Origin of the sequence: Hymenobacter lutimineralis, assembly GCF_008271285.1 — a bacterium.
Taxonomy (GTDB): domain Bacteria; phylum Bacteroidota; class Bacteroidia; order Cytophagales; family Hymenobacteraceae; genus Hymenobacter; species Hymenobacter lutimineralis.
Map to the genome: position 1 here is coordinate 1 of NZ_VTHL01000028.1, position 53,561 is coordinate 53,561.

Here is a 53,561-nt window from a genome sequence, read left to right on the forward strand (position 1 = left end):
GGTGCCCCCACCCGTACCCGGACGACCCAAAGTGTGCGGTTCGACCAATTTCCATTCCCGTTCGCTTAATTCATGGCGGCGTAGCATGCCGCTAAGCTACGACCACTGTCCACACTCCCTAGTGAAGGAGTAGGCAGCAGCAATTCAGAAAACTGCTTATAGCTAACCATCTTTCCGTCGCGCATACCCTCCAGGTTCTTGTTCAAATCGCCGATAAAGGCTGGCGTTTTGAGGTAATGCCTGAAAAAATCATCCGTGCCATCCTTCTTTCTGCGAAGAATGATATAGGCGGGGCTACAAATGCCTTTGTAGGTAGAGTACTCAATGCCACCCTGAAAAGACCTGAGACTAATGATGAAGTCACCGATTTCCACGACTTTGTAGCTTTCCACGCTTTTTTCCGTGACCACTACATTGTAGTCAATCAGCTCCCTAGGAATTGCCCCGTGCTCTTGCGTAATGGCAAGAATGGGCAAATCTGAATTATGGTCCTTATTCGTGATTTGGTCGAACAGCTTATTACCATTCAGGTACGCCCACTCTCCTGCCTCCCGGAACTCCGGAAAGCGTAGTTTCGGCACCGCCGTATTTGTTGTCTCGTTACTCATAGGTTGTCGTTATCGGCCGGCAGTTCGCGGGTTAGGATTTCGTGCAGGCGGGCTTGCAACAGCTTTTTATCGGGCAGCTGCAAGGTGTATTGGGCAATGAGGGCGGGCGAGAGGTTGCGCGAAAGGGCATACTCCACCACTTCCTCATCCTGGTCGCGGCACAGCAGCACCCCGATGCTGGGGTTTTCGTGGGGCTTTCTCACGTCGCGGTCGAGGGCTTCGAGGTAAAAGCCCAGCTGGCCCAGGTGTTCGGGCATAAACCGGCCAATCTTCAGCTCAAAGGCCACCAGCGCCGCCAGGCCCCGGTGGAAAAACAGCAGGTCGATGTAGAAGTCCTGGTTGCCCACTTGCAGCCGGTATTCCTCACCCACAAAGATGAAGTCGTGGCCCAGCTCCAGGATAAAAGCTTTCATGTGTTGGAGCAGGGCGCGTTGCAGGTCGGCCTCGCTGTGCGCTTCGGGCAAGCCCAGAAATTCCAGCACGTAGCTGTCTTTAAACGCCTGGCCGGCAGCGGGGTGTATTTCTCTCAACACCGTTGAGAGTTTTGCCTCGCCTAGCCGGCTGCGCTCAAACAAGCTGGCCGAAATCTGGCGGTCAAGCTCCCGGAAGGCATATTTTTTCTCCCGTGCCAGATGTAGGTAGAATGCCCGTTCATCCGCAGTCTTACACCGCGAAAAAATGGCCAGGTTGTGCGACCAGGGCAGTTCCCGCACCAGTCGAACGAGGGCAGTGTCGGCCGCGTAGGTTTCGTAGAACTGCTTCATGCGCCACAGGTTTTTGTCGCTGAAGCCCTTCAGCTCCGGCGCGTGCCGGGCAAGGTGGCGGGCCAGCTCGGCCACCACACCTTTGCCCCACGCCTCGCGCTGCACCTTCTGGCTGATGACCTGGCCCACCGACCAATACAAGTCAATCAGGGCCGTATTCGCCTGCGCGAACACGGCCTGCCGCGTCTGCCGGATGCGGCCCAACAGCTCATCAAACGCCGGCTGGTGGTCGGTCGTAAGGCCGTTACTCATACACTGCCAACCCGGATATTTCGCGGCCCTGCGCCATTTTCTTCAGCAGCGGCATGAGTTCGGCCATCAACTCGCCTTCTTTGGCGGCGCGGGTTTTCCAGCCCAGGCCCAGCGGGGCCAGCAGGTCACCCAGCGCCTCGCCGTCAAAAATCATCCGCCGCAGAATGCCGTCCACGAAGGCCGTGAGGGCCTCCGGCGCCAGCCCATGCCGGACGGCAATGGTGGCCTGCTCGGCGGCAGTTTTCTGCTCCTTGAATACCTGGAAGCCTTTGCGGATTTCGGCCTCGCTGAAGCCGCGGTTGGTGGGAAGGCCAGCAAAGTAGTCGGTCAGGTCGTCGGCCTCATCCATAAGGTTGGCACTGGAACCCAGCAGGGCAATAATTTGCTCGCGGGTGAGCTTCTGCTTCTGCGGGGCCTGCCCAGTGCTGGCTGCCATCAGGCCCATGATGTAGTCGTAGTCAATCACGGCCGAGGCGAAGAGCACGAACTCGAAATCCAGCTGGTCCACCGCCGGATTGTCGCTGCCGCCTTTGCCCTGCTGGTCGCGCAGGCGCTTGGCGGTTTCCAGATACTGGCTGCGGAAGGCGCGCAGGTCGTCGGTGGGCAGTAGGGTTTCGAGCTGCTGCTGCTCGGACGCGCCCAGGTCGGTGTACTGGTCGAGTTGGGTGCGCAGCCGCTGCACTTCCTTGAACTTCTCCACGAACTGGCCCCGGGCGGCGTCGCCTTTCAGGTTAGCCACGTCCTCGGGGGCGGTACTTAGGCCCTGGGCCTGCATAAAGGTTTCTAGCTGCTGTACGGCGGCTTCGTAGCGCTGCAGCACCACAGGCGCGGGGTCCACGAGCCATATTTCCTTGGCCCGGCTTTTATCCACGCCCGAAAATAGGGCAATGGCCGCGTCCACGGCCGGCTGCTGCTGCCGGAAGTCGAGCACGTTGCCGTAGGGCTTGGTATCGTTCAGCACGCGGTTGGTGCGCGAAAATGCCTGAATCAGGCCGTGGTGCCGCAAGTTCTTGTCTACGTACAGCGTGTTGAGGTATTTCGAGTCGAAGCCCGTGAGCAGCATATCCACCACAATGGTGAGGTCGATGCGCTGCCGGCGCGGGTAGTCGGCCACCGGCCACTTCTGGTCTTTGATACGCTGCTGCACATCTTGGTAATACCTATCGAACTCGCCGATGGTGTGGCTGGTGCTGTACTGGGCGTTGTAGTCGGCAATGATGGTTTTGAGGGCCGCCTTCTTGCCTTCGGGGTCTTCTTGGTTGTCCTGCTTTTCCTGCTGCAGGTCTTCCTGCAGCTGCCGCACGTCGGGGTTACCCTCGGCGGGCGGCGAAAACACGCAGGCCACGTTCAGGAGCAGGAAATCGGGGTCGGCTGCCAGCCGGCGCTGCTGCGCTTCCTGGAAGAGACGGTAGTAGGCAATGGCGTCGTTGATGCTTTGGGTGGCCAGCACCGCGTTGAAGCGGCGGTGGTGGGTGGCGGCATCGTGCTTGTGCAAAATGGCTTCTACCACGGCGGCCTGCGCGGGGGCTGCTCCGGCCCGGGTCGGCGTCTTGCCATCGGGCTTGAAATAGTCGACGTGAAAGCGCAGCACGTTTTTGTCCTCAATGGCGTGCGTGATAGTGTACGCGTGCAGACGCTTCTGGAAAATGTCTTCCGTGGTTCGGTAGGAGCCTTCCTGCCCATCTACTTGGGTGTAGGTGGCGTTTTCCTCGAAAATGGGCGTACCCGTGAAGCCGAACAGTTGGGCCTTGGGGAAAAACTCCTTGATGGCTTGGTGGTTTTCTCCAAACTGCGAGCGGTGGCATTCATCGAAGATGAAGACCACCCGCTTGTCGCGCAGGGGCTGCAACTGCCCCTTGTAGTCCTGGCGGTGGCTGGGGTCGAGGGCAATACCGAGCTTCTGGATGGTGGTCACAATGACCTTGTCGGCGTAGTCGGGGGAGAGCAGCCGGCGCACCAAGGCCCCGGTGTTGGTATTCTCCTCCACGCAGCCCTCCTGAAAGCGGTTGAACTCTTCCCGCGTCTGGCGGTCGAGGTCTTTGCGGTCCACCACAAAGAGGCATTTCTCAATGTCGGGGTTGTCCTTGAGCAGCGTCGAAGCCTTGAACGAAGTAAGCGTTTTGCCGCTGCCGGTGGTGTGCCAGATGTAGCCGTTGCCCCGGTTCTCATGAATGCAGTCGACAATGGCCTTCACCGCGTAAATCTGGTAGGGGCGCATCACCAGCAGCTTCTGCTCGCTTTCCACCAGCACCATGTAGCGGCTGATGGTTTCGGCCAGCGTACACTTAGCCAGAAAAGTAGAGGCGAAGTCATGCAGGCCGCTGATGTTCCGGTTGTCGATGTCCGCGTACTGGTACACGGGCAGGAACTGCTCGTCGGCCGAAAAGCTGAAGTGCTGAGCGCGGTTGTTGGCGAAGTAGAAGGTAGTAGACCGGTTGGAGACAATGAATAGCTGGATAAAGCACAGCAATGTGTTGGTGTAGCCATTGCCGGGGTCGGCTTTGTAGTCCACGATTTGCTGCATGGCACGGCGTGGCGTTACTTCCAGCGTCTTCAGTTCCAGCTGCACCATTGGCAGGCCGTTGATGAGCAAAATAACATCGTAGCGGTGGTGGCTGCTGGCGGTGCTGATGCGTAGCTGGTTCACCACCTCAAAATCGTTCTTGCACCACTCTTTGATGTTGACGAGGGTGTAGTTCAGCGGCGTTCCATCTTCCCGGATAAAGGTATTTTTTCCACGCAGCGTTTTGGATGCCAAGAACACGTCGGGATTCACGATTTCATCCCGCAGGCGACTGAACTCCGCGTCAGAGAGTTGCACACAGTTCAGGGCCTCGAACTTCTGGCGAAAATTGGCTTCCAACGTGTCTTTGGTGCGGATATCGGGCCGGTGCGTGTATTTCAGCCGGGTTAGCTCACCGATAAAGCCGTATTCTATTTGCGCTTCGTTGACCATGGACAATAGTTGCTGTTTGCCGGAGCCAAGCGCCGGCTTTTTATCCGTAAAACTACCTAGCTGAATAGGGACTCGGAAGCGTCCCACAGAACGAGTTTCCGGCTTCCGCAGCCTAATGACGCAATATCGGCAGAATAGCCGATGAAGAGGAGACCTTTTGGCTACCTAGAGCAGTGGGGTTGATTTTCTTTCAGAAAGCTGAATCTTTGCTCTGCCAAAAAAGTATCCGCCACATCGGCTTTGCCGGTGCTGTTTGGCTGGTACCGTATCCTTCCTCGGTCATAAGCCTCAGCTTGTTGTTTGACCGGAAGTCCACCCCGCTGAGGGTGGTTTTTTTTGCTTGCTACTCCATGCCGCTCCGTCCTGCCCGCCAGTTCAGAAGTCGGCCATCACCTTAGTACTACCCTAGTCTGTATGACGTTTAATGATGATTCCGCCGAACGATTTGAAGCCGACTTCCCCTCGTTCGATGCCTCGTTTGCCGTAACGTACGAAGACGCGCTACGCCTAGTGCGGGGGTATCTACGCTCCTGCGAGCCGGCGGAGCTTCTGGACTGCTGCGCGGACTTGAACCTGGCCGTCGATGCGGAGCAGCTACGCCGGGTGTACTATGGTCCCCTGGTTAAGCAGGAGCCCAAATTAATTCAGAACCTATTGGGCGTATTCGGCTACCAGGCCCTGCTGCTGGGCTTCGATGTCGGGCCGATACGAGGCAAGACGCGGTATATGCTCTTCCTGAAGACCAAGGGCCGTCTGGAACGCTTTCAACAGGAGTTGGCAGACTTTGATGCAGCAGTATAGAAGCGGTCATTCTTCCAATCGGGCGGATTTACACGCTAAGCATGACGGCCTGGGGAGCACAGAACCCCCTTTTTGGATTACTGTCCACAGCCGCTAGCTCCTGTACAGGCCACTAGAGTTGGAACAGAATTTCCCGGTAAGGAGCAGTGCAGCTTCTCCGTATTTTTGAGCTTCCCTCTTCCTATCGTTCCTGCGCATGGACCAGCTCCGCCTGATAGAATACCAGCCGCGCCACTGGCGCGTGGTGTACCCGGCAGTCGTGCTGGAGCACGAAGCGTTATTCCAGCAGGGTAAAGCGCTGCACACCTCTGTGCCGCAAGAGGCGGAGCGAATCTACCGGCGTATTATGGCTGCCTGCGGGGAGCTGCACCTAGACGCGGTTTCGCATTTGGGAATGCTGCTCAATAACCGAACGCCCGGCTTGGGCCTTACCTATCTCATGCAGGCCTTTATGCAGGCCCGGCTACTGTTTCCCAAAGCCTTTGAGGAAGGTCGGGACGTATTGCTTTATGAGTCCACTGGTAATGGCTTCGTGCTAACGGCCTATTATGCCATGGGTGTCGAGTTGCAGAAAGCGAAGCGATGGGCCGAGGCGCTGGCCCTATTTGAATTCCTAGTGCTTATCAATCCAAAGGACAACCACGGGGCAGGAAGGTGGATTGCGGGCCTGAAAGAGCGGTTAGCTACCACGGGAGGCAATCCGGACCCAGCGGCAATTTCGCTGGTTGGACCTTAGCCTGTGGCAATCGACTCCGGAAAATTATGGAATCAGGTGGTGCTCCTGATGGCCTTATCGGTCAGCTTTTGGACTACATACCTAACCACGGCTAAATCTGCGCTGTGTGGCGTCTTCGACCAGTGAAGCAGGTACAGTTCAGTCTTTATTGGCTGCATCTCTCCTACGCGCTGTATCCTGGGTAGAACGGGCTGTTCGTTGTGTAGGCAGCGCTACGCTTTGTCGGAGTTAGCCAGGTTGGGGCAAGCCAGAGGAATGGGACATAGGTGCGAGATGGAAAGTATATGCCTTATAAAAATAATAGTATTAAATAGTAAAAAAGTGCAATCCCGCGATTTGCGGTTTGTGCCTTTTTAGACTGTTTTGTTTGGCTTGATTTTTCGTTTTTATACCCTAAATGCTTTTTTGATATTCGCGGACTAGATAGTCGTTTTTTACTGAGTAGTAAACTTTCTACAAGATAGTTTTACTATAAGGAGTAAACCGCCAAAAGGTAAGTTTTGGACAGGTAAAAAGTAAGCTTTGGACAGTTTCTGAACATGTAAAAGGTAAGCTTTGGACAGATATACTGACCTGAAGGGTAAGTTTTGGACAGGTAAAAGGTAAGCTTTGGACAGGTGCTTATCCACACGAAGCATTAATCAAAAGGTAAGTTTTAGACAGGTGCCTGGAAACAGCGTCGCCTGCTGTTAGAGTCGCTTATGAGCTAAAAAGGTAAGTTCTGGACAGGTGTAGAAGTCTTATTTTATCTGAACTCGCATCCTGTCGGTAAGATTGCAGAGTGCAAGACCAAAGTAAAAAAGTAAGTTCTGGATAGGGCTTTATGCCTCTGGCTTGGCAAAGGGTAAGTTTTTGACAGGTGCAACGACGACTAGAAAGGTAAGTTTGCTTCCTCAAACAAGTTGCTACTTTCTTTTTTGCCGTTATCTTGCATTACCGGATAACACTACCAACGATACTCTTATGGCTGACAAGCGTGTAACACGTTCCTCCTCCGTTCCTATGCTGGAGTTGGACCTCAAATACGAGCCGGAGTACCGCGGCGAGGTCAAACAGCACTGGAACGTCACGTTTGCTCACCAGAAGAAAATCTCGGTGTATAGCAAGCGCATCTTGGCCAGGGTCATCGACCAGATTCGGGACAACGACTACCAGCTGCGTGAATTCTACCAGATTCACGTTTCCTCGATTCTGGAGGGTACGGATATCGAGATAGACACGGCGTACTCAAAAATCAAGGGGGCCCTCTACGAGTTGGCCGATGTAAAGTGGGAGTTTGAGAGCATCGACCGTTCGGAATGGTACTTCCGCCACCTTCTGGATACGACCAAGGAGCGGCGGGTAGGCTATAAGGATGGAATCATCACCATCCTGCTCAATCCACAGCTGGCCCCCTACTTGGTGAAGGCAGCTCACTACAGCAAGTTTCCGCTTCATGGCTACATGAATCTGAAAAGCTGGTACAGCATGCGGTTCTTCGAGATTCTGTCAGCCTTTCAGGACAAAGGATTCTGGGAGGTACCAGTTGAGGAGTACCGGCAGTACATGGATTGCTGGTACGAGTACGACAAGCGTGGGCAAGTCAAAAAGGACAAGGATGGTAACCCCTTGCTGAAGTACCCCAAGACCAAGCTTCTGATTGATTACACCATGAAGGAGCCGTTGAAAGAACTGGCGGGCACCGACTATGAATTCACCTTCACCCCCATCTACGAAGTCACGCGGGCGGTAAAGGGCCGGAAGAAGATTATTCGCCTGCGCTTCGACCTGAAGAAAGGGCCGGCGCTCAAGGACATTCCCGAGTCCTGGCTGCAACATACTGAAACCGGCAGCATCGTCCAGCGCCTACGTGAGTGGAAGGTAACGGACCGGAATATTGTGCAGTATGCTCCTATTCTTAAACAGGCCGGAGTGTTGGAACTACTTCGCGCCTGGGAGTTGAAGAACCGCTCAAATCGGCACATAGACGATAAGCTCCGCTACTGCAACGCGGCGTTCGTTCGCGCCGGTAAGCAAGCACTGGAGGATGCCAAGCAGGCCAAGATTGACGCAAAGCACGAAGCGGCTGAGGCGAAGCTTATTGTGCAGCAGGCGTTGAATTTATAGTACTGATTTGCCTAATAGGGACAGCGCTAGAGTTGGAACGGAAAACAACGCTAAGCCCGGCTGGATGGCTTAGTCCTCAAATTGGCTGTTGTACAGGTCCCCCAGCGCCTCCGCTTCAGCGTCCTGCTCATTGTCGTCTAAGTAGTCGCGCTGCTCATCCTCGGGATATTCCGGGTATTCCTCGCTGTCCTGGTTGTCGGCCAAATCCTCGCCCGGCTGCGGCGGGTAGTCCGGTATCCAGTCGTCAGCGCGGTTGATAGCCGGATTATTCCCGTTGCTCTCGTGCGCTTGGTCGCTGGCGCTGCTCCACTGATTAATATGCTCCTGCTCGGCTAGGGCCTGTTCATACGCTTGGTGGCGCTGGGTGGCCCCGCGTAGCTCATGCTCCTGCACCTGCTCGGCCGCGTCCCCAATCGCATAGTGGGCGGCCAGCAGCTCCCATAGCGTGGCCAGCGCTGCGCTGTGTGTGTCGAGCATGTAAATCTGTCGGGGCTCGCGCTGCTGGCAGTTAAAGCGCTGCACGGCCGCACGGCCGGCTAGAACAGCGTGGCGCATTGCCGGCTCCCCATCGGCCGGGAAAGCAGGGCCGGTAACGTAATACTGACCGCCCAAGCACATCACATTACCCAGCAGCGTACCCGGCTCGGAACTGCCGCAGATAGCTGGGTTGGTCAGGAAGCGGCGGCCTTCGCCGTGGCGCATAGGCAGAAATTGCGTGGCTACGGCTCGGTAAGTGGGCACAAGAATGGTGGAAGCAGACATGGTACAAGACTAAAGTGAGACGATGGAAACGGCGGGGGTACGCTGTTATCCCTAAGCGGCAATGGCCAGCTGACTGCCGAAAACGCAGTTGGCGCGGGCGTTGAGGGGCTTGCGGCGGCTGGCTTTGGCATGGTGGGTAGTCTCCGTTACCAGCCCCAGGAAGCCGGCCGCGTGGCAGTAGCCCTTCACTTCGGCCTGCTCGATGTGGCCGGCACGGCTCACGGCTACCGTGGCTCCGATAGCCGGCACCGGCGCTTGGCTTGACCAATGCAGACCGCCGGGCAGCATCGTCAGGCGCGGTGCGGCGGCAAACTCTTCTACCGGGGCAATGCGCTGCTGATATGCATCCTCGCGGGCCTGCGCCTTGGCGGCGGCTACGGCGCGCATGTGCGCAAGACGGTCTGCGGGAATGCGGCGGGCGGGGCGGTACGTGCGTTTGGCTTTCATCGGGGCGGTTGGGGAAAAATGAGTGATGGACATATCGGACTAGAACCAAGGGGCAGCCTCCCACGCCGCTAGCTCGTCGGCCGTGAGTGTCGCGGGCTGCTGCAACCCCTCATCAGCGGGGTCATAGCGGTCAGCTAATACCTCGCCGGGTGCAAGCTCAAAAGCGTCGTAATGCATGATTCAGGAGTGATTTTGAGTTCGTTTCCTATACTTACAAAACCCCAATACCATCAATTTAGTTGCATTTAATACAATTAATATTTGTACAAAATGCAAATAATTGCCCGCATGAAAGTGCCAACACTAATTGAGCGAGCCAGTGGCATTACGCTGCTGCCAGACCATTTTTTCCCCATTGCCCCCTGCTGTTTGAGATGTATGGGTGTTGTTAAACAAATAGGGTAAAACCTCCGAGTCCATGGCTAAAAGGGGTTCTTATTCCCAAAGGGCGGATTTACACGCTAAGCACTTTTTAGCTTCTGGGCGTAATTGTAGACGGTGCCATAGGCCAGGTCTAACTGCTTGATGACTTGATTCATAGATAAGCCATTGTGCAGAAGCTTCGCAATGGCCTCCTGCTAAGACTGGGCCAGTGGCGGACGGGCCACATGCTTGCCCTGGGCTTTGGCCCGGGCCATGCCGGCGCGCACGCGCTGGCTGATGAGCGCGCGCTCAAACAGGGCCAGCGAGGCCATGACGTGGAACACCAACTCGCCCATGGGCGTGGTCGTGTCGATTTTTTCCTGGTAGGAGACGAAGTCCACCCCTAGGCTCTGGAATTCCTTCGGCGCGTTGACCAGCGCCTGGGTCGAGCGGGCAAAGCGGTCGTAGCGCCGGACCAGCACCGCGTCGAGCTACCGGTTCTTGGCCGCCGCCATCATCCGTTTGTACTGAGTTCATTCCTCGCTGGTACCCGAGGCCTAGTCCACGTATTCATCGACAACGGCAAAGCCGCGGCGCTGGGCGTACTCGCGCAGCGGCCGCAGCTGCGTTTCCGGGGCCTGCCCTTTGTCGAGGGTGGAGACGCGGGCATAGAGCGCCACGCGGGTGGGCTGGTCGGTCGGGTTGGCGGGCATCGGAGGTTATCAAAAAGGAGTTCCTTGTTGATAGGCATCACGCACCCGCTCTACAGCGTAGCATCAGTCTTTCTCAGGCAGTACTATAACCTTCTTTGATAACCGGGCTTAGCGTGTAAATCCGCCCTTGTGGCAAAAGAACCCCTTGAAGCGGCCCTGGTCTTTTTGTCCAGCCACTAGTTGCGTCCGTCCATGTTAATGCTTTCGGAGAGGCAGCACCTTTGTTATATCAATTCACCTAACCCCCACTTCCATGAAGAATGTAGGATTGCTGGTCCGGCTCGAAGCGAAGCCCGGTAAAGAGCAGGCAGTACTCGATTTTTTGACGGGCGCTCTGCCCCTGGCTCAGCAAGAGCCGGCTACCATAACCTGGTATGCTATTCAGCTGGCGCCGGCCACCTTCGGTATCTTTGATACCTTTCCGGATGAAGCAGGCCGGCAGGCGCATCTTAACGGCCCTATTGCCGCTGCGTTGATGGCCCATGCGGCCGACTTGCTGGCCGTGCCGCCTGTCATTGAACAAGTAGCTATCTTGGCTGCCAAATAATTACCAGCCCCTAAAGCGACCTATGCCCAGGCATAGGTCGCTTTAGGGGCTGGCGGGCAGTTCGTCCAGTTGGCTAGCTGCTATTCTTCTCACGCGATGGCGATTGACTGTCTCCTGCTAACTCATCCGCACACGGGTGAACTAGCGTTTCGAAGCTACTCCTTTAGCGACGACACCCCGTTTAATTACTTACAACGCAATAATTATTACTCCCTCATTCTGCTTACGCAGGGCAGCGGCGAGCTACGCGCCAACTTTGCCACCTACCTGTTTGCTGGCAGTACGCTGTGTTGTTTTGGCCCTTACCAACCTTACACTATCCAAGCCAGCACCGCTGTAGCGGGCCTGGTCCTGGATTTTCATGCCGACTTTTTCTGCATCTACCGGCATCAGCAGGAGGTAGCGAGCAATGGCATCTTGTTCAACACCATTTTTGAGCCGCCCTTCTTCCCGGTTACAACAGAGGCGGTGCGTGAATTTGCCGCCCTGGCAGCTGTGATGCAAGAGGAAGTACGGCGTCAAGAGGTAGCACAACAAGAGTCCATCGTATTATATCTGAAGCTCTTTTTGCTGAAAGCTATCCGTATTCGTACGGCACAGCCCGCGTTAGGCACCGAGCAGAACCCGTCTGGCCGGGAGCCCTGGCTCCTGCAGCAACTTCAAGATGCCATTAATACGCACTACCGCCACCTGCACACGGCCGGGGAGTATGCCGACCTGTTACGAGTTCCCGCCCGAAGCCTAACGCGCCTAGTCAAGTCCCATTATCAGAAGACGCTCAGCCAACTCATCACGGAGCGAATCATTATGGAGGCCAAGCGCGAACTGTACCTAACCAGTCAATCCGTCAAGGCCATCGCCTTCGCGCTGGGCTTCGGGGATGAATACTATTTCAGCCGCTTCTTCAAGAAAAATACGGCCGTATCGCCGCAGTTTTTTCGTGAATCAGTTGGGTTCGCAAAAGCAGAAGAAAGCTAGCGCTGTTGAGCTGCTAGCGTTTGGCTGGAGAAATCGTTTTTCTCAACCAGGCCGCGGGCTTTCTTCTATAGGCTGCTGGCTCCCAAAGAGACCCCATACGGCGCATGGTAGATAAAAAAATTATAATTATATAGGTAATTTAGGTGGTGTTAAACAAATAGGGGAAAACCTCCGAGTCGTCCGGTTAGGCTGACGTGTTCCGGCTTGGCTGGCGCTGCAGCTTGGCCAGGTAGTTTTTCAGGGAGAGGTACTTGCCGTACTTCAGGTGCACGGCCACGATGGTGGCCAGCGGCACGCCCAGTGCGTGCAGGTGCAGAATCCGCTCGCGGTCGGCGTCGTACATCGACGACTGCACCACACCCTTGGGCTTGCCCAGCGCGATGCCCTGCTCGCGCCGCGCCCGCAAGCCTTCCTTCGTGCGCTCGGAAACGAAGTCCCGCTCTAGCTCGGCCAGCATGGCGAAAATGGTGAGCAGGATTTTGTGGGTCATGTCGCGGTGATTCTGCGGGTCCAGGTCCAGGCCCTGCTTGACCAGAATCAGCCGGCACCGCTTCTGGTGAATCAACTCTTCAATCAGGCCCAGCACTTCGCGCAGCGAGCGGCCCAGCCGGGAGAGCTCGGAGACGATGACCGTATCGCCGGCAGCAACCTTGGCCAGCAGCTCGGGCAGGCGGCGCTGCCCGGCGGTGCGGCGGGAAGACATTTCTACTTCAATCCACTCGTCGAGGGTCCAGCGGTGCTCGACCAGGTAGCGGGCGATGAGGCTCTTCTGGCTCTCGGCCGATTGGGCGCTCGTGGAGACGCGGACGTAGCCAAATAGCATGGGCAAAACGGGCAGGGTAGCGATAAGGTAAATGCGCTTCGTAAAGGTACCGGTTTTCGATACCTTTACATGGACGTTAACGCTATCATGGGTGGGTAGAAATAACGGTCGTTTACACCATCGCCTTTTGGGTAGCTTATGGCTACGCACCTGCGGATTCACCTGGGCAAGGAACGTGAGCTCTACGAGCAGCCCCCGCTGGTACCAGCGGCCGAGCAGGCCCGGGTCTTTGCCGTCCCGGATTGGGCGGATGTTCACTTGGCCCGGATGCTGGCGCCGGGCAACCGCGTCGGGTTTGTCTTGCAGCTGGGCTACTTCCAGATTAGCCAGCGCTTCTACGTGGCCACCCGCTACCACGCGGCCGATGTGGCGTACGTGGCCCAGCAGCTGGGCCTGGGGCCCGCCGACTTTGACCCGCTTCGCTACGCCGATGCCCGCTATTATGCCCACCAGCAGCTCTTGTGCGAGCAACTGGGTATTGCGCGGTTCGAGGCGGCCGCGGCGGACCGGCTGTACCAGGAGGCGGTCCGCCTAAGCAGCCAGCACCTGAAGCCGGCGTCGGTCTTCGATTACCTGGTGCTGTTTCTGCACGAGCACCGGCTGGAGCTGCCCACCTACAACACGCTGGCCGACCTCATCACGCGGGCCCTGCTCGCGTTCGAGAAACGGCTGCTCCACCGCTTGCAGCAGCACCTGCAGCCCGGCGAGCAGCGCTTGCTGGACCGGCTGCTGGCCGCCGACGACCCCGACGCCCGCGAAGCGGAGGCGGACCGGCGCTACCCGCTCACCTTTCTCAAGCGCATTCGCCAGGGCCTGCGCCCCGGGGAAATCCGCGAACGGGTGACGCACTTCGCGTCCCTGCGGCGGCTCTTCGAGCAGCTGCAGCCGCTCTGGCAGCGCCTGCGCCTCTCGGACCAAGCCAAGCCATCACCTACTACGCTGAGTAAGTGCTGCGGGCCCAGGCCGCGCAGCTCTACCGCCGCGACGAGCGGCGCTACCTCTACCTGCTCAGCTTCGTGGTGCACCAATACTATGAACTCGGCGACGCCCTGGTCGATACGCTGCTGCAAACCGTGACCAGCACGGTCAATTCCTGTAAGGAGCACGTCAAGGAAACGCTCTACCAGCAACGAGCTGCCACGCAGCAGCTGACCAGCCAGGTCACGGGCCGGGGTTACCGACACCTGCAGGCGCTGACCCAGATTCGTGCCCTGGTCGATGCCCCCGACGTGCCGGCCGAACAGAAGCTGGCCCGTATCGACGCGCTGCTGCAGCGCCACCAGGTCACGGCCGCGCAGCTGAGCGAAGACCACGAGCACCTGGAGCAATTGCGCCAAGCCACCGAGCAGCAAGCCGGCGAAGCCCTGTTTCACGAAGCGCTGGCTGCGGCGTCGTTGCGCCTGCAAACCAAGCTCGGGGCGTTGGTCAAAGCGCTGGTCGTCGACGAGGCGACCACCCGCGCCGACCTGTGGCGGGCCGTGCACTACTACCAGCAGCACGACGGGCACCTGGGCGCGCAGGTGCCGCTGGACTTTCTCTCGCTCACGCAACGGGCCTACGTCCTCGATGCGCAAGGTCGGTTACGCACCTCCCTTTATAAAGCCCTCCTTTTTTTGGAGATGGCCATGGCCATCAAGTCCGGCCAACTCAACTTTACGTGCTGTTACCAGTACCGGGCGTTTGAGCACTACCTGCTGCCGGCCGCGCAGTGGGCCAAGCAGCGCGAGGCCTTGCTGGAGCAGGCGGGCCTGAGTGCCTGGCGCGACTTTGCCACGGTCCAAACGACCCTACAGGCGCAGCTGCAGGCCCAGTTTGCCGCCACGAACGCCCACCTGAGCGGAGCTGACAACCCGCACGCGCACCGCACCCCGGCCGGGCGCTACCGCCTGACCACGCCCCGGTTGCCGGCCGAGCAGCCCCGCCTGCCCGCCCACCTGTTTCCCCGCCACCGGGTGGTGCCCTTGCGCGAGGTGCTCACCAGCGTGGCCCGGCTCACCCAATTTGACACGGCTTTTGGCTCGTTGCCCAGCAAACACGCCCGCACGCCTCCGCCCTTGTCGCAGCTGCTGGCCACCCTGGTGGGGCTGGGCTGCAACCTGGGCCTGCGCCGCCTGGCACAAGTCGCGCCCCAAGTGGACGAGGCGGCCCTGCAGCGCCTGGCCAGCACCCATTTCTCGCTCGACAACCTGCGCCAGGCCAACGAGCTGATTCTGGATTTCACCCGCCGGCTGCGCCTGCGCGAAGCCTTTCGGCTCTCGCCCGACGTGCTCCGCAGCAGCAGCGACGGGCAGAAATACGACCTGGCCGTGGACTCGCTCAGCGGCAGTGCCTCGTTCAAGTACTTCGGCAACCGGCGCGGCCTGACGGCCTACTCCTACGTGGACGAGACGCTGCTCGTCTTCGATTCGACCGTCTTCAGCGCCGCCGACCGCGAGGCCACGCACCTGCTGGACGGGCTGCTGCGCCACGCCGTGCGGCCCACCGACGTGCACAGCACCGACACGCACGGCTACACGGAGGTTATTTTCGCCGTGACCCGGATGCTGGGCATCGCCTACGAGCCGCGCATCCGCCAGCTCACCAATCAGCAGCTCTACAGCTGGGAGCCCGTGGCCACCCACCGCCAGCTGGGGCAGACGCTGCTGCCCGACGCCCGCATTGACCCCGAACGCATTGCCCGCCATTGGGACGAGGTGCTGCGCCTGGTCGTCACCCTGAAGCTGCGCCACAGCGAGGCGTCGCGCCTCTTCGGCCGCCTCAACTCCTATGCCCGCCAGCACCCGCTTTACCGGGCCCTGAAAGAACTGGGCCGGCTGGTCAAAACCGAGTTCCTGCTGCGCTACGTCGACCAGGTCGAGCTGCGCCAGCGCATCCACAAGCAGCTCAACAAGGGCGAAAGCGCCCACCGGCTGGCCCACGCCGTCTGGCACGGGCGCAACCAAGAGTTCCACGCCGCCACCCGCTCCGAGCAGCTGGTGGCCGAGACCTGCAAGCGCCTGCTGATGAACGCCATCGTCTGCTGGAACTACCTGCACCTCTCCCAGCACCTGGCCCAGTTGCCACCCGAGCAGCAGGCCGCCACGCTGGCCACGCTCTCGCCCTTCGCCGTGCTCTCCTACCGCCACCTGAACCTGCACGGCGAGTACGACTTCTCCGACCAACCCCTGCCGGCCGAAGCCCCGTTTGACATGGACCTGATTGCTACCTGGCAGCCGCCAAGCAAACCGGCGTAGGGCCGAGTCGGAGGTTTTACCCTATTTGTTTAATAACACCCATGATGGCGGTACCAATTGGGCATAGCCCAGCTGGGCCCCTAATAATAGGGGCATCAGTAATGATTTTTTCATAAATTAGTAGGAAAAAAGAGGGAAAAAGAAAGAAAAGAGAAAGCAGCTCTACTTGTAAATCACATCAAATCGACCATCAGTGATACTGATGATTTTGGCCCCGGCAATCTCTTTCGCTTTGAACTCGAAGGTGCCGGAAACAATGTGTTGAATAGTATCTAAGCGGGTAACAACTACTTTCCCAATGTAGGCTGGGTTAGTAACGTACCACTTATCTGGGGTGTAGCTTGATTCCACAAACATCCCGTAGGAGGGAGAGCCCGTACCTTGAGTTGGTTGTCCTTCCTGAATTAAATCATAGGTTCCAGCAGCCTTTAAATCACTAATCACTAACTTAATGCTTGTGCCACTTAGCGGTATCTTTTCATCATTAGTGGAGAAGATACCGCTTACGCTAAATTCGCGGGCGCCAGCGTACTCGAAAACACTAGCTGTAAGGGGCTTAGGGCCAAACATCACGCTGTTACCCGCTCTCCAATTCTGACCGTCTACTTTAGCGCCCATCGTATTGGCGCCGGTTTGAGTTGGCTCAGGCAGTTGAGGACCTGCCGAATCATCCTTTTTGCAGGCTCCGAGGGTGGCGCTAAGCAGCAAGGGCAGCAGGGCACGTAATGAGGAATGGGCGGAAACGGACATGGCTGACAAATAGGAAGCTGGTGAATTAGACAAACAACTAGGCTGTGTCTGAAAAGTGGTGTTGCAAAATGCGCCGAATACAGGCCAACAAGGCCATGTTGAGGAAGTGTGCGTCATGTTTGTCGTAGCGAGTAGCCACGCGGCGGTGCTCCTTGAGCGAACCGAAAAAGCGCTCCACGACGTTGCGGCGGGCATACCGTTGCGGCTCGATGCGCGGCGGGCGGCCGCGTCGGCGGCAGTGCTGGCCTGCGGCAGGCCGGCGCCGCGGAATGACCGCGCGAATGCGGCGCCGGCGCAGCCAGCGGCGGATGTGCTGTGCGTCGTAGCCGCGGTCGGCAATGAGCTGACGCGGCCGGCGGCGGGCGCGTACCTGCTCGCACAAGGGCTCGAACTGCGGCGCGTCGTGGCGCTGCCCGGCCGAGAGCTGCAGGGCCAGTGGCGTGCCGGTTCCGTCGCAGACCACGTGCAGCTTCGTGGTCAGACCACCGCGGCTGCGCCCGAGGCACTGGGCTTTTTTTTCGCCCCGCCGGCCGCGCTTTTCGTGGCGCGCACCGTGGTCGAGTCCACCAGCCACGTGTCCAGGTCGAGCAGCCCATCTTGGTCCAGGCGTAAGCGCAAGGCGGCCAGCACCCGCTCGAAGGTGCCGTCCGAGGACCAGCGCCGGAACCGCTCGTAGGCCGTTTGCCACGGGCCGTAGCGCGCCGGCAAGTCCCGCCACGCCGCGCCCGTGCACAGGATCCACAATAAGGCGTTCCACAGCGGCCGGTCGTCGCGCCGCGGCCGGCCCGTGCGCTGCGGTGGCAACTCGGCTGCCACCACGGCCCACTGCGCATCCGTTAACTCGTATCGTGCTGCCATACTCTAAGTTAAGCAACACCACTTTTCAGACACAGCCAAACAACTAGGCAAGAGGTCAAGACCAAACTGCTGTACAAAGTATAGCAACTATAATTAGTTGCAAATATTTAGGCGCAAAAGTAAAGTATTTCTTTCTATCATACAATATTTTAAGGATTATGTAATGTCGGGCAATCAAGCCGCGGCGTCCAGCCAGCTGAGCTGCTGGCCCACGCCCCCCAGCCGGCGCCCGATGCTTTGCACCTGCGGGGCCTCAGCCGGCCCCAGCGCCTTCAAAGCGGGTGAGGCTAGCATGGGCTCCGCCTCCGGCTCGGCCGGGGCGGGCTCAAAGGGACTGCGCTTCCGCTGCTGGTAGGCCTTCATTTCCGGTTCCGGCAGCCACTGCTTACCGGCGCATGCCCGAAGGTTGAACTCCTGCCACAACAGTTCCTCCTTAAACTCGATGTGCAGCGTGCCTTTCTTGAAAAAGCGCAGGTTGAAAAACTGGCTCTCGCACTCATTCTCGAACTGCTCGCCGGGGTACACTTTGCCCAGCCGGTCAAACCGGGTTTTAAGTGCCTGCTCGATGGTGTAGCACGTATCGTGGTTCTCCCCCGTGAGGTAGCACATCACCTTATCAATGTCGCTGTACTCCGAATGCAGGTGGTAGTTCATCTTAAAGCGGCTCCCGTAGGTTTTCAGGTCGCGGGGCGTGCTCCAGTCGTCCCACCTAACCCAGTTGGGCAGCACCAGTTTGCGGTTGGCTTTAAAGCGGTCATTGCTTTTCCAGCCTTCCACGTGCACCCGGTTTTCCTTGTAGTAGGAAGTGAAAATGTCGAACACCGCCACGACGGCTTTATCCAGGATGGTTGTCCGGTTTTCAAACACCATCTCCGCCAGGCTCGCTACATTTTCCTTGTTGAACGCCATATAGCCCTGGGCGCGGCCGTAACGCTCAAAATCACTGCGCACCTGATGCGTCATGTACTTCTGAATGTTCATTTTCTCCAGCACTACCCGCCAGGCACTCTGATTCAGGCTGTCGCAGAAATCATTGTAGCTGGCCCGGTGGGTGCCATTGCCGCTGATGGCTTCGGTGGCCACCTCCAGAATATCCTGCTGGTAGCTCACGAGCTGCGCCCCGTAGAACTGCAGCGCCTGGCGGGCGCGCATGAAGTCGACGAAGGCCTGTTTGGCCTGCTCATAGCCTACCATCATGTTCCCAATCACATCCTGCAGGGCCAGCGCGTCGGCAAACGTGTCCTCGCTCAGCTCCGGGCCCGCGGCACCGGTACCGCGCCGGCCGCTGTGGAAATCGAAATCCAGCGGGTCGCGCTCCGCCGGTCGCTGCAGGCGGACCATGGCGACGTGCACATCCGTTTTGCGCTCGGCATCCTCGGCCAAAAATACCTGGCCCAGCTCCTCGACGCTGCCATGATCCGCAATGAGCTTGGCCAGCAGCTGGCGCGTCTCGGTGAACGGGTTGCGGATAGTCTCGGCATTGAGCAGCGATACCACGTGGCCACCGGGCGCCACGGTCTTAAAGGCATGCAGAATGTGCTTATCGGCGCAGCTGAAGGGCGGGTTGAGTACCAGCAGATCAAACTGGTGGCTGCCCTCATAGGAGAGAAAATCTTCCGCAATGACTTTGTAGTTCTTGCCCTGCAGCATGGCCTTTGGCTCCGGGTCAATTTCGCAGGCGTACAGATTTTTGCTGTAGCTGCTGCGGTGCCCGTCGTGCGTCGTGCGCAGGTGCTCCCCGATCCAATCCAGAATGGCCCCGCTGCCGGCGCTGGGGTCACAGATGGTCATTTTCTGTAACTGGGAAGGATGATACCCGCGCATCCCCCGGCTTGTCTCGCGAGGCTGCGCCAGCCACGGTGCAAGCATGTGGGCAATGACGAGAGCATCAAAAAGTGTGGGGCAGTGGGGAGGCAGCGGTGTGGCGGGTTAACTTGGGGAGCCCTCCTTATCCGTGAAAGCGATGCTTCAACCAGATGCTGCTCCTCCTATCGTATCCGGTACTGACCGGCTGAAGGCAGTCTACCAGCTCAAGATTCATCTGCTGGGCATCAGCCCGCAAATCAGCCGGCGTGTACTCGTGCGGGGCGACACGACCCTGGCCGAGTTGCATCATATCTTCCAGGTAGCGATGGGCTGGGAGAACTGGCACCTGCATAGCTTCAAGCTCTGGGGCAAGGAATACGGGATTCCCTATGCCGGCGGCATCTACTTTGCCGACGATGCTCGGCGGGTCCACCTGGGCGATTTCGAGTGGCGGGTCAATGACAAATTCACCTACACCTACGACTTCGGCGATTACTGGCTCCACCAGGTGCGAATTGAAAAGGTGCTGCCGGCGACGGCGTTGGCGGCCCACCCGGTGTGCGTGAGCGGCCGCCGGGCCTGTCCGCCGGAAGAGGTCGGTGGCCCCCGCGGCTACGATCAGCGCACGCTCGACCAGTTCTCCTGGAGCTACGAAGCCTTGGACCGGCTAATCGCCGGTGAGAACATCTTCGCCGACGACGTGCCGACCTGGTTCTGGACCTACCGCCCGGAGCACTTCGACCGGCAGCACGTCAACGCCCGCTTGGCCAAAGTGTATCAACTAAAGGGTAATCCCGATTTTCTGCTGGCGCAGGGCGGCTACGACTACTTCTTCGCGGATGTGAAGTCGTGAAAACTGTATCAGGAAAACCAAGTGGTTTAAATAATACAGCGGCAATAGCTTTGCGCCATGCAACAGGCGGTTATTTTCGTGCGCGTCTCCAAAAAGGAGCAAGATTACCAACGGCAGGTGGAAGACCTGCGCGCCGTGGCCCAGAGCCAGGCCTTACAGGTCGTGGCCGAGATTGCGGAGAAGATTAGTGGGGCGAAAAGGAATCAAGACCGGGAAGGGATTCAGCAGTTGCTGGAACTGAGCCGGCAAGGAGCCATTCAAAAAGTATTGGTCAGTGAGGTCTCGCGCCTGGGTCGCTCCACAGTGGAAGTGCTGCACATCGTTGAGGAGCTGACCCAGTTGGGCATCAGCATCTATGTCCAAAACTTCGGGATTGAAACGCTGAAAAACGGCAAACCCAATCCGGTGGCCCAGTTCATGTTTACGCTGCTGGCGGAATTTGCTCGCCTCGAACGCGAGACCCTGCGCGAGCGCATTCTCTCGGGCATGGACGAAGCGCGGCGGCAAGGCGTCACCATTGGCCGCCCGGTGGGCGCGACAGAAGACAAAGCCGTCTTCCTGAAAAAGTATGCGGCCGTCGCCCGGCAGCTGCGTGCGGGCCTGAGCGTACGTAACACGGCCAAGCTGTGCGACGTGGCCATCAACACGGTTCGTAAAGTGAAGGCCTTGCTGTAATCCCTGAATCCCTTGATGTCATGAACTTCAAACTACAACTGGTGGCGTGCCTGTCGGAAGGCGAAGAGCCCCTGCTCGAAGACGTATTTACCTGGAGCCGGGAGGACTTGAGCTTAGCCAGCGTGGGCCTAACGCTGGCCGAATCGAAGAAGCTGCTGCAGCGCATTCAGCAAACGATGATTGGGCAGCAGATAGCGACCCACCTGCAGGCGCACCAGCCCAGTGGGTTGCGCAAGAAAGGCAGCTACCCGCTCCAGTTGAAAACCTTATTCGGCAACGTAACGGTCGATAGCCCGCGCTATTACTTGCCGCCCACCGAGGCCGGACCGAAGACCTTCAGTCCCCTGCAGCACCTGTTTCCGCAGCACGTGACGCCGGAGTTGTTGTACCTGGAAACCAAGTGGGCCAGCCTGATTCCTTACCAGAAAACGGCCGATTTGCTGCACGACGTGCTGCCCGTGAGTGCGAAGCTCACAGGCACGACCATCCAGCAGCACCTGCACGCCGTGGTCGAGGCGCAAGAACGGCAGCTGCCGCAGGAAGTGGCTCCTTTTCACGGCGTTTGCCAGCGCGACCGCGAGGCCTTGCCGTGCCCGTCCCGCCCGCTGGTGGTCGGCCTCGACGGTGGCTACGTCCGGCACTGGCATAAAAAAGGCTGTTTCGAGGTGATTGCGGGCAAAAGCATTCCCGCCGAAGGGGCCGCCAAATGCTTCGGTTTCGTGCAGGAGGTCGATGCCAAGCCGCGCCGACGGGTCTTCGAGGTGCTGCGTTCGCAGGGGCTGCAGGCCAATCAAGCAGTGGAATTTTTCACGGACGGCGCCGCGGTGCTGCGGTCGCTGACCAGCTACCTGAGTGCGGAGTCCACCCACATCCTGGACTGGTTTCACCTGACCATGCGCCTGACGGTGCTGCAGCAGTACGCGCTGGGCTTTGCTCAGGTCGACGCGGCCGGGGGAAAAGCGCTGCAAGATGGCTTGACTAGCATCAAATGGCACCTCTGGCACGGCAACGCCGAGCGGGCCCTGGAAAAAATACTGGACTTGGACGATATCCTGACCACGCACCAAGACGACCCGCTGGTGGCCAAGAAATACAGCAAGTGCAAGCCATTGACCCGGCTACTGGCTGATTTTCACACCTATGTGGAGCAAAACAGCGGCTTCATCGTGGATTACTCGGAGCGCCATCACTACGGCGAACGGGTGTCTACGGGCTTTGTGGAGTCGGCGGTGAACCAAGTGCTGGCCAAGAGAATGGTAAAGCGACAGCAGATGCAGTGGACCAAAAAGGGCGCGCATCTGCTCGTACAGGCCCGCACCAAGGTGCTCAACGAGGACTGGGAAGACTGTTTTCGGCAGCAGTATCCCGGCTTCCGGTCAGTGCCAGCGGAACCGATGCAGATGGCCGCTTAGCCCCACTGCCCCACACTTTTTGATGCTCTCCTATTAGCGCCCTCCTGGGCATTATGGACTACTTGTAGAGAGCAGGTCTTGAGTGGATAAGCTGCCTTTCGATTAAATGCGCCTTTCACTGGCGGGAAGTGTAATTACGGATGTCTTGTAGCTGGGCATAGCTTGTTTCTACAACTGGCTGAATCAGGATTTTGAGGCCTTTTTGGATGGTTTTTTCTTGGCCTCAGTAGATTGCGAAGGCTCCTCGCTTGCGTCCCCACTCGGCTCCGCCGGCCGGTTCTGATACTCGTCGCGGATGAGGTCGATAAGCTGCTGCTCGGGCACTCTTAGCAGCGCAGACAGCGCCAGCAGTTCCTTTATTGTCAGGGTCTCGGGCTCCTTGATGCGGCGCTGGGCCGTGCGGTGGTTGATATCCAAGCCCTCCGTGAGTTGCATAATCTTGGTGCCAGTCTGCCGCAGCAGTTCGGCGAGGGTGCTGGCCGTGACGGTGGCAGCCTGCGCCTGGACGGAGATGAGGTGGCGTGTCATGGGAAAGGCTACTTTCTGCTGGGGAGGGGAAGCAAAGGGTTTTTAATGGCGCGGAATGAGCGTTGGGGCGGCTCGCCGGCTCGCACCTGGGCTAGCAACTCTTCTACCTGCTCCGGTTCGAGTAGCTCGCGCATGGGGCCGATAAAGGTGAACCCTCCGAATATGCTCTCGTCACCGTGCACGAATCGCAGCAGGTAGTAGCGGTCGTCATACGGGGCAGCATAACGCACCAGCATTACCAGCGTCGGCGGAGCAATGGCGTACTGCTCACAGAGCTTGCCGGCCAAGTCCACAACGCCCAACGCAATACGGTCCCAGAAGAACTGGGGCAGGTCAAGGACAATGGCCCACCCGTGGGCCGGGTGAACCAGCACCTCACACCGGGCGGACTGGGCCTGGTCATCAAAGAAGTAGAATGGTTCGGCTTGTTGAATACCGGGGATGCGAAGCAGGTTTTCCAATAGTAGAGGGGTCAGGGATGGTAATTCAGGCAGTAGGCTCGGCTTACGTACAGGCGCGGTGTTAGTGGCAGCAGCGCGGGAAAGTTGAACGGCTGCCCTGCTACGCTTCCTCGCGGCTCAGCATTGCATCCTCCCACCGCTCGCTTTCCACTAGCGCCAGCACTGCCCACCGGCAGACCTGCCAGGCATCCGACGTGGCGGCCATCAGCTGGCCCGCCTTCTGCCGTCGCTCAATAGAGAAGGCCGGGTGGTTGAGAACGAGTGCTAGCCAGGCCCTGGCTTTTTCCAGCGGTAGCGGGTCAGTTGTGAAGTGGTCGATAGGAACGGAAACAGCCATAGCTATTCTATGCACAATGTACGAAGTATAATTGCACTTACTGCGAAGCCAGTGGAAAGCGGCCTATTTGCAAAACATCCCGGCCGGCCACTGGCCAACCGGGATGCTGCGAGCATTACCTCATCATCTCAGACCGCATGAGCAGGACCGGACCGGCCACCACATCCACGGGGGAGTACTGGTCAAGCGGATAGGTTTCGTACCACAGGGCCGTGGCCAGCGGGTTAATGGGGCGTTCCTTGAATTTGCCCTCGTCGTCGAAGACCATAATCCAGTCCTGGTAAGCCCCGTGCTGGGGATGATGCACGTCGATGTAGTCGCATTCTAAGGCCGCATACAGCTGCGCAAGCTTGAACGTCCGACCCTTCACGGGTCGCACTTCCTGGATACTGCCGTCGACTCCCAGCAGCATGGCCGCCCCCTCGGCCGGGAGCATGGCGCGGTGCTGGCGGGCGAAGTACTCGCCCAGGGCCTTCACGCTGGCCAGCCGCTGCCCGTCCGCGAGCTGAAAAGAGCCGTGCTCGTAGGCATGGGTCAGAAACCGTTTGCCGGTAGTACCACACAGCGCCACGATGCGCGATTGGTCAAGCTGCCCGGCCTGCACCTGCACAAACAGGCGCGGCGGTAAGGGCTTCCAGAACGGCTGCCCCTGTTCGTCACTGGCCAATATCTGGCTGCTGTGCAGGCTGAATAAAAGCGGTTCAGCCGCCACGGCTGCTGCCGCTGGTGGGGTAGGCTCGTCGTCCACCCCAAACAGCAATGCCTCCGCCACTGGCCCGGAATCATCCTTGAACTGGTAGTGCCAAGCTCCCTGAACAAAGCCGCGGGCCGCTACCGTCAGCGGCTGCTCTACCCCAAAAAGACGCACGGCCTGTCCGGGATTAAAGCGCGCCGGCGCGGTTCCGGCCGGTACCGGGTGAATTAGACCTTTCACCCAGCGCAGGCCCTGTGGGCCACGAAACCGCACCTGCTGGCCTGCCGCCACCGAAGCCGCCTCGGCCCTATCGTCGGTGCGGTTGAAGTAGCCGCTCAACTCTACGGGGCAATAAGCTGCTGCTTCAGCTACGGTAGCGAACAGCACCGCCGGGAAGCTGTCCCCATACTGGCGGAGAACTTCAAAATGATAGCTGGCAAGATGGGTGTTTTCCATGCTTTAGAGGATGTTTAGAGTGGTTGTTGATTCTAAATGGTCAACATTCGCCCCCTTTCCTTAGTTGCATTTTATACAATTTATATTCGTATTTTATACTAATACTTCTTGTCTTGTGGTGTCTCTGATTGCCATGCAAAAACCCAAAAGCCTTTCCGGCCGCGTGACCGAAAAGGCTTTTGGTAGCTCTGTGCTACAAGGAGAGATTCTACTACGCTAAGACGTGGCTGGGGCTAAGATGCTGATGAGCCGCTCAATGGGGATTCCGGGAGTGAAGGGGTGCGTGTTACCCCACGCGTGGGCTTTGATACGGCGCACGTCTTCGTCAGAGAGGCCCACATGGCCAAGCTCGGTTTGCCCCCTGAATACATGGCAATGATTGCCGAACATATTCAGGGTGAAAGTAACGGGAACGTGTTCGTGGAGTAGGTGTAGAAGCGGGTAGTATGCGGTTGACATGGCAACAGAGTGAAGAGGTACACCTAGAATTTACAACATAAATGTCATACTTCCTCTGCTTCCCTTAGTTCTCCTGACCTTTCGGCTTGGTCGGCGTCCAGTCCATCCACTTCCGCTCGGTTTGGCAGTGGGTGCATTGCATCAGCAGCTCCGTTCCTACGGGGTAAACTTCCAGCACTTCCAAGTGGGCGTGCAGCGTATCCTCTCCGCACGTCACGCAAGCCAGTAGCTCGGTGCCGGCCAGTTGCTCTTCCAGAAAGTGTAGTTCGTCGTCCTGCATAGCAGCAAGGTACGAGGCTTACCGTTCGATGCCACCGCTGCTATGACCGATGCCGGAACTGCCGCGCTCCTGCACCGGGGCGGTGGTCAGTACCTGGGCGGAACTGCGCAAGTCTTCCAGATGTTTGCTGCTGCCCAGCCCCGGCAGCTTCTCGGCCGCGTCAAGCGACCGGCGGAAGCTCTCCGCGTTGGGGCCGACAATTACCGGATTACGCGCTACGTCCTTCGCCACTTCGCGCAGGCCGGCCCCGGCGGCAGCCTGGCCGTGGGCTTCCAGCGCCTTGGCCACCTCGTGGGCGGCAGTGGCAAACACGGGCTGGGCCTCGGCGTGTGTCTTGGGGGCAGCAAGCACCGGCTGGCTGCTGCTCCTTGCTGCCGAAGCCGCGGGCTGCCGCTGTGCTGACGGCGCTACCAGTTCCTTGCCTTCGGCAAGCTGCAGCACCTGCACCGAAGCGGCTTTCAGGCGCTGGGCGTCGGCCAGGTCGAGCGGGGTATCCTTCATGGCCGGGTGCTTGAGAATCTTATCGGCCGCCTGCTGAAACTCGGTGATGCTTTTGCCCTGAATAGCCTTGGGGTCCAGGTTTACGGCCTCTACCTGCTGCCCCAGCCGGATGCCCTGCTCCCGGTTGCCGGGACCGGGCATGTTGGCCACCACGCTGGCCACGCGGTAGCCGGTCACCTCCAGCTCACGCCGCGCATCCATTGCCTTCATGGCCGGGCTCAGTTCCGGAGTGGGGGTCACGGCCTGGCGGGGGTCGCGCAACTTCTCCCCTATCGCCCCCGGGGTTGGGGTGATAATTTTCTGAAACATCTCTTTCAGGGGCTGCAGATTCTTCGCCGCCTCGGCGGGCGGGTACTGTCGCACGATGGCTAAGTCGCGGCTGCGGTTTAGAATCTCCGGGCTGGCCCGGTTGAAGTCCACGTCGTAGCCAGCTTCCTTGCCCAGCTGGGTGAAAGTGGCCTGGATGGTGCGGCCGTTGCCGTCACGGAAGGCGTGGGCGTGGTTGTACTGGTCGAGGTAGTAAGCGGCCCGCTCGGCAAACTTATCGGCCGAGAGGCCTTTCAGGTTGTTCTCGCGGTTAAGCTGCGCCCCGATAGCATCCAGCCGCTCAGGTATTTCCTTGTGGGGCGCGTAAGTCATGGTTTCGCGGAAGCCGGTGACGCGGGTATCCTTGTGGCCCTGAAACTCGCGGTCGGCCCGGGTCTCGCCGGCCCACTGGTACACGCCGCTGAACAGCCGCTCGTGCACCTGCTTCAGGTGGGCCTGGTCGTACTTCCCGCCCTGAATGCCGCCCTGCATATTGAGCAGCTTCAGGCGCGGAATGGAGGAATCGGACTCAGCCTGCGCCAAATCCTCTTTGTTGGTAATTCCGAGCTTGTTCAGCCGCACGCCGTTCTCGTCGCTGAACCGGTCATTGAGCACCGCCATTACTGCGCCGGGCTGGTGGGCGTGCCGGCTCCGGGCTTAGCCGCGTAGCGGGCCCTGAGCATCTCATCGGTTAGCTCAATGACCTGCTCAATGGTAAGCTCGCCGTCGACGTGGCGCTGCATCAGGGCCAGAGCCTCCGGGCTGGGCGCGGGGCCGTTGCTCATCATCGTGGCAATGGCGTTGTTGCTGTCGTGCTCGCGCTGCTGGCGGGCGGCTAGCTCTTCGGCAGTGAGGCCGGCCGGGGCGGGCGCAAAGAAGGTCTTGCTCATGGCTTTTCGGAAATAGAAGGTGGTACTAGTAGAACGCTAAAACGGCCTTATTTGTCGCTTTTAAGCGGTTTTAGGCCTCTGTTTTTGTCCCTGCTGCTAAGGTGTTTACATGCTTGGCCAAGGTTTCTTTCACCTCCTGGCGCACCCGCAGAAAGTTCTCCTGCACCGTGCGCGAAAGGGCGCTGACCGGGTCTTCCCCCATGCCGCCAAAGCTCACCATCTGGTGCAGGGGAAACCGCTCGGGCGTAACGTCGGCCCGGGCAATGGTGCCCTGGAAAAAGGTGCTGCCGGTTTCCACTGTCTGGCCGATAAACTCGCCCTGCTGCAGGCCAATGGTATCCTGCACCCGCACCAAGCTACGCTCCTGGTAGCTCGTGCTCTGGTTGGTGGAGTTATTGCGCGCCCCGCTACCCTGGCTGGTGCCGGTGCTCGTGCTTACCATCTCCTTGTCTTCGCGGCCCACCAGCTCGGAAATGAACTTGGCCGTTTCCAGCGAGTTCACCTTGCCGAAAAACTGGTTGTTGAGGTTGCTCACCATCACCTGCATCTTCTCCTTGCCGTAGGCGTCCGTCATCTGGCTCAGGTCCTGGGTCATGTACACCATCGCCACCTTGTTGCTGCGGGCCGTGGCCGGAATCACCTCCAGTCCCGGCACGTAGAGCGTCGCGGCTTCATCGAGAAACACGTAGCTACGGTGCTTATTCTGCTGGTTCATCAGCTTGAGCGCCACCGTAATCACGCAGCTGACCACCGGCGAAAACGTATCCTTCAGCGTCGGGTCGTTGCCGATGCACAGCAGCTTGGGACGCTGCTTATCGTTCAGGTCGAGCGAAAAGCCCTCGCCGTTTGCCTCGTCCGGGGTCAGCACCCACACCACCTCGGGGCTGTTAATCTTGGTCAGGTTCACCTGCAGAGTGCCCAGCACCGCGCCCACCTGCTTGTCAGCGCGGGTCTGCACCGCCGAGATAAGGCTCCGGGCCTGGTCGCCGCACTCTAAATCGGTTTCCAGCATGCTCAGGACGTGGGTGTAGTCCTTGTACATGGCCGTGGCCACCACGTGCGGAATAGTGCAGTACTGCGGGTAGTGCTTCTTGTAAAACCAGATAATGCCGGTCAGGTAGGCCACGGAGCTGGTGTCGAAGAACTCCATCTTGCGGATGCTCGATGGGTTCAGGTTGTTGATGATGGCCTTGCTGTACTCCTCGGCGAAGGCCACCACTGGCATATCCGCCGGCCGCAGTGGATTCACCCGCTCGCTGCGCGTCAGGTCCCGGAAGTTGATGATGTGTAGCTGTACGGGCGGCTCCGCCGCCGGCTGCGGCTCGGGCTTGCTGAACAGGCCCGTCAGCCAGGCCTGCAGCCGCCCCTGAAAGCTGGCCGCGTAGCTGGCAGCCTGCTGCTGCTCGCGCTCCTTGCGGCGCTCGGCCAGTACCAAAGCTTTCTGCATCGCCTCGGCCAATACCGGAAACTTGAAGTCGTACACCAGCCCGGCGAAGTTCTGGTAGGCAAACTGCTCAATCAGCGGCTCCCCTATCGAGTAGGTCTTGCCCGCACCCGCACCGCCCAGTACCAGCGTGCCCCGGTACGGGTTGGCCACGGTAATCCAGCCGCCGTCCGCCGTGGGGAAGTGTACGGCATCGGGGCTTTTCACCTTCCGGCGCTCGGTGCTCAGCCCGAAAGCCGGCTTTTTAGTCATGGCCCACAGCAGCCCCACTACTCCCCCACTGCCCAGCACGGCCACGGCGGCTCCCGGATAGCCAAACTCGATAAAGCCCGGCGAGTAGTGGTGCATGTTCAGCAGCACGTAGCCCGCTGCCAGGAATAAAGCCCCGCACAGGCCCGCCACGACACGCAGGGACTGCCGGTTGATGACGTTGCGCCTAGCCTGCCCGGGCCTCGCCTGCGGGGCTTTCTGCACGAATACAAGCACCAGCCCGGCCAGCAGCAGCAGCGCCCGCAGGTACACCCCAGCCGCGCCGTAGAATCGGGCAGCTTTTACCAGCAGCTTGCTGCCCATACCGCTGCCGGCTTTGGCCAGCGCGTCAGTCCCGCCTTTGGTCTTAGTAAGCGCTTGGTCGGTGGAGTGCGTTATGGCCACCGCGCCGCTAGCTGCCCCCTCCCCTACCACTGGGCGGGCAGCGGCTTCGGCCTTGGCAATGCGGGCCTGGCGCTGCCGCTCGGCAATGCGCGCCGTGGTAGCCGCCAGCCGCTCTTTGGGCGTCAGGCTGTCCGCTGGTATGCCGGCCGCCTGGATGAGCTGCGCCCGGCAGGCCTCGGCAATCTCGGGGCCATGCAGGAGCACGTAGTAGTCGCCGCCGATAATGGCCAGCAGCAGCAGGACGATAAAGAGGCCCGCGCCCTGGGTACCGGCCGCCGGCCGGGGTGCTTGACTGGTCATAGGCTTGAAAGCTGATTTAGGTGGGTAGGATGATGACGGGGCGAGAGGGCACGCTACATTTCAATGTCCAGCTCCGCGCTGTTGCGCCCCCTTTTCTCACTGAGGTGTTCGGTCTTTTTCTCGCGGCCCGTGTTGGAGCGCACCGCCTGCTGCACGGCATGAAGCATGGTGCTGGCCGCGTGCTGCGGTGCCGGCTGCTCGCGGCCCGTGCTCAGCAGATAATAGGCGTTATCAATGGGCTGGCCCTGCTGCGCCCGCCGCTCGACGGTAGCCAGGGAGCGGTAAAACGTTTTGTCATACTCGCGGCCCTGGGCAATCTGCTGGACCCGCTGCGGGTCCAGGCGCTCTTCCTTCAGCACGCGCAGGTTGAGGGCGGCCACCCGCTCCCCAATCCTGACTGCCCGGCCGGCATCCCGGCTACCATCGCGCTGCTTGGGTCGTAGCTTTTCGTGCGCCTGGGCCGTGTAGCCAAACTGCTTTTCAAACTGCCGCCCGGCCGCCGCCTGCCACTGCATCAGGTCGAAGCGGCTACGGCGTCCGCCGGGGTTGAGCGTGATTCTCTGCTGCGCGTCGCGGGCACTCACGATGACGTGAATGTGCGTCTGCAAACCCGGCCGCTGCTCGCCTATCTTGGCCTGGCCAGTACTTACTTCCGGGTGGGTGCCCCGGTAGCTGCGCTGCTGGTGCAGCGTGGCTCCCCACACCAGGTCCTGGCTGCCTAGCTCCCGTCCATCCTTCAGCTTGAAGTTGGCGGCGTACTGCGCCATCACCTGCCGGGTATAGTCTTTCAGCTTGGCCTCGTCGTTGCCAATATGCGTCAGTTCGGCCTCGCTGGGGCTAATCACCAGGGAGTAGAATTTGGCCTCGCCGGCCCGCAGTCCCTTCACGTTGGAATCGATGTTCTGCCCCACCTCGGCCGCGCTGAGGTCGTCGCGGTCAGCCCCGAAAAACGTGGCTTCCTCTCCATCGCGTCCGGCTTCCTGCTTCAGATAATTGAGCGTTTGCGCGCTGCTTCCGCTATTGCTGTAAGCCGCTTTTCCGTGCGTCGCGGGGTTGATTAGCTTGATATACATCGGTGGCTACGCGCTTAATTCTTGACTGCTTTTGCCACCGTATTGCCATCATTTATTCTGCCTGCGCCCGCCTGTTGAGCGGCAGCTATTGCCTCTTTCGCCTGCCGCTCAATCATATCTTCGTTCTGTGCCCGTAGCTGCTTTAACCCCTCCCGCTGCTCGTTTAGCTGCGCCTCACTAAGGCCGCTTAGCTGCTGGGTCAGGTTGTTTACCAGGATTTCATTCATGCGCAGCACGCGCTCCAGCGTCACCCGGCTACGAAGCATTTCCTCCAACATCGGTAGCAGCAGACTACGCTCCTGCTCCTGCAGATACCCAAATACCCGGTCCCCGAGCTTCTTTACCTGCTGCATAATCAACTGGCCTTCGCGGGCCACATCCTCCACCGGGTGTAGCCCGCGCTCCGCGAAGTAGCGCACGGCCGCACCGGTGTAATCAGCCTGGCTTATCTGCAGCCGCTTGGCCTCTTTGCTCAGCAGAAAATGAGTGGCTGCAGGTACGTTGACGCTCTTCGTAGCGGGGTTGGCTGGCATAGGTAGAATCAATCTTCTGCCCGCCCTCTTTAGGTTATTTTTAACCTGCAAATCAGCTAGTTATCTTAACAAACCTATAAATTTAAGCTCTGCTTAAATACAAGTATCACGCTTACAGGTGCTTAGCACCCTGTATGTGATACTCTTCTTGCTAAGACTACCTACACTACATTCAAGAGGGCTTTCAGAATTATTTGAGAACTATTTCAGAACTACGAGTACGTATTACGAGTGGCATTGGGTTAGCCCTTATCTATCGCTACCCCAGCCTGCTGCTGTATCCTTACCTGTTCCTACCGCAACCCCTCTCCTGCACTTACCGCACTGCGTCGTCTTAGCTGCTGTTTATCTGGGCACCAGGTGTAGCTGCTATCCTTTCCCGCGCTCATTAGCCCGCAAGAGCTTTTTAACATCTATTACTACTTTACGACATTACTACTTTACAACTTTAACCAACATAGGACAGCTGTCGTTGTCGCTAAGCTCAACATTGCCTGTCAGAGCTTATCTTACTACTTTACGACATTACTACTTTACTACGCTAGTAAGCTGACTCAATCGACGTGTTACTACTTTACTACAATGCGACTTTACTACACGCATAATGCATGAGAGTGCTAATGCGGCATCCTTATCGTTCTACAACATTACTACTTTACTACAACGCAATTTTACTACTTGTAGCTAATACGACTTTACAATTTATTGCTTTTACTACTTAGTCATTTTACGACTACACAACTTTGCGACAATGCGACTTTACTACTTTGCGACATTTCCGCTTACATTTGCTTTCCCCGGGCCTGACCATCTGGGGCATCAGCGCTAGCTTACCTTAACCAGTAACCCCATGTCAAAAGTCATCAGCTTTGCTACCCAAAAGGGGGGCTCGGGCAAGTCAACCCTGGCCCTCGTCCTCGCGGCTCCTCTGGCTATCGAGTACGGACTGAAAATCGCCATCCTAGATTGTGACTACCAGCAGAGCATCGTCAAAACCCGCAAGCAGCTGGACGAGCCCAGCCTGGCTATCCTGCGTGAGTCAGACCCGGCGGCGAATTACCCCTACGACGTGTTTCCCATGTCGCTGAAGAGCATCTTTGACTTCATCGACAATCCGGAAAACGACTACGACCTTATCATCATCGACATTCCCGGCCGGGCCGACGGGGAAGACGTTTTCAACGCCCTCACGGGCTGCGACGCGGTAATAGTGCCGCTGGTATCGGATTACCTGGACCGCGCTTCCACGGCCGAGTTTATGGGCATCCTCGAAGCGCTGAAGAAGGCGGCTGATAAGGCCGAGGTGGATTTCCAGTATTTCGGCTTGGCCACGAAGCGCATCAGCGGCCGACGGGAGGAAAAGGAGATGGACGATTACATTGACGAGCTGGGCCTCTCGCGCTTCCAGTCCTACCTGAGCCACCGCATGGTGTACAGCCGCGCCTCCACGCTGCACAGCCTGCTGACCCCGGCCTACCGCAACTACGCCGGGGGCACCAAGGATAGCTCGGAGGAAATCCGGCGCGTATGCGACGAGCTGATAGAAAAGCTGGACCTGCCCCGGCGCAAAGCCGATGTTGGCGTTGAGCTAGAAGAAACGACCGATACCAACCCAACCGAAATCAAGTAATGGCAAAGTCTCCCTTTGTAAAAGCGAAAATTGAAGGCCCCCGGAAGCGTATCCCGGTTGATGAGACCTTGCGCGCCGAAGCCCGCGCCGGAATGGGAGGGGAGCAAACCCGCCTGGAAGCCGAAGGCAAGGCAACTACGCCGGCTGCGGCTGCCCCGGCAGAAGCGGTAACGGCCCCAGTAGTACCCGCCGCACCCGAACCAAAGCCCGAGCCGGTAGCAGCAGTTGAGCCAGCACCGGAGCCCGCGCCGTCTGCTGAGCAGCCGGTGGCGGAAGCCGTAGTTGCTTCCATGCCTGCGGCCCCGGTTGAGCGCCGTCCCCGTGGCCGCAAGCCGGCAGCAGCGGGCCCGGAGCCAACGGGCGAGTTGAAAGGGGTGCGGATTGCGGAATCTGTGTGGTCGGAGATTCGCAAGATTATCGTTCAGCTTCCTAAAGGGCCGGATATGCCGACAAATATCATCGGCTACCTGCACGCGGCCCACAGACACTACGAGGCGCACCTGCGCAAGCAGGGCAAGCTCCCCCCAGTCAATTAGCTCACTTGGCAGGACTGGTTAAGGATGATTAGTCGGCTTGGTCGCCGGCCCTCGCTTGTTCTACCAATGTCGCAGCACATTTGCGGCTGATACGCCAACCAAGGGCAACTCCTAGCAGAGCTGCCCTTGGTTTTTTGGGCAGTGGGGAAGAAATAGTTAGCGCGAACCAGCACTTTTGCTGCTGGAAAGTGCTAAGCGGCCATATCCTTCTTTACTGCGGCCGGGTACTGACGCGGGGGCCATTCCAGTCCTGTAAAGTCGTTGTGAGTCGGTCAGCTACGATGGCCAGCCGTTGGGGAACTGCTGGCATATCACTGCCAGCCAGCGGCAGAATCCAGATATGCGAGCTTCCGCAGCCAATCTGGTAGCCCGGCCCCATCAATTCCCGCACAGCCGGGGCGAGGTCACGCAAATCCGTTTGGTGCGTGTGATGCTGCACGTACTGGCGAAGCTTTGTCAGCCGGCTTCTTTCGGCTTTGTCACGCGGCTTTTGCTCAATGACCAGGTACGCTTCCTGCGCGGGGAAACCTGTGGTACTCGGGTCGGATTGTGGGGAACGATTCATAAAGCAAGGGGCAAGGGGAGAAGTCGGCCGACTGCGGACGGTCCGGTGGGGTAGGGGAGGGGGCTACTGTTGAAAAAGCAGGTCGGCCGGTGCTACCTGGTGCCACTCTCCGGTCTGCAGGTAGCGAACCTGAAACTGGCCCCGCCGGGTCCGGGCCTGGCTCACGCGGTACGCCGCCGGCGCCGGCGCAGCCTCAGTGGCGGCGGCGCGGTGAAATACCGACCAGCAATTATTGGCAAGGGCCTGCTGCACGTCACGGGTAGCGTGCCTGATGGTGGTTAGGGGACTGCTCATCGTTAGGGGTTATAGTGCTAGCTGGAACTGCCCGCCGTGCTGCTCGCTGGTGCGACGCAGGCCTTCGCAGGCAATGGGTCGAACTGCCCGCACCAGCTTCAATAGGGAGTCGTAGGCGGCTGACGTGTCAATCTCCAGCCCAAGGCGCTCGGCAACCTCCTCGGCGAGCACTTCGCTGTTAATGCCTTTATCCAGCTGCCGCATCAGATTTTCTACGTCGGCAACGGCGGCAATCACCCGGCTGCGGTACTCGTTCCAAGCTGGGCTCTGGATAGTGGGGGCTTCACTGGCTTTCATAAGCAGACTAGAATTAGAGCTAGGGCTAGGATTAAGGCTAGGGCTAGGATTAAGGCTAGGGCTAGCCGCTCGCAAGCGGCCAGCCCCGCCCGGCGGGCTATGCGAGCTGCAGCCAGCTTAGCTCGGCGGCCATAAACTCGCGGTCGATGTCGTCGAGCACCGCAGCCGGCGCGCTGGCTACCGGCGCGGCTGCCGGGGTCTGCACCTCGTCGGCCTCGCTCTCCGGCTCCGCCGTCGTTCCTAGTATCAACTCAGCGGCGCGCTGGGCTTTGCTGGCGGCCTGTACCACAAGCTTCTTATCATTCTTCAACCGTTCCAGCCAGTTCTGAATGTAGGCCACGGCGTTCTCTTCGGTCTGCTCGGTCGCAATGCCGGCCGCCGCGCTCAGAAAGGATGCGCCCATTTCAGCGGTCAGCTCCTCGCGGGCGTAGCTGCTGCTTTGTTTGCCCTCGCCGGCGGTCAGGTCGGCCCGGTCGAGGCGGCTCTGGTGGCCGGTGCTGTGCGTCAGCTCATGAAACAGGGTCTGATAGTAGCCCTCCGACGTGGTGAAGGTTTCCGGCTTGGGCATGTTCACAAAGTCGAGCGCCGGCGAATAGTAGGCCCGCTGGTGCAGGTGCTGAATGGCGGGCTTGCCGTCCCACGCCTCCACGATGCCTTCGGCCACTTCGCTGGGGGTGAACTCCTGCTTGGGTACTTCGGGCAGATTGAACTCGATACCCTCAATATCTTCCACCGAAAACACGGTGTAATACTTCAGGAAGGGCATTTTCTCTTCCTTGCCGGTCTCCTTATTCTCGCGCTTGCTGATGTTGTAATACACTACCTGATGGCCTTTGGCCCCTTTTCTCACGTTGCCGCCCAGCGCCAGCGCCTGCTTGAACGTCATGAAGAAGGGGAGGGCCCCGCTGAAATGCAGCAGGAACAGGTTGATTCCGCTGTACACGCGGCCGGTGGCGTAGTTGCGGGGGAGGCCATACACCGCGTTCCACGGCTTGCGCCACGGAATGATACCGCCTTCCAGCGCCGAAATAATCCGGTCCGTCACAATCTGGTACACGTCGGGCCGGGTTGCGGCTGCTTTGGTGGCTTTCTTGGCGGCGGGCTTGCTGGTCTTTTTCATGGCTAAAAGGCTGTTGTTCCGTTCGTTTGTTATACTTATTAAACGACAGCAACGCGCTATTAGTTGCACTTTATACAATTATTATTCGTATTTATTGCAAGTCATTTCTTTTACTTAATCCTCTCTATCTCCGCCTTTTTTCCCCACCGCCCCTAATTCTGCTTGGTCACGAAACAGAAGGCTCACGTGCACCCTGCTGGGAGCGGGGCGGCTTTTTCAGCCGGCTGGCTCCCAGCTCCGACTCTCTTTTCAATGGGAGAGGCCATCAGGCGGAGCCGCCGGCCTGCGGTCGATGGAGCACAGCGCAGTCGTCGGCAGGCCGGCGGCTCCGCCTGATGGCCCGTGCGCCGGCCTTTTGCGTGAGATACTGTGATGAAATGCAAGCAAAGACTGCGCTTTAGCTTAAAAAGAAGAAACTTTTTATTTTAGCAATTGCTTAAATTCGCAAGTAGTACCTTTGCATAACCATGACTAAAAAAGCTACTGCCTGCATCCGGGTATTCGCTGATACGGCCCGTATCGAGCAGTGCCAGGCGCGATTGGCGCACGTTGAGCCGGCCCTTCAGTCCCTGGCCTCGGTCCTAGCCCTGGCCGGCAACGAGGTGCGCCTAAAAATTCTGCTGCTACTGGCCGACGAACAGCAGTTGTGCGTGTGCGACATCGCCGACGTGCTGCAAATGACCGTCTCGGCCGTGTCCCAGCACTTACGCAAGCTCAAAGATGGGGGCGTGCTGCACGCCCATAAGGTCGGCCAGACCGTGTTTTATGCCCTCAGCCAACCGCATTTACCCATTCTGCAACCGCTATTGGCGGGCTTAGCGGCCACTCCTTCGCTTCAATCGGCCTTATGAATACTTCCCCTTCTTCCAACAAACCCCTGCTCGGGGCCGGCTTGGTGGCGGCGCTGGCCGCGTCGCTGTGCTGCATCACGCCGTTGCTGGCGGTCCTGGGGGGCCTGGGCGGCGTGGCCTCGGCCTTTGCCTGGCTCGAACCCCTGCGGCCCTACTCAGTAGCCCTTACCGTGGGTGCACTGGGCTTTGCCTGGTATCAGCAACTCAAACCAGCGCCGGCCGCCGATGCCTGCGGCTGCACAGTGGACACAAAACCCACCTTTATGCAGTCCAAGGTCTTCCTAGGTGTGGTAACGGTACTGGCGGCGCTGCTGCTGGCCTTCCCTTACTACGGGGCAAAGTTGTACCCCACCCCAGTCGCACCCGTTCCAGTGGCCGCAAGTGCAGCCGGACCGGTCTGGCAAACGGCGAACTACCGCATCGGGGGCATGACCTGCGACGCCTGCGCGAAACACGTCGAGCACGCGGTGCAGCAGCTGCCGGGCGTGCAGGCCGTGACCGTTTCCTACGACCAGGGCACAGCGCAAGTCCGCTTTGATGCGGCCAAAAGCCCCGCCGCGCAGGTCGCCCAAGCTATTAACGGCACTGGCTACAAAGTGCTGGCCACGAACTAACCTCCCCCTGCTCCATGCTTACGCTCGAACCAAAGGCCCCGTTGCTTACTTCCGTCCTAACGTGCCCGGTATGCGGCCACGCGCAAGCGGAGCAAATGCCGACCGACGCTTGTCAATATTTCTACGAATGCACGAGTTGCCACACGGTCTTGAAACCGCTGGCCGGTGATTGCTGCGTGTACTGCTCTTATGGCTCGGTGCCCTGTCCGCCCATTCAGGAACAAGGTTCAGGAAGTTGCTGCGGCTAAACTGGTGCTTTCTCGTTGGTTTCGGGGTGAACGGATTCGAGCGCTGCTGCTAATTCGTTAACTGCGGGGTGGTACTGCGGGTCGTACATCCGGTCATTTTTCCACAGAGAGTAGCAAAGCAGGAGGAGTTTGCGCATGACCGCAATCACACCAGGCTTGCCGTTGGGGTGTCTCGCCCGCAGTCGGGTATAGAAGGCCATCTGCTGCGGGTTGTAACGCAAGCTGCTGATAGCCGGTAGATAAAGGGCCGTACGCAAGCGTACGTTCCCTCGGCGCGAGATGCGCGTGGCTCCGGCAAACAGCCCACTTTGGCGTTGCACTACATCCAACCCGGCGTAGGAAGCCAGTTGCCGCTCGTTATCCACGAGCACGAAGCCGCTGGTTTCGGCGACGACCACGATAGCGGTGGTCAAACCGATGCCAGGCACACTCGTCAGCTGTCTCAACTTGCGACCAAGTTCGGGTTCCGCTTCCAGCAAGGCGGCGAGGTCCTGGTCAACGGCGAGCAACTGCTGCTGAATAAGTGTTTGTTGGGTGGCCAAGCGGGACAGGGAACGGGCATCGGGTTGATAGCTGTGCTGATAGGCATGGATTTTCACCTTGAGGCGTGCCCCATGTCCGGTTAAGCTTTGCCGCTCGCGGGCCAGCGCCCGTAATTGCCGTAAGGCTGGTGAGGGCGGTTGCCAGGCAGGCAAGGCACGCTCCAACCCGAGCCGGCAGAGTAAGCGCGCATCAAGTTGGTCCGTTTTGCTCTTTTGCTCGGTGCTCTGTGCAAAATGCTTCGCCTTGTTGGGGAGGAGCACGCTGAGTGCTTGCGCCTTATCACTTAGAAAATAGGCCAGTTCTTCGTAGTAGACGCCTGTGGCCTCTACTACAAACCAAATGGGAGCCGGCAGCACCGCTTGTTTTTCAGTCCAACTAAGCAAAGCAGCAAAGCCAGTCAGCGTGTTGTCGAATGATGTCTGTTTGCCGAAGCGCAGGTGCTGGCGGGCATCAATTTGCCCAAAACAGGCGACGAAAGTATCTTTCGCAATGTCGATGCCCACGACAAATTTGAGTGGGCTGGTGCAGGGATGGGCGGTAGGCATAAGGAAATGAAAAAAGGGGAAGAACTAGCCAGTCCGGTTTTTACCGCAACTCTCCTTGCACAAATGCGGGATGCCAACGCCGGGCTCCCTCCATACTGTTCAGTCTTCAGGCAAAAACGGGAAACGAGGCACAGTCTCTAACGCGCAATGTCAGGGCCGAAGCCCCGCATTTAGGGATAGTTGGTGACCTCGTTTCCTTTTCTGGCTACCCTTCTACGAAAGGCACTGCAATCATACAAGGGATGGTAGGGGTTTAGTCCGCAGGACCGTAGGCGCAGCCGCAGCCCCGAACAGCCCGGCCCGAAGGGACACGCCTAAATTTCTGTATTGTGTAAATTTTTTTACCTTATCCAGAAATTTTACGTACCTTTACTTAAGACCTGTAACCCGTGCCCCCGCGCTGCTTTTTGCTAGACATTATGCTTATTGACTATGGAGATACTTACTAAGAAAAGATTGAGAGACTATGGAAATACCCAACACCCTGATGTAGCCCAGGCCCTGCTGGAGTGGTTTGAGATGGCCGAGGCGGCTGAGTGGCAGACAGCCGCTGATGTACCCGCTCGCTACGTCGGCAACAACCGCTACGTGTTCAATATTCTGGGCAACCGCTTCCGCCTGATTGTTCGCATCTTTTTCCCGGCTTACCAGGTGTACATCCGCTTCGTGGGCACCCACGCTGAGTACGACCGCATCCCCGACACTTCGACGGTCTGAGCCACCTCCTTCTATCCCAATCATTCACCCCACACGCACAATGGCACTCATCCTGCACACTGAAAAGGAGTATCAGGCCGCTATGACGCGGCTTGAATACCTCATCGACAACGAGCCCGGCAACCTGGACGAAATCAAGGCCCTCGGTCACGCCGCGAACGAATATGAAAACGACCATGGCCACCGGCCCATCTCGCCTACCTCGCTGGTCGGCATGCTGGAGCGGGAGATGGTGGCGCGCCGCCTGAAAAAGCAGGATATGGCTGCCCTGCTCGGCATTGCCAACAGCCGGCTGAGCGAAGTTCTCAACGGCAAGCGCGCCATCAACCTGGACCTAGCCAAGCGCCTCTACCAAAAGCTGGGTATCTCTGCCGAACTTATCCTGGAATACGCGTAGCTGCCCCGCGGGCTTTAGGTGTATTTCAGCAGGCAACACTATACCAAATCCGGCCGGGCGTCAGTCGCTGGCCGGCGGAAATAATTCGTGATGAATATTACGGCCGCTACGCCGCTCAGCCCCGACCCGCAGCGTCGCCTGCACACGGGTGAGGTGGTGCAGGCCCTGTGCCACTACGCGCAGGTATGCCTCTTCGAGAAAATTACTTCGGCCACGTCTTGGCTGGAAGCGGAATAAGCTTGCGGCCACTTCGCTCCCCACCCTCTATCCCAACCACTCACTCGTACCTAATGGCTGTACCCTTCTTCCGGTGGCTGCGCACCCGCTTCGACTTGGCCCACGACATGGCCGACCCAGCCGAAATCGTGGCCGATGTGGAAGCGGGCATTGCCTTCAAGGGCACTAACCTGTGGGTGTTGTTTTTTGCCATTCTGGTGGCTTCGGTAGGACTGAATGTCAACTCTACGGCCGTCATCATAGGAGCCATGCTTATTTCCCCGCTCATGGGCCCGATTGTGGGCGTGGGCTTCGGGGCGGCCACGTCTGACGTGGACCTGGTGCGCCGGGGCCTGAAAAACCTGGGTATCGCGGCGGGTCTGAGCGTACTGGTATCGGCGCTGTACTTCTGCTTCACGCCCCTGACCGATGCCGGCTCTGAGCTGCTGGCCCGCACCACGCCCACCACCTGGGACGTGGCCATTGCCCTGTTTGGCGGCGCGGCCGGTGCCATTGGCTTCACCCGGCGCGAAGTCAGTAACGTGGTGCCGGGCGTTTCCATCGCCACGGCCCTCATGCCGCCCCTGTGCACGGCCGGCTACGGACTGGCCACGGCTCACTGGGCCTTCATGGCCGGAGCATTGTACCTGTTTTGCATCAACGCGGCCTTTATCAGCCTCGCGATGTTTCTGGTAGCACGCATTTTGCCGCTGCCCCAGCACAATTTCATAGACCCACAGCATGCCCGGCGGGCCAAGCTGATGTTCTGGGCGGTGGCCCTGCTTACGGCCGTGCCCAGCGTGTACCTGGCGGCCGGCATTGTGCGCCGCACCACTTTCGAGCACAACGCCCAGCGCTTCGTGGACGAGGAGTTGAACCTGCCGGGGGCCTACGTCATCACCCGGCGCATCGAGTATGACCAGCGGGCCATCAACGTGCTGCTCACGGGCCGGGTGCTCACGCCCGCGCAGCTGCGCGCCGTGCGGGCCCGGCTGGACACCTACCACCTGAGCCGTGCCCAGCTCATCGTGCGGCAGGGGCTGGCGCAGCTGGATTCGGCTGACGCCCATGCCCTGCGCACCAGCTTGCTGGAGGACGTACGCAGCCGCAACGAGCAAACAATGGCCGGCTATGATGCCCGTCTGGCGCAGCTGCAAGAACTTTTAACCCAGCAAGCGGCGAGTAGGTCTGGCCTGCCCGCCCCCGACGCGCTGCTGCGCGAAGTGCAGGCTGAGCACCCCACCGTGCGCCAACTGGCCCTGAGCCAGCTGGCCCACCCAGCCGCCGATTCGCTGCGAGCAGATACCACCGTCGTGGTTTCGGTGCGCACCACCCGTCCCCTGCCCGCCGACGAAGCCCAGCACCTGAGCCAGTGGCTGAGCGTGCGCGCCGGTACCCGCCGGCCCGTGCGCCTGCTGCTGGAAACTACCAAATGAGCGAGTGTAGGGCCCTACTGCTGGCTTTCCAGCCGGGCGATGGCGGCTTTCATCTCGGCAATCTCGCGCTCCTGCGACTGGATGATGCCTTCCGAGAGCTTTTTCACCTCCGGGTCTTTGAACTCGGCCGAGCGGCTAACCAGGATGGCGGAGGAGTGGTGCGGAATCATCGCTTTCAGGTACTGCACGTCGCCGACCGGGATTTGGGCCCGCAGCAGGGTCAGCACCAGGGCAAAGACCAGGACGCTGCCGCCGGCAATCAGCCGGTTCAAACGTTGGTTGGGGTACATGTGGCGCATGAGGCTCAGCATCACCAGGGCCATGGCCGCTACCATCAGCAGGCTCATGTAGGTGCGCGTCAGGCTCAGGTAGACGTGGTCGAACTGGTCTACGTTCAGAAACATCACCGCGTACATCACAAAAAACGAGACAGTCAGCATAATAGCGAAGCCCCGGTAAGGGTGGGGCGACATGGGCATGGGGGCGTTGGGGTTCATCATATAATACTGGCGAAAGGGTCTAGGAGAATGAAGCAGCCACTAAGCCACTCCCCTGCATACGCGCCGTTGCGCTAGCAGGATTAGAAGTCAGAGCCGCCGCGCCGCTGGCTTGCGTGCCCCGTGCTACGCCCTACTCGCTGCCGGTGGCAACTGCCCAGCCCGGAAAGTTTCCAACCATCCCATCCCCATCCGCGTCTAGCACAGCAATACCTTCCCGCCCCTATCCATGGAATTATACAATACCCTGGCCCTGCTCCTCGTGATAGCCGCCGTTTTTGGCTACCTCAACCACCGCTTTCTCAAGCTGCCGGGCACCATCGGGCTGATGATACTGGCCCTGGTCTCGTCGCTGCTGGCCATCGGGCTGGGCAAGCTGGGCGTGGACTGGGTACTGAAAGCCGGTGAGCTGGTGCGCGGCCTCGACTTCCACACGGTGCTCATGCAGGTGATGCTGAGCTTCCTGCTCTTTGCCGGCTCGCTGCACGTGGATGTGCGCGCCCTGGGCCGGGAGGGCGTGGCCGTGGGGGCCATGGCCACGGTGGGCACGCTGCTGTCGACGGCGCTGGTGGGCACCGCGTTCTACTACCTGCTGCCCCTGTTCGGGCGGCCCACCGATTTTATCTACTGCCTGCTGTTTGGGGCCCTTATCTCGCCCACCGACCCGATTGCTGTGCTGGGCATTCTAAAAGAAGCCCGCATCGACAAGCGACTGGAAATCCGCATCGTAGGCGAGTCCCTGTTCAATGACGGCATTGCCGTGGTAGTGTTCGTGAGTTTGTTGCAGATTGCCCAGTTCGGCGAAGCCCAGGCCTCGCCCGGCGTTATCGGGGAGCTGTTTCTGCGCGAAGCGGTGGGCGGCCTGATGCTGGGCGCGGCACTGGGCTACGTCACGTTCTGGGCCCTGCGCAGCATTGACAACTACCAGGTAGAGGTGATGATAACGCTGGCCCTGGTGATGGGCGGCACGGCCCTGGCCACGGCCCTGCATACCTCGGGGCCGCTGGCTATGGTGGTGGCGGGCCTGATTGTGGGCGACCAGGGCCGGGAGTTGGGCATGTCGGATGTGACGCGCGAGTACCTCGACAAGTTCTGGGAGCTGCTGGATGAGATTCTCAACGCGGTGCTGTTCGTGCTCATCGGCCTGGAAATGCTCATCCTCGACATCAGCCGCACCACGCTGCTGGTGGGCCTGGTGGCCATTGGGGTGGTGCTGCTAGCCCGTTGGCTATCGGTGGGCCTGCCGCTGGTGCTACTACAGCGCTTCTATCCCTTCGACCGGCAAACGCTGCGCGTGCTGACCTGGGGCGGGCTGCGAGGCGGCATTTCGGTGGCGCTGGCCCTGTCCCTGCCCGATTCCATGCCCCGCGACCTGCTGGTGGGCATCACCTACGTGGTAGTCATCTTCAGCATCATCGGGCAGGGCCTTACCATCGGGCCACTGGTGAGAAAGCTGGGCCTGAGCACCGGGCCGGACGCTGACAGTACCACCCACTAACCCCGCTTCGCATGAACCGACTCCGTGCCCTGTGGCAGAATGTGAACGCCAGCCTCTGGTTTGTGCCCACGCTGATGGTGGCTGGGGCCATTCTGCTGGCCTTCGGATTGGTGCTGGCCGAGCCGCTGCTCAACCACGAGCGGCTGCAGGACTTCCCGCTGCTGTTCGGGGCCGGGGCCGACGGGGCGCGGGGCATGCTCACGGCCATCGCGGGCTCGATGATAACCGTGGCGGGCCTGATATTCTCGCTCACGCTGAGCACGCTGGCGCAGGTATCGAGCCAGTACACCTCGCGGGTGCTGCGCAACTTCATGCGCGACCGGGCCAACCAGGTAGTGCTGGGCTTCTTCGTGAGCATTTTCGCCTACTGCCTCATCGTGCTACGCACCATCCGGGGTGGCGACGAAGGCCGGTTCATCCCGTCGCTGGCCGTGGGTATGGGGCTGGTGCTGGCGCTGCTAAGCATCGGGGTGCTGATTTTCTTTATCCACCACATGGCTTCCGCTATCCAGGCGGCCACCATCGTGCGCAACGCCACCGAGGAAACCGAAGCGGCTATTGCGCGCCTGTTTCCCGACGAGTTGGGCGAAGAGGCCAGTGTCGTCGAAGCCGAAGAATGGCTCCGGCAGGCGGGGCAGCTCACCTGGCAGCCGGTATTTTCGACGGCCACGGGCTACGTGCAAAACATCGACGAAGACGGCCTGCTTGCGGTGGCGCGCGGCCTGCAGGGCGTAGTGCGCCTGGAGCACGGCATCGGGGGGTTTGTAGCTCGGCGAGCGCTGCTACTCTCGGTGGCCGGCTACGCAGGCAACCCGCCGGCCCTCCCGGCCGACCTCACCGACCAAATGAATGCCTTGTTCAGCCTGGGCAGCCAGCGCACCATCGAGCAGGACGCGGGCTTTGGCCTGCGCCAGATTGTGGACATTGCCCTCAAGGCCCTCTCGCCGGGCATCAACGACACTACCACGGCCATTATCTGCATCGACCACCTCGGGGCCCTACTGGCACAGCTAGCCGACCGCCGCCTGGCTGGGCCGCTGCGCACCGACGAGGACCGGGTGCGCGTGGTGGCCGTGCGCCCCTCGTTCGGGCAGCTCGTGGCCAGCGCCTTCGACCAGGTTCGCAGTAGCGCCGACGGCAACGTGGGCGTGTATCTGCGCCTGCTCACGGCCTTGGCCACCGTGGCGCAGCACGCCCAGGCCCCGGCGCGCCGGCAGGCCTTGTGGCAGCAGGCCGAACTGGTAGAAGAAGCCGCCCAACGCACCCTGTCCACCCCCTACGAGCGGGAACAGGTGCGCGAGCGGCTGGCGCAGCTGCTGCCACGCCTGGCATAGCTACTCGGCCGGGTTGGCGAGCGGCGGGGTACCCGTGGGCGGCGAAGTGGCCGCCCGGGCTTCGGGCACGTTGCCCGGGCCGGCGGGCCAGCCTTCGCGCTGCTGCCGGCGGTCACCGTCGGTGGTTTCGGTCTGGTCGTGCAACAGGATTTGCTGGGTGGGAAAGGGCAGGTCGATGCCGTTTTCAGTAAGCTTGTTTTTGATGGCTTCCAGCACCCGGTCCTGGGCGTCGAGCACGTCGGCCTGGCGCGGCGGGTTCACCCACCAGCGGGCGCGGAGGTTGACGCTGCTGCCGGCCAAGTCGACCACAATGGCTTCGGGGGCGGGCTCGGTAAGTACGCCCTCCACACCCTGCATGGCTTCGATGATGAGGCGGCGGGCGGTAGCAATGTCGTCGCCATACCCGATGCCCACGTCGTATTGCAGGCGGCGCTTGTCGTAGGCGGTGTTTACCATCACGGCGTTGGTAAACAGTTCCGCGTTGGGAATAATGACGCGGCGGCCGTCGTAGGTTTTGATGGCCGTGGCGCGGGTCTGAATGTCTTCCACGGTGCCCTCAAAGTCCTTGTACTTAATCTGGTCGCCAATCTTGAAGGGCTCGGTGAGCAGCAGCAGCACCCCGGCCAGGAAGTTCTGAAAGATATCCTTGAAGGCGAAGCCGATGGCAATGCCGCCCACGCCCAGCGCGCTGATGAGGCTGGCCGGCGTGAAGCCCGGCAGCACGATGGTGACCGTGACGAGCACGCCCAGAATGAGCATGCCCACGTAAGCCAGCCGGCTCAGCAGCCGCGCCAGGCTCTGGCTGCTGCTGCGGCTGCTGGTAACGCGCTGCACCAGCGAGCGAACTCCGCTGGCCAACGCCATAAAAATCACGAATACCACCAGGCCGAAGACGATGTTCGGCAGGGCCAGCATCAGGTCGCGGCCAATCTGGTTGAGCTTCTGCCAGGCAAGAGAAAAATCCATAGTGCCCCTGCATACGTGCCCGCAAGGAAAATTGCTGAAAAATAAGGCCCAAGCATCCGCTTACAGGCGCAGAATAACTTATTGCACTCTGCCGATGAGCTTATGACAAAGCAGGTCGAATACAGGGCAAAATGAGCCCGCTGTTATCAGGAGATGCTCGTGGCTTCGTAGTCAATAAAGTAGGCCGGCACGCAGCCGCTAGGACCTACGTCTAAAAACACCCCCAGTCCATACTTGTACTCCCCGTCTTGGTGAACAAAGTCTTCCAGCTTGATTCGGTCATTGTCCCGGGATTCAGGATTCCACCATCCTTTAATTTCGATAACCAGAATGTTGCTGTCATTGGAATTCCTCGTGTGAATAATCAAATCAGGTCTAACCCCATTTGGACGTCTGGGAGTCCTCTTGGGGTACAAGCCATTTTTATTGTATTCCATGTCAAAATCACGCTGCCTCAACCAGTCAAGTTGCTGGCATTGCCTCAGCAGGTAAATGCCAAAGCGAAAGGACACGGCTTGTTCCATCCCAGTTCTGCGAATCAGTTCAGCATCGTTCTGATACAACTGTCCCAAGCTGATGTCAATTATATCTTTTAACTGGGCTATTTGGCTTATTGTCAATCTCATCGTATTGGTTTCCGCTCGTGGAATGTGACAAGACACCCGCTGAATAGCCGTAATTTCTTCTACTCCGGTCGCTCCACTCGAAACTTCGGGGCCACGTAGTCTTTGGGCAGGTAATCGGCGGGGATGGTGGTCTGGTTGCCGTCGCGGGCGGCGCGGTAGTGGGGCGACATGATTTCGACCCCGGCCGCGTTGAACTGGTCCTGGATATGCTGGTGGATACGCGAGTAGATGACGGCCTGGCGACTGGCCTCGCGGGTGTAGGCGTTGAGCTGGTAGCTCACGTAGAAGTCGTCGAGGCTGGTTTGCAGCACAAAGGGCGCGGGCTCGGCCAGCACGCCCTCGGCCTGCGTGGCCGCCGCGATGAGCAACTCATGCACCTGCGCCCAGGGCACGTCGTAGCCGATGGTGACGGTGGTGTGCAGCACCAGACCCAATGTGGGCGCGGCGCTGGTGAAGTTGGTGGTGTAGGAGCTCATGATGGAGGAATTCGGGATGGTGATTTCCTCGTTTTTGATGGTGCGGATGCGCGTCACGAGTAGGTTTTTCTCGATGATGTCGCCCGTCACGTCCCCGATTTTCACCCGGTCGCCCAGCTTGTAGGCCCGCATGTAGGTGAGCACCAGCCCGGCCACGATGTTGGACAAGGAGCCCGCCGAGCCAAACGTGAACAGAAACCCCAGAAACACCGAAACACCCTTAAAAACGGGTGACTCAGAGCCCGGCAGATACGGAAAAATCACGACCAGCAAAAAGGCAAACACCAGCACCCGCACAATCTGGTAGGTGGGGTTGGCCCAGTCAGGGTAGAAGCCGTCGATGGTGAGGCGGCCCAGCCGGATTTCCTCCTTAAGGAAGTGCACGCCCCGCAGCACGTAGCGAAACACGGTCACGATGACCACGATGGTAATCAGGTTGGGCAGGAAGTCCCAGAGAGCCAAGGCCATCCTTCGCAGTGGGGTCAGCACGTAGCCCAGCAGGGTATCGGCCACGCCCTGCGTGCCGGGGAAGATGCTGAAGAGCAGCGGCAGCACCAGCGAGATGATGAGGAAGATGAGCACCCAGCGCAGCACGTTGAGCAGCAGCAGGGCCGCGTCGAGGCCGCGGCGGGGCGTAAATAGCTCGTAGTTGTTCACGCGCACCGCCCGGAACCAGGTAGCTTCTTTCAGCAGCAGCTTGCCCCGCACCCAGCCAAAGAGCCGGTTCACCAGCCGCACCACGAAGAAAAAGGCCACCAGCACCAGCAGCACCAGCCCGATTTCTTTCAAAATGTTCCTGAAGCGATGCGCCTCGCGGTAGCGGGCCACGGCCTGCACGATGCGCGCCCGGTACTGCCGGGCCAGGGTGTCGCGCGGGACGCTGGCCCACAGCGCATCGGTTTCCGACACGCTTTGCACCACCAGTTCGCCGTACATCAGGTCGATGGTTTGCTCGGCCGGGTACAGGCGCAGCGAGTCGGGCCGGAAGTCCACGTTGGCTTCCAGGCGCTGCACTTTCTCGGCGATAAGGGCAGCTCGCTCGCGGGGCGAAAACGGCCCCAGTTTGGTATAAATGCGAAACAGCGTATCCTGCCGCAGTACCACGGGGAAGCCTGGGGTGCCGGGCCGCAGCGCGTCGATACGCTGCCGGACACGCACTAGCCGCAATGAATCGACCCGCCGGAGCAGGGCCGATTCGCTGGCGCGCGAAGAATCAGCGGAGGTAATCAGGGCTTTTTGAGCCAACGCTGGTCCACTGGCCAGCACGGCCAGCACCACCAGCCAGTAAGAGTAGAAACAACGCATGCACAAAGACGAGTAAGTACGCCAGGCATGGTCCTAGCGCAGGAATTAAGCCTGACAAGGTACCCGGTTTTCACCCAACCCTCACAAAAGTCCCGACCTTCCCGAAAACTACCGCGCTTGTCCTTTCGGCCATCGCGTCCGTTCGCCCGTATTTTCCATGAATGCCTGATTCGCCCTCCCGCTACGCCCGTATTCTCGCCTGGCTCGACCAGCACGTCATCCGCCCCTTCTACACCGACCGGGTGCGGCGGCTTATTCTGCAGAGCTTTCCGTTCTGGATTGCCTCCATTCTGACCGGCGTGGTAGCCGTAGGCTATGAGAAACTGTTTGGCTGGGCCGAGCAGGTAAGCTTTTCCTGGCTGGGGCGCACCCCTTGGCTGGCGTTCGTGCTCCCACCGCTGGCCTTCGGTGCCTCCTGGCTGCTGGTGCGGCAGTGGGCGCCAGCGGCGCGGGGCAGCGGCATCCCGCAGGTCATGGCCGGCATCGAGCTGTCTAACCCCGGACAGCACCATCGCACGGCCTACCTGCTGAGCCTGCGCGTGGCCATCGTCAAAGTCCTTAGTAGCGTCGTGCTGCTGCTGGGCGGGGGTGTCATTGGCCGCGAAGGGCCGACTATTCAGATTTCGGCCGCCATTTTCCGGGCCATCAATAAGCTGCAGCCCGCCGGCTGGCCGCAGCTCTCGCGCCAGATTGCGTTGGTGACGGGCGGGGCGGCGGGGCTGGCAGCGGCCTTTAACACGCCGCTGGGAGGCATTGTGTTTGTGGTGGAAGAGTTGACGCAGATGCACATGGCCCGGTTTCGCATGGCCGTGTTCACCGCCGTTATCATCGCTGGCCTCACAGCCCAGACCTTTTTGGGGCCTTATCTGTACCTGGGCTTTCCGAAGATTGTGCCGGTAGCTGGCTGGGGACAGCTACTGGTGGTGGTGATAGCGCTGGTGTGCGGTCTGGCCGGGGCAGCCTTTGCCAAAACGCTGCTGTGGCTGGGGCGCTACCGGCAGCGCTTTACCACGCTGGCCGCGCAGGCGAGCTGGGTGCTGGGCTGCGGGCTGTTGCTGGGCTGCCTAGCGTATCTGGTAGGTAGTGAAGGAGTGGGAACGGGCAAGCCTATCATCAACCGGCTGCTGTTTCAAAACGACGGGCAGACGCCTTGGTACCTGTTTCCGGTGCGCTTCGCCGGCATGGCCCTGAGCTATAGCAGCGGCGGGGCTGGAGGGGTGTTTGCCACCTCGCTCAGCGCGGGCGCCATATTGGGCGACGGTATCTGCCAAGTATTCGACGTAGCCGTGCCCGACCGTAACCTGCTGATTTTGGTAAGCATGGTGAGCTTCCTGACCGGGGTAGTTCGCTCCCCTTTCACGGCCGCCATTTTGGTGCTGGAAATGACGGACCGGCACTCAGCCATTTTCCAACTGCTCATCAGCGGCCTGTTGGCCCAAGGGGTAGCCTCTATCATCGATAAGCACTCGCTTTATGAGCACCTAAAGGCCGGTTTCATTCGCGAGACCAGTGAATTGGCTCAGTCGCCACCGTCCAGAACTGCCGATTAGACGTCCGTATAAATATCACGCGTGCAAGACAGCAAGCAGTACCCAGCTACCGGGTGATTTCTGTATTGCGCGCCGGCGTGGCCACCTCCTGACTTTTGCTTAGCTCGCGCCGCTCAGCCTGGTCGCTGCTGTGCTCCACAACGTGACTACCGGGCTGCTCTGCCACTGCATCCAGCGTGTGGCTAATCCGGCTAAGCTCCGGCTGGTCGGTGCGGTAAGTGACTTTCATCTCCGAGTGGCGGATACCATCGGCGGCGGTGGTACTCTGAATGTCACCGGCTTTAGCTCCGCTGTCGATGATGGCAGCCTGTACGGCCTCGGCCTGGCCCCGCTCACCTGGGGTAATGGCGGGCTCGTCCACTTTGATGACTATCTGCTTTTCGCTGCCTGGCGCACCGGCCGAAGCTTCGAGCGGCGGCTTCTCGGCCACATCCAGGCTACGGTCCCGGTTGTGGGGCTGAATGGGAGCAACTTCGGCCGCTGCCTGGCGCGCTGCCTGGTCGGCTTCGCTTTCCGCTACCCGCACACCAACATATTGCTCCCGCCCGGCCTCTGCGCGAGCGTTGGTATTGGTCACGATGGCATGAATGATGGCAATATCGGGCTGGTCGTTGCGGTAGGTCATGTCGAACTCCGCCCGCCGGATGCCCTGCGCATCCATCGTGCTGCGAATCTCACTCGTTTGCATCGAGTAGCCGGAGTTATCCAGAATTTCCTTCCAAGCCTCGGCGCGGCCGGTGGTGTTGGGCTCCAGCTCATCGATTTGCCAGGTTGCTACCTTCACCTCCGCTTGGGCTGCCGGCAGGTCGGCGGCCGCCGGGCGCGCCGCGAAGCGGGCCTGGTCGCGTAGCTCAGCCTGCTCGGCCTCATCAACTTTGCGGCCGGTGGGAGGGGGGTTATCGTTGATGTATTCCTTTAGCAGCACCAGGCCCGCGTCCCGGGCGTGCACGAACTGCGCCGTATGCGCTGCTGCTTCCTGCTCGGTTCGGTACGAGCGGAACGGCTGCTCCGCATCCTGGCGGCCGGCGTCAGCGACTGCCGCGCCCATCATTGCCTGATTGAAGCGACGGTCCTCCGCCTGGCGCTCGGCCTGGCTTTCGGGGCTGTTGTCGTCTATTCGCTGCTGCCGCTGCCGCTCATCGTACTGGCGGCGGGTTTCCTGCTCGGCACGCTCCATCGCGGCGGAGCGGGCGTATTCCGCTTGGCGCTGCTGTTCGCGCTGGTCCCGCTCGGCAGCGCGCTGCTGCTCGTCCAGCTGCGCCTGGGCGCGGATTTGCTCGGCGCTCAGGCCTTGCGCCGTTAGCTCCAACTCCCGGTTCCAGTCTTTGGCCTGCGGATAATCGACCCGGATGAAAGCCTCCTGGCTGCGCTCCTGCTCGGGCCGCAGCTGCTCCCGCTGGCGGTACAGCTCCTGGCTGATTACTTCGAGCTGGGCGGTATCGGCCTTGGCCACCGACAGGCGCAGGACGGTTTCTCGCTCGGTGCTGCGCTGCACTTCCAGCTCAATGGTAGGGCCGGCTTCCTGGGTGCCGTTCATGCGGGCTACCCGCTCGGTCAACTGCTGCACCTGAGCCGCCCCGCTCTCGGCGCTGTCGTGGCGGTAGCTCACTTTCAGGGCCGTATGGTACTTATCCGACGTGGCGTGCCACTCCACCGGGCGGCTGGCTTCCTTGTAGGCTTCCTGGTCGGCCACGGGTACCAGCGGGCGAGCCGGGTGCAACTCGTTCATATAGTTCATGTTGAACTGCCGCCCGCCGGCGTCGCGGTCATTGGCCAGCACGATTTCCTTGGGCTCCTGCTTGTCAATCACCCGCTGAATCAGGGCCACCTGCGCTTCGGTGGGCGTGCCGCTGGTAGCCACGTAAAGGGTGTTTCGGGGGTCCTGCGCGTGTTTCAGCTGGTAGTGGGAGAGGGAGTCAATGGCCGACTCGGACACGACCACCCGCTCAACCGGCGTATTCTTACCCTGGGTGGGGTGCGATACCCAGATGCCGTTTTTGGGCAGTGGCAGCAGGTTTTTGTAGTGCTCGTTCTTCTGCTCGACGCTGGCCAAGCCCTGCTCGTTGTAGAGCGGAAAAGCGGTGTTCTTGTGCTCGTTCTGCTGCGCGGTGAAGATGCGCCCCTGAAAAGCCGGGCTGTCAATCGTGCTATCGGTAATACCTCGGCCGTGCAGGTAGCTGCGGTCGGTTAGCTCCTTATTCACGCCCAGCACCTCAGCAATGAGGCGCGTTTTGCGGTCTTCCTGCTGCTGGCGTTCATGGTCTGGGTCGCCTACTGGCAGGGCATTGAGCCTGCTCACGTCCACCGGGGCAGCATAAACACGGGCTGGGGCAGGCCCGTCATGCAGATACTCGCGTAGCTGCTGGCGAACCTGCCCCAAATTCAATCCGTGGCCGTTGCCGCCCCGGGTTTTCGCAAAATCAATAACGCTGCCCTTGTCCCGGTCGTCGCCGGTGTTCAGGTACACCTGGTGGTCGGCCTTACGGGTGACGATGAGCACCTCCCCGTCTTTTTCGAGCTGGTGCCAGTCGCCGCGCTTGCCTTCCTTCCTGACTTGGTAGCCCTGCCGCTCGGCGTAGTCTACCAGGTCAATGTCACGCTTGAACCGGTCAAGCTCGGTGGGGTCGTTTTCTCGAATAGGGACATTCATCGCGGGGAGCTTACAAGTGGTCGTTGATGACCAGTAGCTCCGGGCGGGGAAGGGCAGACGGGAATGAGTCCGCCTGGCTACCCAGAAAACTATCCGGTCGAGGTTACGGGGCTGGGGCTGCCGATGCGCCGGCGGCGTGCTCAGTGCCGGGCAGGGGAGGGGTGCCGCTGTCGAAGCACTTCAGTTGCTTCTGGAAAGTGGTCAGGGCCTCCTGGCTGGGAAATAGAAAGCGCGGGCTCTCGCTGTTGGGCGGAATCCTGATTAGCTCAGTGGCCACGTCGAGGTTGCGGAGCAAGCGCTGCAACAGGCGGGGCTCTTCGCGCTTCAGGGAGTTGTTTTTTAGTCCTACAATACTGGTGTAGGGCAGCTCATGCTGCTCGCAGAACGATTTCAGCTCCCCTTTAGGAAGCATCAGCAGGCGGAATTGGGCATAGCGTAAAACGTCGGCATAAGGGACGGTGAGATTTAGGTCGGGAAAGCCCAAGGGGGCCGAAATGTGTGCAGATGGTACCATGCAAGAGGTGGCTTTGTGAGGGTGAACAGGTGTGCTAGTAGACCTAACGAGAGGCATAATCTACAAAGACACGAATTCAAGCCATTCGCTGCAAATGGCTAATACAAAACCCGCAATGGTACCCCGCGCTCCGGTAGCAGCTCAACAGCAGTTGGCTCGGCCTAAACGCGGTTGCCCATCCCTAACGAAGAAACTTATCAGAAGTTTTACAGAATATTAAAAGAATCATTTTAGAAATCTTTCAGAACTCTTTCAGAACACAAGCTGTAAGCAGGGCTCATATGAAAATGGCCTTTATCGTTGTGTTCACCTTGTTTTTACTGTTTGCCCTGTCCGGCTTGGCCTGGCGGCGCATCAAGAGTAAGAGCAAGCCGGCTGACCTCGTGGCCAAGAGCAACCACCGCTCGGTGTGGTCTTTTCATTATGGCCCCGCAACTATTCTACCGTCCCGGGAGGTAGTCGCGCCAAGTCCGCCGCCGGCTACCGGCAATGCGCTGGCCCGGCTCATGCCCGACGAGGACCAGCGGGTACGGGAAGAGCGGGCCCAAGCCGCAGCGGCAGCTGACAGCGAAGCGACCAAGAACCCCACCACTGAACAGGCGCAACAGCCAGACACGTCGGAACCGTCTGCTGGCAAAGATGCCGCAGCGGCCCTGTACGCTTCCCCGTTCGATAAGCCAGTGGTAGGCAGAGGTTAAGCGGCTTGTTTAAATTCGAGTGGGGTCATGAAATTCAAGGCCTGGTGGGGCCGTTGGGTGTTATAGTCGTGCCGCCACT

Annotated in this window: 54 protein-coding genes and 2 pseudogenes; 23 read left to right on the forward strand and 33 right to left on the reverse strand. The window is 59.7% G+C overall.

Annotation, left to right across the window (positions count from 1 at the left end; all coding sequences use genetic code 11):
* Positions 1 to 65 precede the first annotated feature (65 nt).
* Genes FY528_RS19070 through FY528_RS19080 form a run of 3 tightly spaced genes read right to left on the reverse strand, consistent with a single transcriptional unit; the run spans position 66 to position 4,580 of the window.
* Positions 66 to 608, reverse strand: coding sequence for a hypothetical protein (locus FY528_RS19070; RefSeq protein ID WP_222931840.1), 543 nt, complete (start codon positions 606 to 608; stop codon positions 66 to 68).
* Positions 605 to 1,624 (reverse strand): PDDEXK nuclease domain-containing protein, encoded by a 1,020-nt coding sequence (locus tag FY528_RS19075; RefSeq protein WP_149072627.1) that lies wholly within the window; start codon positions 1,622 to 1,624, stop codon positions 605 to 607. Before FY528_RS19075 ends, FY528_RS19070 begins: the two co-directional genes overlap by 4 nt.
* Complete coding sequence (locus FY528_RS19080; RefSeq protein ID WP_149072628.1) at positions 1,617 to 4,580, reverse strand: type I restriction endonuclease subunit R; 2,964 nt, start codon at positions 4,578 to 4,580, stop codon at positions 1,617 to 1,619. Before FY528_RS19080 ends, FY528_RS19075 begins: the two co-directional genes overlap by 8 nt.
* A 414-nt stretch (positions 4,581 to 4,994) precedes the next feature.
* Between FY528_RS19080 and FY528_RS19085 the strand changes: the two genes are divergently transcribed.
* The 3 genes from FY528_RS19085 (at position 4,995) to FY528_RS19095 (ending at position 8,223) form a co-directional block, all read left to right on the forward strand.
* Entirely contained in the window at positions 4,995 to 5,381 is a 387-nt protein-coding gene (locus FY528_RS19085; RefSeq protein WP_149072629.1) for a hypothetical protein, read from the forward strand.
* Positions 5,382 to 5,577: 196 nt separating this feature from the next.
* Positions 5,578 to 6,117: a hypothetical protein gene (locus FY528_RS19090; protein ID WP_149072630.1), complete on the forward strand. Its 540-nt coding sequence runs from the start codon at positions 5,578 to 5,580 to the stop codon at positions 6,115 to 6,117.
* A gap of 963 nt (positions 6,118 to 7,080) precedes the next feature.
* Positions 7,081 to 8,223 carry a replication initiation protein gene (locus FY528_RS19095; protein WP_149072631.1) on the forward strand — a complete coding sequence of 381 codons (1,143 nt, stop codon included), beginning with the start codon at positions 7,081 to 7,083 and terminating at the stop codon, positions 8,221 to 8,223.
* Between the two features lie 69 nt (positions 8,224 to 8,292).
* Here the strand turns inward: FY528_RS19095 and FY528_RS19100 are convergent, their stop codons facing one another.
* The 4 genes and pseudogenes from FY528_RS19100 to FY528_RS19110 all read right to left on the reverse strand — a co-directional run bounded on the left by FY528_RS19100 (position 8,293) and on the right by FY528_RS19110 (position 10,508).
* Positions 8,293 to 8,985, reverse strand: coding sequence for a hypothetical protein (locus FY528_RS19100; protein WP_149072632.1), 693 nt, complete (start codon positions 8,983 to 8,985; stop codon positions 8,293 to 8,295).
* A gap of 51 nt (positions 8,986 to 9,036) precedes the next feature.
* On the reverse strand, positions 9,037 to 9,432 hold the full coding sequence (locus FY528_RS19105; protein WP_149072633.1) for a hypothetical protein: 396 nt from the start codon (positions 9,430 to 9,432) through the stop codon (positions 9,037 to 9,039).
* Positions 9,433 to 9,471: 39 nt separating this feature from the next.
* The gene (locus FY528_RS21355) at positions 9,472 to 9,609 is read right to left on the reverse strand and encodes a hypothetical protein (protein WP_187632199.1); all 138 of its coding nucleotides are present in this window, start codon (positions 9,607 to 9,609) and stop codon (positions 9,472 to 9,474) included.
* Positions 9,610 to 10,010: 401 nt separating this feature from the next.
* A pseudogene (locus FY528_RS19110) lies at positions 10,011 to 10,508 on the reverse strand (recombinase family protein).
* Positions 10,509 to 10,761: 253 nt separating this feature from the next.
* On the opposite strand from FY528_RS19110, the gene FY528_RS19115 reads away from it, so the two are divergent.
* Entirely contained in the window at positions 10,762 to 11,055 is a 294-nt protein-coding gene (locus FY528_RS19115; protein ID WP_019949546.1) for a putative quinol monooxygenase, read from the forward strand.
* Positions 11,056 to 11,151: 96 nt separating this feature from the next.
* The gene (locus FY528_RS19120) at positions 11,152 to 12,033 is read left to right on the forward strand and encodes a helix-turn-helix domain-containing protein (protein WP_019949547.1); all 882 of its coding nucleotides are present in this window, start codon (positions 11,152 to 11,154) and stop codon (positions 12,031 to 12,033) included.
* A gap of 184 nt (positions 12,034 to 12,217) precedes the next feature.
* On the opposite strand, the gene FY528_RS19125 is transcribed toward FY528_RS19120, so the two are convergent.
* A complete protein-coding gene (locus FY528_RS19125; RefSeq protein ID WP_149072634.1) occupies positions 12,218 to 12,856 on the reverse strand; it encodes a recombinase family protein in 639 nt (212 codons plus the stop codon).
* Between the two features lie 138 nt (positions 12,857 to 12,994).
* On the opposite strand from FY528_RS19125, the gene FY528_RS21675 reads away from it, so the two are divergent.
* The gene (locus FY528_RS21675) at positions 12,995 to 13,933 is read left to right on the forward strand and encodes a DUF4158 domain-containing protein (RefSeq protein WP_149072635.1); all 939 of its coding nucleotides are present in this window, start codon (positions 12,995 to 12,997) and stop codon (positions 13,931 to 13,933) included.
* Positions 13,934 to 14,481: 548 nt separating this feature from the next.
* Positions 14,482 to 16,089, forward strand: coding sequence for a Tn3 family transposase (locus tag FY528_RS19135; protein ID WP_262384063.1), 1,608 nt, complete (start codon positions 14,482 to 14,484; stop codon positions 16,087 to 16,089).
* Between the two features lie 162 nt (positions 16,090 to 16,251).
* On the opposite strand, the gene FY528_RS19140 is transcribed toward FY528_RS19135, so the two are convergent.
* The 3 genes and pseudogenes from FY528_RS19140 to FY528_RS19150 all read right to left on the reverse strand — a co-directional run bounded on the left by FY528_RS19140 (position 16,252) and on the right by FY528_RS19150 (position 19,488).
* Positions 16,252 to 16,839, reverse strand: coding sequence for a Riean_0653 family protein (locus FY528_RS19140; protein ID WP_149072637.1), 588 nt, complete (start codon positions 16,837 to 16,839; stop codon positions 16,252 to 16,254).
* A gap of 37 nt (positions 16,840 to 16,876) precedes the next feature.
* Positions 16,877 to 17,697: pseudogene (locus FY528_RS19145) on the reverse strand (IS5 family transposase).
* Between the two features lie 174 nt (positions 17,698 to 17,871).
* Positions 17,872 to 19,488: a class I SAM-dependent methyltransferase gene (locus FY528_RS19150; protein ID WP_187632200.1), complete on the reverse strand. Its 1,617-nt coding sequence runs from the start codon at positions 19,486 to 19,488 to the stop codon at positions 17,872 to 17,874.
* 172 nt (positions 19,489 to 19,660) lie between these two features.
* Between FY528_RS19150 and FY528_RS21680 the strand changes: the two genes are divergently transcribed.
* From FY528_RS21680 to FY528_RS19165, 3 genes are read left to right on the forward strand one after another with little or no spacing between them, the layout of a single operon-like run.
* Positions 19,661 to 20,356, forward strand: a complete 696-nt coding sequence (locus FY528_RS21680; RefSeq protein WP_149072639.1) for a plasmid pRiA4b ORF-3 family protein — start codon at positions 19,661 to 19,663, stop codon at positions 20,354 to 20,356.
* Between the two features lie 57 nt (positions 20,357 to 20,413).
* Positions 20,414 to 21,031 carry a recombinase family protein gene (locus FY528_RS19160; RefSeq protein ID WP_149072640.1) on the forward strand — a complete coding sequence of 206 codons (618 nt, stop codon included), beginning with the start codon at positions 20,414 to 20,416 and terminating at the stop codon, positions 21,029 to 21,031.
* Between the two features lie 20 nt (positions 21,032 to 21,051).
* Complete coding sequence (locus FY528_RS19165; protein ID WP_149072641.1) at positions 21,052 to 22,443, forward strand: ISKra4 family transposase; 1,392 nt, start codon at positions 21,052 to 21,054, stop codon at positions 22,441 to 22,443.
* Positions 22,444 to 22,626: 183 nt separating this feature from the next.
* On the opposite strand, the gene FY528_RS19170 is transcribed toward FY528_RS19165, so the two are convergent.
* The 10 genes from FY528_RS19170 to FY528_RS19215 all read right to left on the reverse strand — a co-directional run bounded on the left by FY528_RS19170 (position 22,627) and on the right by FY528_RS19215 (position 31,359).
* Positions 22,627 to 22,971, reverse strand: a complete 345-nt coding sequence (locus FY528_RS19170; protein ID WP_149072642.1) for a hypothetical protein — start codon at positions 22,969 to 22,971, stop codon at positions 22,627 to 22,629.
* Positions 22,972 to 22,979: 8 nt separating this feature from the next.
* Positions 22,980 to 23,432 (reverse strand): hypothetical protein, encoded by a 453-nt coding sequence (locus FY528_RS19175; protein ID WP_149072643.1) that lies wholly within the window; start codon positions 23,430 to 23,432, stop codon positions 22,980 to 22,982.
* 100 nt (positions 23,433 to 23,532) lie between these two features.
* Positions 23,533 to 23,769, reverse strand: a complete 237-nt coding sequence (locus tag FY528_RS19180) for a hypothetical protein (protein WP_149072644.1) — start codon at positions 23,767 to 23,769, stop codon at positions 23,533 to 23,535.
* A gap of 115 nt (positions 23,770 to 23,884) precedes the next feature.
* The gene (locus FY528_RS19185; protein ID WP_149072645.1) at positions 23,885 to 24,919 is read right to left on the reverse strand and encodes a hypothetical protein; all 1,035 of its coding nucleotides are present in this window, start codon (positions 24,917 to 24,919) and stop codon (positions 23,885 to 23,887) included.
* A gap of 523 nt (positions 24,920 to 25,442) precedes the next feature.
* Positions 25,443 to 25,658, reverse strand: coding sequence for a hypothetical protein (locus tag FY528_RS19190; protein WP_073288184.1), 216 nt, complete (start codon positions 25,656 to 25,658; stop codon positions 25,443 to 25,445).
* An 18-nt stretch (positions 25,659 to 25,676) separates the two neighbouring features.
* Positions 25,677 to 27,086, reverse strand: a complete 1,410-nt coding sequence (locus tag FY528_RS19195; protein WP_149072646.1) for a Fic/DOC family protein — start codon at positions 27,084 to 27,086, stop codon at positions 25,677 to 25,679.
* Positions 27,086 to 27,355: an antitoxin VbhA family protein gene (locus FY528_RS19200; RefSeq protein WP_149072647.1), complete on the reverse strand. Its 270-nt coding sequence runs from the start codon at positions 27,353 to 27,355 to the stop codon at positions 27,086 to 27,088. The genes FY528_RS19195 and FY528_RS19200 overlap by 1 nt, the downstream gene beginning before the upstream one ends.
* A gap of 70 nt (positions 27,356 to 27,425) precedes the next feature.
* Complete coding sequence (locus tag FY528_RS19205) at positions 27,426 to 29,753, reverse strand: TraM recognition domain-containing protein (protein WP_149072648.1); 2,328 nt, start codon at positions 29,751 to 29,753, stop codon at positions 27,426 to 27,428.
* Between the two features lie 53 nt (positions 29,754 to 29,806).
* On the reverse strand, positions 29,807 to 30,826 hold the full coding sequence (locus tag FY528_RS19210; protein ID WP_149072649.1) for a DUF5712 family protein: 1,020 nt from the start codon (positions 30,824 to 30,826) through the stop codon (positions 29,807 to 29,809).
* Between the two features lie 14 nt (positions 30,827 to 30,840).
* Positions 30,841 to 31,359, reverse strand: a complete 519-nt coding sequence (locus FY528_RS19215) for a BfmA/BtgA family mobilization protein (protein WP_149072650.1) — start codon at positions 31,357 to 31,359, stop codon at positions 30,841 to 30,843.
* Positions 31,360 to 32,209: 850 nt separating this feature from the next.
* On the opposite strand from FY528_RS19215, the gene FY528_RS19220 reads away from it, so the two are divergent.
* Positions 32,210 to 32,989 carry a ParA family protein gene (locus FY528_RS19220; protein WP_149072651.1) on the forward strand — a complete coding sequence of 260 codons (780 nt, stop codon included), beginning with the start codon at positions 32,210 to 32,212 and terminating at the stop codon, positions 32,987 to 32,989.
* A complete protein-coding gene (locus tag FY528_RS19225) occupies positions 32,989 to 33,525 on the forward strand; it encodes a hypothetical protein (protein WP_149072652.1) in 537 nt (178 codons plus the stop codon). The genes FY528_RS19220 and FY528_RS19225 overlap by 1 nt, the downstream gene beginning before the upstream one ends.
* 211 nt (positions 33,526 to 33,736) lie before the next feature.
* Here FY528_RS19225 and FY528_RS19230 read toward each other — a convergent pair whose 3' ends face one another.
* The 4 genes from FY528_RS19230 to FY528_RS19245 all read right to left on the reverse strand — a co-directional run bounded on the left by FY528_RS19230 (position 33,737) and on the right by FY528_RS19245 (position 35,801).
* Complete coding sequence (locus FY528_RS19230; protein WP_149072653.1) at positions 33,737 to 34,090, reverse strand: hypothetical protein; 354 nt, start codon at positions 34,088 to 34,090, stop codon at positions 33,737 to 33,739.
* 63 nt (positions 34,091 to 34,153) lie between these two features.
* Complete coding sequence (locus FY528_RS19235; RefSeq protein WP_149072654.1) at positions 34,154 to 34,384, reverse strand: hypothetical protein; 231 nt, start codon at positions 34,382 to 34,384, stop codon at positions 34,154 to 34,156.
* A 9-nt stretch (positions 34,385 to 34,393) separates the two neighbouring features.
* A complete protein-coding gene (locus FY528_RS19240) occupies positions 34,394 to 34,681 on the reverse strand; it encodes a hypothetical protein (protein ID WP_149072655.1) in 288 nt (95 codons plus the stop codon).
* A 97-nt stretch (positions 34,682 to 34,778) separates the two neighbouring features.
* Complete coding sequence (locus FY528_RS19245; RefSeq protein WP_149072656.1) at positions 34,779 to 35,801, reverse strand: ArdC family protein; 1,023 nt, start codon at positions 35,799 to 35,801, stop codon at positions 34,779 to 34,781.
* 467 nt (positions 35,802 to 36,268) lie between these two features.
* Between FY528_RS19245 and FY528_RS19250 the strand changes: the two genes are divergently transcribed.
* Genes FY528_RS19250 through FY528_RS21685 form a run of 3 tightly spaced genes read left to right on the forward strand, consistent with a single transcriptional unit; the run spans position 36,269 to position 37,514 of the window.
* The gene (locus FY528_RS19250; protein ID WP_044017964.1) at positions 36,269 to 36,652 is read left to right on the forward strand and encodes an ArsR/SmtB family transcription factor; all 384 of its coding nucleotides are present in this window, start codon (positions 36,269 to 36,271) and stop codon (positions 36,650 to 36,652) included.
* A complete protein-coding gene (merTP, locus tag FY528_RS19255) occupies positions 36,649 to 37,266 on the forward strand; it encodes a mercuric transport protein MerTP (RefSeq protein WP_044017963.1) in 618 nt (205 codons plus the stop codon). The genes FY528_RS19250 and merTP overlap by 4 nt, the downstream gene beginning before the upstream one ends.
* Before the next feature lie 14 nt (positions 37,267 to 37,280).
* Positions 37,281 to 37,514 carry a GDCCVxC domain-containing (seleno)protein gene (locus FY528_RS21685; RefSeq protein WP_071884577.1) on the forward strand — a complete coding sequence of 78 codons (234 nt, stop codon included), beginning with the start codon at positions 37,281 to 37,283 and terminating at the stop codon, positions 37,512 to 37,514.
* Here the strand turns inward: FY528_RS21685 and FY528_RS19265 are convergent.
* Positions 37,511 to 38,602 (reverse strand): IS110 family RNA-guided transposase, encoded by a 1,092-nt coding sequence (locus FY528_RS19265; protein WP_245855421.1) that lies wholly within the window; start codon positions 38,600 to 38,602, stop codon positions 37,511 to 37,513. The two genes, FY528_RS21685 and FY528_RS19265, sit on opposite strands and share 4 nt — an antisense overlap.
* 432 nt (positions 38,603 to 39,034) lie before the next feature.
* Between FY528_RS19265 and FY528_RS19270 the strand changes: the two genes are divergently transcribed.
* The 4 genes from FY528_RS19270 to FY528_RS19280 all read left to right on the forward strand — a co-directional run bounded on the left by FY528_RS19270 (position 39,035) and on the right by FY528_RS19280 (position 41,368).
* Entirely contained in the window at positions 39,035 to 39,319 is a 285-nt protein-coding gene (locus tag FY528_RS19270) for a type II toxin-antitoxin system HigB family toxin (protein ID WP_149072657.1), read from the forward strand.
* A 40-nt stretch (positions 39,320 to 39,359) separates the two neighbouring features.
* Positions 39,360 to 39,716, forward strand: coding sequence for a helix-turn-helix domain-containing protein (locus FY528_RS19275; protein WP_073288160.1), 357 nt, complete (start codon positions 39,360 to 39,362; stop codon positions 39,714 to 39,716).
* An 87-nt stretch (positions 39,717 to 39,803) separates the two neighbouring features.
* On the forward strand, positions 39,804 to 39,953 hold the full coding sequence (locus FY528_RS21360) for a hypothetical protein (protein ID WP_187632202.1): 150 nt from the start codon (positions 39,804 to 39,806) through the stop codon (positions 39,951 to 39,953).
* A gap of 53 nt (positions 39,954 to 40,006) precedes the next feature.
* On the forward strand, positions 40,007 to 41,368 hold the full coding sequence (locus tag FY528_RS19280; RefSeq protein WP_187632203.1) for a DUF389 domain-containing protein: 1,362 nt from the start codon (positions 40,007 to 40,009) through the stop codon (positions 41,366 to 41,368).
* Between the two features lie 14 nt (positions 41,369 to 41,382).
* Here FY528_RS19280 and FY528_RS19285 read toward each other — a convergent pair whose 3' ends face one another.
* Positions 41,383 to 41,868 (reverse strand): DUF305 domain-containing protein, encoded by a 486-nt coding sequence (locus tag FY528_RS19285; RefSeq protein ID WP_262384062.1) that lies wholly within the window; start codon positions 41,866 to 41,868, stop codon positions 41,383 to 41,385.
* Between the two features lie 226 nt (positions 41,869 to 42,094).
* Between FY528_RS19285 and FY528_RS19290 the strand changes: the two genes are divergently transcribed.
* Together FY528_RS19290 and FY528_RS19295 are read left to right on the forward strand one after the other, a co-directional pair.
* Entirely contained in the window at positions 42,095 to 43,363 is a 1,269-nt protein-coding gene (locus FY528_RS19290; RefSeq protein ID WP_149072659.1) for a cation:proton antiporter, read from the forward strand.
* 11 nt (positions 43,364 to 43,374) lie between these two features.
* Complete coding sequence (locus FY528_RS19295; RefSeq protein ID WP_149072660.1) at positions 43,375 to 44,697, forward strand: DUF2254 domain-containing protein; 1,323 nt, start codon at positions 43,375 to 43,377, stop codon at positions 44,695 to 44,697.
* Here FY528_RS19295 and FY528_RS19300 read toward each other — a convergent pair whose 3' ends face one another.
* From FY528_RS19300 to FY528_RS19310, 3 genes are all read right to left on the reverse strand, one after another.
* On the reverse strand, positions 44,698 to 45,663 hold the full coding sequence (locus tag FY528_RS19300) for a mechanosensitive ion channel family protein (RefSeq protein WP_149072661.1): 966 nt from the start codon (positions 45,661 to 45,663) through the stop codon (positions 44,698 to 44,700). It abuts the gene before it with no gap.
* Between the two features lie 146 nt (positions 45,664 to 45,809).
* Positions 45,810 to 46,235, reverse strand: coding sequence for a hypothetical protein (locus tag FY528_RS21365; RefSeq protein ID WP_222931841.1), 426 nt, complete (start codon positions 46,233 to 46,235; stop codon positions 45,810 to 45,812).
* Between the two features lie 113 nt (positions 46,236 to 46,348).
* The gene (locus tag FY528_RS19310; RefSeq protein WP_149072663.1) at positions 46,349 to 48,070 is read right to left on the reverse strand and encodes a mechanosensitive ion channel family protein; all 1,722 of its coding nucleotides are present in this window, start codon (positions 48,068 to 48,070) and stop codon (positions 46,349 to 46,351) included.
* Positions 48,071 to 48,231: 161 nt separating this feature from the next.
* Between FY528_RS19310 and FY528_RS19315 the strand changes: the two genes are divergently transcribed.
* On the forward strand, positions 48,232 to 49,620 hold the full coding sequence (locus tag FY528_RS19315) for a chloride channel protein (RefSeq protein WP_149072664.1): 1,389 nt from the start codon (positions 48,232 to 48,234) through the stop codon (positions 49,618 to 49,620).
* A 46-nt stretch (positions 49,621 to 49,666) separates the two neighbouring features.
* On the opposite strand, the gene FY528_RS19320 is transcribed toward FY528_RS19315, so the two are convergent.
* Both FY528_RS19320 and FY528_RS19325 read right to left on the reverse strand, forming a co-directional pair.
* A complete protein-coding gene (locus FY528_RS19320; protein ID WP_149072665.1) occupies positions 49,667 to 52,270 on the reverse strand; it encodes a toprim domain-containing protein in 2,604 nt (867 codons plus the stop codon).
* Between the two features lie 103 nt (positions 52,271 to 52,373).
* Positions 52,374 to 52,784 (reverse strand): hypothetical protein, encoded by a 411-nt coding sequence (locus tag FY528_RS19325; RefSeq protein WP_149072666.1) that lies wholly within the window; start codon positions 52,782 to 52,784, stop codon positions 52,374 to 52,376.
* 281 nt (positions 52,785 to 53,065) lie between these two features.
* On the opposite strand from FY528_RS19325, the gene FY528_RS19330 reads away from it, so the two are divergent.
* Positions 53,066 to 53,482: a hypothetical protein gene (locus tag FY528_RS19330; protein ID WP_187632205.1), complete on the forward strand. Its 417-nt coding sequence runs from the start codon at positions 53,066 to 53,068 to the stop codon at positions 53,480 to 53,482.
* On the opposite strand, the gene FY528_RS21850 is transcribed toward FY528_RS19330, so the two are convergent.
* The coding region (locus FY528_RS21850) for an integrase core domain-containing protein (RefSeq protein WP_149072669.1) at positions 53,479 to 53,561 on the reverse strand (83 nt) is incomplete at its 5' end. The genes FY528_RS19330 and FY528_RS21850 overlap by 4 nt on opposite strands.

Excerpts from the sequence above, each read along its gene's own strand:
- FY528_RS19200 (WP_149072647.1), bottom strand. The coding sequence starts at position 27,355 with ATGAGCAAGACCTTCTTTGCGCCCGCCCCGGCCGGCCTCACTGCCGAA.
- FY528_RS19075 (WP_149072627.1), bottom strand. The coding sequence starts at position 1,624 with ATGAGTAACGGCCTTACGACCGACCACCAGCCGGCGTTTGATGAGCTG.
- FY528_RS19315 (WP_149072664.1), top strand. The coding sequence starts at position 48,232 with ATGCCTGATTCGCCCTCCCGCTACGCCCGTATTCTCGCCTGGCTCGAC.
- FY528_RS19105 (WP_149072633.1), bottom strand. The coding sequence starts at position 9,432 with ATGAAAGCCAAACGCACGTACCGCCCCGCCCGCCGCATTCCCGCAGAC.
- FY528_RS19220 (WP_149072651.1), top strand. The coding sequence starts at position 32,210 with ATGTCAAAAGTCATCAGCTTTGCTACCCAAAAGGGGGGCTCGGGCAAG.
- FY528_RS19115 (WP_019949546.1), top strand. The coding sequence starts at position 10,762 with ATGAAGAATGTAGGATTGCTGGTCCGGCTCGAAGCGAAGCCCGGTAAA.
- FY528_RS19165 (WP_149072641.1), top strand. The coding sequence starts at position 21,052 with ATGAACTTCAAACTACAACTGGTGGCGTGCCTGTCGGAAGGCGAAGAG.
- FY528_RS19070 (WP_222931840.1), bottom strand. The coding sequence starts at position 608 with ATGAGTAACGAGACAACAAATACGGCGGTGCCGAAACTACGCTTTCCG.
- FY528_RS19320 (WP_149072665.1), bottom strand. The coding sequence starts at position 52,270 with ATGAATGTCCCTATTCGAGAAAACGACCCCACCGAGCTTGACCGGTTC.
- FY528_RS19240 (WP_149072655.1), bottom strand. The coding sequence starts at position 34,681 with ATGAAAGCCAGTGAAGCCCCCACTATCCAGAGCCCAGCTTGGAACGAG.
- FY528_RS19300 (WP_149072661.1), bottom strand. The coding sequence starts at position 45,663 with ATGGATTTTTCTCTTGCCTGGCAGAAGCTCAACCAGATTGGCCGCGAC.
- FY528_RS19205 (WP_149072648.1), bottom strand. The coding sequence starts at position 29,753 with ATGACCAGTCAAGCACCCCGGCCGGCGGCCGGTACCCAGGGCGCGGGC.
- FY528_RS19215 (WP_149072650.1), bottom strand. The coding sequence starts at position 31,359 with ATGCCAGCCAACCCCGCTACGAAGAGCGTCAACGTACCTGCAGCCACT.
- FY528_RS19290 (WP_149072659.1), top strand. The coding sequence starts at position 42,095 with ATGGAATTATACAATACCCTGGCCCTGCTCCTCGTGATAGCCGCCGTT.
- FY528_RS21685 (WP_071884577.1), top strand. The coding sequence starts at position 37,281 with ATGCTTACGCTCGAACCAAAGGCCCCGTTGCTTACTTCCGTCCTAACG.
- FY528_RS19295 (WP_149072660.1), top strand. The coding sequence starts at position 43,375 with ATGAACCGACTCCGTGCCCTGTGGCAGAATGTGAACGCCAGCCTCTGG.
- FY528_RS19160 (WP_149072640.1), top strand. The coding sequence starts at position 20,414 with ATGCAACAGGCGGTTATTTTCGTGCGCGTCTCCAAAAAGGAGCAAGAT.
- FY528_RS19250 (WP_044017964.1), top strand. The coding sequence starts at position 36,269 with ATGACTAAAAAAGCTACTGCCTGCATCCGGGTATTCGCTGATACGGCC.
- FY528_RS19235 (WP_149072654.1), bottom strand. The coding sequence starts at position 34,384 with ATGAGCAGTCCCCTAACCACCATCAGGCACGCTACCCGTGACGTGCAG.
- FY528_RS19265 (WP_245855421.1), bottom strand. The coding sequence starts at position 38,602 with ATGCCTACCGCCCATCCCTGCACCAGCCCACTCAAATTTGTCGTGGGC.
- FY528_RS19185 (WP_149072645.1), bottom strand. The coding sequence starts at position 24,919 with ATGGAAAACACCCATCTTGCCAGCTATCATTTTGAAGTTCTCCGCCAG.
- FY528_RS19080 (WP_149072628.1), bottom strand. The coding sequence starts at position 4,580 with ATGGTCAACGAAGCGCAAATAGAATACGGCTTTATCGGTGAGCTAACC.
- merTP (WP_044017963.1), top strand. The coding sequence starts at position 36,649 with ATGAATACTTCCCCTTCTTCCAACAAACCCCTGCTCGGGGCCGGCTTG.
- FY528_RS19140 (WP_149072637.1), bottom strand. The coding sequence starts at position 16,839 with ATGTCCGTTTCCGCCCATTCCTCATTACGTGCCCTGCTGCCCTTGCTG.
- FY528_RS19195 (WP_149072646.1), bottom strand. The coding sequence starts at position 27,086 with ATGGCGGTGCTCAATGACCGGTTCAGCGACGAGAACGGCGTGCGGCTG.
- FY528_RS19210 (WP_149072649.1), bottom strand. The coding sequence starts at position 30,826 with ATGTATATCAAGCTAATCAACCCCGCGACGCACGGAAAAGCGGCTTAC.
- FY528_RS19225 (WP_149072652.1), top strand. The coding sequence starts at position 32,989 with ATGGCAAAGTCTCCCTTTGTAAAAGCGAAAATTGAAGGCCCCCGGAAG.
- FY528_RS19330 (WP_187632205.1), top strand. The coding sequence starts at position 53,066 with ATGAAAATGGCCTTTATCGTTGTGTTCACCTTGTTTTTACTGTTTGCC.
- FY528_RS19120 (WP_019949547.1), top strand. The coding sequence starts at position 11,152 with ATGGCGATTGACTGTCTCCTGCTAACTCATCCGCACACGGGTGAACTA.
- FY528_RS19090 (WP_149072630.1), top strand. The coding sequence starts at position 5,578 with ATGGACCAGCTCCGCCTGATAGAATACCAGCCGCGCCACTGGCGCGTG.
- FY528_RS21675 (WP_149072635.1), top strand. The coding sequence starts at position 12,995 with ATGGCTACGCACCTGCGGATTCACCTGGGCAAGGAACGTGAGCTCTAC.
- FY528_RS19285 (WP_262384062.1), bottom strand. The coding sequence starts at position 41,868 with ATGATGAACCCCAACGCCCCCATGCCCATGTCGCCCCACCCTTACCGG.
- FY528_RS19325 (WP_149072666.1), bottom strand. The coding sequence starts at position 52,784 with ATGGTACCATCTGCACACATTTCGGCCCCCTTGGGCTTTCCCGACCTA.
- FY528_RS19135 (WP_262384063.1), top strand. The coding sequence starts at position 14,482 with ATGGCCATCAAGTCCGGCCAACTCAACTTTACGTGCTGTTACCAGTAC.
- FY528_RS19230 (WP_149072653.1), bottom strand. The coding sequence starts at position 34,090 with ATGAATCGTTCCCCACAATCCGACCCGAGTACCACAGGTTTCCCCGCG.
- FY528_RS19310 (WP_149072663.1), bottom strand. The coding sequence starts at position 48,070 with ATGCGTTGTTTCTACTCTTACTGGCTGGTGGTGCTGGCCGTGCTGGCC.
- FY528_RS21355 (WP_187632199.1), bottom strand. The coding sequence starts at position 9,609 with ATGCATTACGACGCTTTTGAGCTTGCACCCGGCGAGGTATTAGCTGAC.
- FY528_RS19190 (WP_073288184.1), bottom strand. The coding sequence starts at position 25,658 with ATGCAGGACGACGAACTACACTTTCTGGAAGAGCAACTGGCCGGCACC.
- FY528_RS19085 (WP_149072629.1), top strand. The coding sequence starts at position 4,995 with ATGACGTTTAATGATGATTCCGCCGAACGATTTGAAGCCGACTTCCCC.
- FY528_RS19125 (WP_149072634.1), bottom strand. The coding sequence starts at position 12,856 with ATGCTATTTGGCTACGTCCGCGTCTCCACGAGCGCCCAATCGGCCGAG.
- FY528_RS19150 (WP_187632200.1), bottom strand. The coding sequence starts at position 19,488 with ATGACCATCTGTGACCCCAGCGCCGGCAGCGGGGCCATTCTGGATTGG.
- FY528_RS21680 (WP_149072639.1), top strand. The coding sequence starts at position 19,661 with ATGCTTCAACCAGATGCTGCTCCTCCTATCGTATCCGGTACTGACCGG.
- FY528_RS19275 (WP_073288160.1), top strand. The coding sequence starts at position 39,360 with ATGGCACTCATCCTGCACACTGAAAAGGAGTATCAGGCCGCTATGACG.
- FY528_RS19100 (WP_149072632.1), bottom strand. The coding sequence starts at position 8,985 with ATGTCTGCTTCCACCATTCTTGTGCCCACTTACCGAGCCGTAGCCACG.
- FY528_RS19095 (WP_149072631.1), top strand. The coding sequence starts at position 7,081 with ATGGCTGACAAGCGTGTAACACGTTCCTCCTCCGTTCCTATGCTGGAG.
- FY528_RS19170 (WP_149072642.1), bottom strand. The coding sequence starts at position 22,971 with ATGACACGCCACCTCATCTCCGTCCAGGCGCAGGCTGCCACCGTCACG.
- FY528_RS19180 (WP_149072644.1), bottom strand. The coding sequence starts at position 23,769 with ATGGCTGTTTCCGTTCCTATCGACCACTTCACAACTGACCCGCTACCG.
- FY528_RS19270 (WP_149072657.1), top strand. The coding sequence starts at position 39,035 with ATGGAGATACTTACTAAGAAAAGATTGAGAGACTATGGAAATACCCAA.
- FY528_RS19280 (WP_187632203.1), top strand. The coding sequence starts at position 40,007 with ATGGCTGTACCCTTCTTCCGGTGGCTGCGCACCCGCTTCGACTTGGCC.
- FY528_RS19245 (WP_149072656.1), bottom strand. The coding sequence starts at position 35,801 with ATGAAAAAGACCAGCAAGCCCGCCGCCAAGAAAGCCACCAAAGCAGCC.